Here is a 57,507-nt window from a genome sequence, read left to right as displayed (position 1 = left end):
CGTACTCGTACGGCACGCGGAACTCGGCCGTGTTGCCGAACGTCCGCTGCCACGACCGCAGTTCACGGCTGGAGAGCTGGGCGTCCTGCCATGTGGTGCGGCGGGCCACGCTCGCGGTCGGCCGGAACCGGTGGTCGCCGTGCTGCCCGGCGGGGGAGAAGGCCAGCTCGTGACTGTTCCCGGTGCTGCGCGCCACGCGGGTGGCACCGGGCACGTCGAGTGCCGTGCCGGCGCCCCGCGAGTGACCGAACACGTTGTCCATGCCCGAGGAGCGCGTGACCGGCTTGCCGCGCAGTCCGGCGAGCCGGGTGCCGCGGGCCGGCCGGGCGACCAGTGCCACCTCCACAAGGCGGGGGCCCAGCCAGGACCGGTGCACGAAGTGGAAGGCGGTGTGCCCGCGCGGCCCGGCGTTGACCAGCGCGCGCAGCCCGAGGGACGTGCCGTGCTCGTTGATCCGCGACAGCACCCCGGGCAGATGGGCGGCATGGCCCGGCTCGGTCGTGCCGGGCGCCTCGCGCTCCACCAGCCGGCGCACCCGCTCGGTGAATGCCTTGCGCCCGCCCCCGAGGACGACGTCACTGGCCGCCCCGTAACCGAGCACGCCACCGCTCGAGACGTAAGGGGACGGCAGCAGCCGGTCGGGGCGGTTCGCGCCGAGCGGGCTGCGCCCCGCCCGCCGGGCCAGGTCGGCCAGTTCGGGATGGTTCTGCAGGTCGTTGTCGACCAGCAGGAACTCCAGTGTCCCGTCCGGCTCGACGACCTTCCTGCCGCTGACACCGGGGGCGGGGTGGAAGGTTCCGGACGCGGCGTTGCGACGGCCGCGCCGCACGGTGACGACCAGATGTGCCTTCGCGGTGAACCGGTACACGGGCGTGGTGTCCTCCACGGTGACCCGGAAGACCCCGGCGATGTCGTTGGCGGTGACGCTCCGTCCGCCGGAGCGCCGGTAGGTGTAACTCCCGGACGGGGTGAAGGCGCCGTCCTGCGAGCCGTACCGGTCGGACGCCGAGAGGGCGACCTGATGGGAGGAGTTCACCCCCGAGGTGAACGCGGACGCGTCGACGGACTGCAGCCACCGCTCGGCGTCCATCGGTGCGCCCTCGGGCAGCAGCTCCACGTCCGTGAGGTAGCCCTCGACCTCGACGAGATAGTCCGTGCCGGTCACCACGCCCGGGGTGCCGGCGCTCTCCACCACGTACGAGTCACGGAACACCCGCAGGGCATTGCCCGCCACGTGCTGCGGCGAGAAGGCCGTGTCGAAGACCGCGCGGGCCGACGACTCTTCGCGCGTCGCCGGCTCGCCGAATGCGGTGCGCCACGCCCACCGCGCCGCCCCTGCCGTCTGCCCGCCCAGCCAGGAGCCGGTGCCGGAGAGCAGATCCCACATCAGACCGCGGCGGGGCGGGGCCGAGTCGGTCACCGGGGCCGTGCCGTCGCGGTCGGCATCGGCGGGTTCGGCGACGGCTCCCGCGAGGACCTCGACATCGCGGCTCTCCGTGTCGGGGGCCGTCGGATCGACGTTCTGAGCCTCCAGATCGATGTCGTCCGGGAAGGCGCCCGGCATCGGTTCGCGTGCGCGCAGCGCCCGTTCCTCCTGGCGTGCGGCCTCCTCGTCGAGCTCGTCGAGCATCCCCGGGACCACCTCGCGCAGCTCCGCGCTGCCCGGCACCCGGTCGAGGAGGGCGGTCTCCGGCAGCCGCAGCACACCGCCGTGGTACGTGTGCCCGGCGCCCGGTCCGGCCAGCTTCCGGATGTCCGCGTCCTCCACGTCGCGCACGACGGCTCGTGTCGGACGGGCCCCGGTGTGCGGTGTCGTGGACGTGCGGTCGGTCGGCACGGCGAGCCGGACCGTGCCGTCCTCCGGCTCGGGGGCGAGCCCCTCGGCGTGGCTGTCGCTGATCGTCATGGTGTGGGTCACGGGCACCGAGAAGACCTGGGTGCCGTTGGCGGTGGGGCTGAGCATGTAGTACTCGTGACCCGTCCCCGCGCTCGAACCGGCCGTCGCCGACTCCGCCCTGCTGTACGTGTACCGCGCGCCCCACTCCTGCAACCCCTGGTCGCCCCGCGCGCCGAAGGGGTTGGTCACCGAGGCGCCGCCGCCGGCGTTCCAGCCGAAGGGCGTTCGCTGGAACTGCTCGTCGCCCGCGAGCGTGGACCCGACGTAGTTCAGCGTCTGCACCCCGGGCAGCGAACGCTCATGGACCACCCCGTCGTTGTCGGAGCCCCGCCCGCCCGCCGTGTCGTCGTAGCGGCGCCCGGTCCTCAGCCGTACCGTCGCGCGACGCGTGCCGTGCGGGGTCGGCAGTTCGAAGGTGATCGCGTCGCCGCCCTCGATCATCTCGTCCAGGGCGCCGCGCAGCGCCAGCCGGGACCGCATCCGGTCCAGCTTGCGCCGGTTGTTGAGGCGCTGCACGCGCAGCGCCTCCTCGGTGACGTGGTCCCACAGACGCGGCTGCGGCCGGTCCGGCGGCAGATAGCCGTTGTCCCGCAGCCACGTCTCCGCCTGGTCGAAGAGCGGATCGGTACCGCTGACCTGGAGCGGTGTCGTCGACACACCCAACTGCGTCAGGTGCAGCACCTCCCGCGGCAGATACCGCGTCTCCTCCGGCTCCCTGCCCAGCGTGTGCACGGAAGGGACGCGCATGTTCAGCGCGTATCCCTCGCCCCTGCCCAGCCGCGAACCGGAGGCGGCACGGACCGGTGCGCTGTCGGGGCGGACGAGGGTGACGTGCAGCGCCAGGTCGGGACGGACCGGCAGCAGCGGATCGCCCGTGCGCAGGGAGTGCGCGAGGCGCGCGCTGCCCGCCGAGGTCAGGGTGTGGGCGAACTGGTGGGAGGCACCGATCTGTCCGCTGACCGAACCGCCCAGCGGATCCGCACCGGTCACGGGATCGGGAGCACCGGACGACAGCCCGAACCGCAACGGCAGGGTGAGCCCCAGGGAGTTGGCGATCTGCGACGTCCCCTGCATACGGACGGAGCGCAGGACGTAGGACTCCAGTACGGACGACGCGCTCACCGGCCCGGTCACGGTGTCCCCGCCGCTCAGGGCGGCGGAGAACCTGAGGTAACCGATCGCGGCTCCCGATGCCGAGTACAGCGTCGGCGAGGCCACCGAACCGGCCCACGACTGGGGCAGGTTACTGCGCTGATTGCCCTCCTTCACGAACTCGAACAGCTCGTCCACGGACCGCTCCGACAGCGTCGTGAGATCGGGGAAGGCCTCCAGCAGATCGGCGAACATCCCGTCGTGGTGCACGAGCGACTCCGGCCCGAACAGGGGAAGTTCGTCGAGCAGGCGGTCGAGGGGAGCGGGCCGGGACTTCTCCGCCTCCCGCTGCCTCTGCTTCTCCTCCTCGGACGGCTCGGACGGCTCGGACGGCTCGGACGACTCGGACGACTCGGACGACTCGGACGGTGCGACTGGTTCGGCCGGTTCCTCGCGAGGCCGGTCGTCCCCGGGTTCGGGAGCGTTGGCCAGGTAGGTGGGGAACCATACGGTGAGCGGGGACTCGGTCCTCGGCGCATCGGGTGCCGGGGGCGGTGCCGGGGTCTCCCCGACCTCCTGCCACTCCGGCTGCCCGGTGCCGGCGAGTACGTCCCGCGAGGTGCCCGTGTTACGGCGGATCTGCCATGTCATGGCGAAGTCGAACGGCAGCGAACGGCCCTTGCTGCGCCACAGGACCATCGGCTGCACCGTGCGTCCGGTCGTCGTGGTGGTGGTGAGCTGGTTCCAGGTCATGTTGATCTGCGGCGAGAACGTGATGCTGCTCAGCGCGCCGTGCCTGACCGTCCAGGGCCGGCTGAAGGTGAGGTTCAGCGCGCGCAGATCGCCTGCCCCCGAGGTGTCGCCGTCGTCGTGGATGCCGAATGCCCACCGCTGGATGCCCACGGGCGGTCCGTCGGGCATGGGCTCCACCCGCTGTGGTGCGGGCCCGATGAAGGAGAGCTGGAGACGCAGTGAAACCGGGTAACGCTGCCCCCGCAAGGTGACGTTCAGGGGAAGACCCGCGTCGCTGAACAGCCGCGGCCACTCGGCGGTGAGCAACCGTGCCGTCAGCGTGGTGCGCACGGCCTCACGGAAGCCGGTGTCCTCCGCCGTGCCGTCCTCGGCGGTCGCGACGGCCCGCTCCCGGAGCCACTCCACGACGTGTTCCGGCACGGGCGTGATGTTGGCAAGCGCCTGCGCGCCGTCGCGACGGGTACCGAAGGTCGTCACGGCCTCTCCGGGACGGGGCTCGTCGCCTTCGGGGGGAGCCACGGGGGTGGGGCCGGGTTCGGGCTCGGGGCCGGGTTCGAGAGGAGGCACGGGTTGGGGCTCGGGGACCGGTTCGGGTTCGGTGTCGGTGTGGGGGTGTTGCTCTGGCTCTGGCTCCGGGGCCGGTTCGGAATCGGATCCGGATTCGGTTCCGGATGCGGTCCGAGGGTGTTGCCCGGACACGGGGTCGGGTTCAGGCACTGCTTCGGGCCCGGACTCCGGCTTCGGCTCGGAGTCCCGTTCTGGTTCCACGACCGGCTCCGTGCGCGGCGTCGTCTCCTCCACCGGGACAGGGGTGCCCGGCTCGTTGTCGGTGGGAGGTGTGACGACGATGGTGGGCAGTGTGCCGGGGGGTGGTGCGACCGTGCTGAAAGGCACGCTCGGCACGTCCTCGGCGGGCGGCGTGACGACGATGGTGGGCAGTTCGTCGAGTGGCGGCGTAACCGTCACGACGGGTATCAACGGGGCACTCACCATGGGGATTTGGGGGTCACCGGCGTCCGACGGGACGTCCCGCTCCGCCCCGCCCTCGATCAACCGGTGGAAGTCGTCCAGGGCCTCGTACATCTCGTTGACCCGTCGGGTGACGGCGACGGGGTTGGTGATCAGCGCCGGGGGACGCGCCCCGTAGAGGGACCGCATGAGGGCGTGGGCCTGCGCCGGCTCGTGCGTCCGCACGGCGTCCGTGCCGTTGTTGCGGAGCTGCCCCGTGAAAGGGTCGTGGCCCGTGTTGGTCCCCAGGTAGGCGTTGGTGAGCTGGGCGAAGTATTCAGCCGGACTGCGCGAGGAGTAGTTCTCGGTCTCCACACCCCGGAGGTTCAAGCGCGGGCCGTCGGGCCACTGGACCGCCGTGCCCTGCCGCAGCTTGGCCGCGTGCAGGGCGTCGACCAGTGCCCGTCGGCCGTCGTCGAGACCCCACAGATGGACGAGGTGCCCGAGCTCGTGCGTCACGGCCGAGTAGCCGTCGGGGAAGTGACCGTCGCGGTCCACCGTGGTCACCTCGCCGAGGAGATTCTCCTCAGGCACGGCGACGATCCGCCGCACGGGATCGGTCAGCGCGCGCAAGGTGTCCGCGGTGCGGGTGCCACCGGGGTGCGTGTGCTCCGGCATGTCAGTGAGGTGCGCGAACTCCGGAAGGTCGGTGAGGCGGGTGTCACGGGGTACGACGACCACGCGGACGCCGCTGTTCAGGACGTTCTCGGCGATCCGCGGATCACGGAGCACACGGTTGAGGATGCGGGAGACCTCCGCACGCGACGTGGCGGGCTGCTGCACACCGTCCGGGACGATCACACGCTCCCGGGTGAACTCGTCGGTCGCGGGTAACACCTCGGGCTCCGCCCCGGGGCCCGTTCCGTCGGTTCCGCCGACGCCGACGGGACCGCCCCGATCGTCGGCCCCGCCCGCGGGAGGGGCCGCGTAGACACCGACCGTGGGGGCGGGCGGCAGGTGGATGTCGAACTTGCCGCCGAACGCGGACGCGCCCTGACCGAGATGGCGTTCGCTCACCGCGCTGAGGCCGCCGCCGAGGAAGGTCGACAGGCCCTCGATGGGGAAGTGGAAGATCGCCGCCGTCGCCAGCCCGCCGAGTGCCTCCGCGCCGCCCTCGGAAAGGAAGTGCGTGAGGTCCTCGCCCAGCTCGTGCCGGAACCGGTCGACCGGACTCGGTGTCGCCTTCGGTATCGGGCCGGGAGTGGGAGTGGGTTTCGGAGCGGGCCGTGGCGTCGGTCTCGGTCTCGGTTTCGGCTTCGGATTCGGTTTCGGACCGGGTGTGTGGTTGTTGGAACTGTCGTTGTATTTGTGGTTGACCTTGCTGCCGTCGCCGCCGATCTCCTTGAACAGGTTCTTGTTGTCCGTGAGGTTCTTGAAGTTGTTCTTCAGGCCTTTGAGGATGTCGTTGAGGAACCCGTGGAACAGTCCGGTGAACGCGCCGAAGACACCGTCCTGGATGATCCGGTTCCAGTCGAACCCGTCCGGCCTGCGGCCCTTGGGCGCGCCCAGCATCATGCCCAGGCGCACCGCGAATGCCTGGAACGCCTCCTCGAACATCTCCGAGAGGCTGGGCAGCGCATGGCTGCGCTTGAACAGCCATTGCAGCACCGTGAGGATGGCGACCCGGCTGCGCGCCTTCGCCACGGCGGCCTGGCTGGAGGCGCTGCCGCCGGTGAAGATCGACAGCGCCGCGATGACGGCCAGCTCGATGAGCAGCGTGATCAGCTCGGCGATGATCTGCCACTTCGCCTCCATGATGTCCATGGAGGACTGCGTGCGGGCCTTCTCCAGGTCGTCGAGCTGCCTGGCGAAGTCGTGCAGGTAGTTGACGCCGCCGTCGTCGAGGAACATGTGCATCGCGCGCACATAGTCGGCCCCGACCTTCGGGGGCAGGGACCGGCCCACGCCCCCGGCGGTCGTCCCGATGACGTCCGACAGATCCCGCATGCGCCGGGCCAGCCGCCCGTACGGCGCGCCGTTGGCGTAGGCCATGTCCTCGTCGGCCTGGAGCATCTTCTCGCCGATCAGCACGAACAACAGATTGTTCAGCTGCGGCGAAACCTGGATGCTCATCGGGCGCATTCCGAGTTCTTGCCGACCATCGCGCTTCCGCCCTCCGTGCCCGACCGGCACCCGCCCCTTTTTGGGGATTTCCTGGTGCGGGGCTGCCACGACCCTAATGCGGCCGCCGGCGGAGTGCGGAACAGGACGGAGTCACTCTGCGGTTAATGCCTGAATTTCCTCTTTCGATTTCATGCCGGAGAAACATGGCGGCCACACTGAAACATGACCGCCACACCGCCTTCAATATCTGAGGCGCGCCGCACGGATGTACGCCGGCCGGCGCCCCTCCCGCGCCGCGCGGAGGTCAGCCCTTCGTGACCGCCGGTTCGAGCAGGGTCAGCGTGCGGTTGTCCGCGTCGACGCGGGCGCGGACGCCGAGGGGCAGTGGGAGGTTCGGCGTGGTATGGCCGAAGTCGACCTGGGCGAGCACCGGGATGTCACGTCCGCCCAGGACGTCGAGGACGACGTCGCGCAGTTCCGCGCGCTGTCCGCCGGCCTCGTGGGGTGTGACCTCGGTCGGGACGCCGACCACCATGGCGGCGATCCGGTTCAGCACGCCGGACAGCCGCAGGGTGTGCAGGTCGTTCCAGATCCGTGAGACCGGCCGCTGCAACTCCTCCCAGAACAGCACGGCGCCCTCGAACCGCTCGGGGGCCGGGGCGAACGGCGTCGCCTGCAGCAGGATCAGCCGGTTCAGCAGACCGCCGAACAGCCGGCCCTCGGCACTGCCGGGCCGCCAGGTCTCCCAGACCTCCCTGGCCGGCAGCGCGCCCGGCGCCTCGGCCCTGGTGAGCACCCGGGTGTAGAGGTCGACGAGTTCGGCGCGCCGGGCCGCGTCGCCCAGCGTGTACCAGTCGCCGCCGAAGCCGTGTGTGGCGATGTCGGCGTGGAAGCCGACGAGGCCGGTCCGGGAGTGCAGCGCCATGTGCAGCAGCGAGATGTCGCTGTAGCCGATGATCGGTTTCGGATCGGCCCGGATCGCGTCCAGGTCGATCAGATCGAGATAGCCGACGGTCGCCTGCCCACCGGTGTGCGCCACGACGGCCCGCACCTCCGGGTCCCGCAGCAGCGCGTTGAGCTCCTCGGCCTGCTCCGACGGTGTGCCCGACGCCCACCAGCGGCCCCGGGCCGGGTCGACCATCGGGCTGACCCGCACCCGGAAACCCATCCGCTCGAGAATCGCCACACCACGGGCGAGCAGTGGTTCCTCACCCGGTTCGAGCCGGCCCGAGGGTGCGGTGACGACCACCAGGTCGCCGGAACGCAGCGCGCGGGGTCGAAGGATCGCAGCAGGCATGGGGTTTCCTCTTGTTCGGTCGATATCGGTCGATGTCAATCAATGTGATCAATGCTGATCATGATGATCGACACGCGCGGGCAACACGACCACGCACCGCCGGTATTCCGTCCTCGCGGTCCTCGCGGTCCTCGCGGTCCTCGCGGTCCTCGCGGTCCTCGCGGTCCTCGCGGTCCTCGCGGTCCTCGCGGTCCTCGCGGTCCTCGCGGTCCTCGCGGTCCTGGTCGTCCAGAATTCTTTTCCTTCTCCTGTCACACATCGGCCGCGCTCCCGGTCATCCCTGTGTGCGAGGGCCGACTCTGTCGCCTTCTCGTGCGGTGGGCACACTCCGTGCTCGATATGTCCAATTTTGTGTAATCGTTACTGCTCACTGGTCACTGTTCGTTCGAGGGAAGGTACACATGAAGATCGCAGTCATCGGCGGGACCGGACTGATCGGTTCGCAGGTCGTCCGGGACCTGAGGGCCGCCGGACACGAGGCGGTACCGCACTCGCAGTCCACCGGGGTCGACGTCATCGGCGGGCAGGGGCTGGAGGAGGCCGTCGCCGGTGCCGACGTCGTCGTCAACCTGACCAACTCGCCCACCTTCGACGAGGCCTCGCCGGCGTTCTTCCGGACGTCCATGGACAACCTGCTGGCAGCCGCGCACAAGGGCGGCGTCGGTCACGCCGTCATCCTCTCGATCGTCGGGGTGGACCGGGTCCCGGCGCTGGACTACTACCGCGCCAAGGTCCTCCAGGAGGACATCCTCAAGGCCGGCCCGATCCCCTACTCGATCGTCAGGGCCACACAGTTCATGGAGTTCATGGACGCCGTGCTGTCCTGGACCGCCGACGCGGACACCGTCCGCCTGCCCGCCACGCCGATCCAGCCGATCGCCGCCAAGGACGTGGCCGCCGCGGTGGCGGAGGTGGCCGTGGGCGCCCCGCTGAACGGCGTCCACAACATCGGCGGCCCCGACATCTTCCCCCTCGACGAGCTGGGCCGCATCACGCTGTCCCACAAGGGCGACCACCGCACGGTGGTCACCGACCCCACCGCCGGGATGTTCGCGGCCGTCGAGGGAGACGTCCTCACCGACAAGGACGCCCACCTCGCCACCACCCGCTACACCGACTGGCTCGCCTGACCGGCCTCAACGGCGCGCGGAACCGGCCCCGTCGGCGGACGGCTCCGCGCGCCGGGTGCCGTACCAGTCCAGGACCATGACGGTCGCGTCGTCGCTGAGCTGTCCCCGGCAGGCGTCCAGCACCGCGGCCGTCAGGACCCGGACGGTCTCCCGCGGGTGCAGGGCACGGGTGTCGCGGATGAGCGCGGCCAGATCCACGGCCGCTGCGCCGCGGTCCTGCATGCCGTCGGTGACCAGGACCAGCCGGTCCCCGGGGCGCAGACCCAGCTCCTGCACCCGGTACGGGGTGGGTGCCGCCACCCCGAACGGGAGGTTCACGGCGAGCCTGACCTCCTCGACGGCGCCGTCGCGCAGCCGCAGCGGCCAGGGGTGCCCGGCGTTGACCAGCTCGCAGACCCCCGTCTCGAGGTCGACGCACAGCAGGAGGCCGGTGGCCAGGCCTCGGGCGTGGCGCAACAGGGCCTGGTGGGCCTCCGACGCCTGCTTCAGCGCGTCGCAGCCACTGCGGCGGGCCCGGCGCAGCGCGCCGACCAGCAGCGTGGCGAGCAGGGCGGAGTCCGTGTCGTGCCCCATGGCGTCGGTGATGGACAGGTGCAGCGTGTCGTGGTCGAGGCTGTAGTCGTAGGTGTCGCCGCCGATGTCGTCGGCCGGGACGAGCCCTGCCGCCAGGGTGAACTGGGCGGCCTCGCAGCAGGAGGCCGAGGGGAGGAGCTGGTGCTGGATCTCGGCGGCCAGGCTGGTCCGGGTGGTCCGCCGGCCCAGGTGGTAGAGGTCGGTGAAGCGGCGGTCCGTGACGATGATGTACGCCAGCACGTGCGCCGCTTCGCCGATCTGCCGCAGCGTGACCTCGTCGGCGTGCTGCAGGGTCACCTCCAGCACCCCGAGGCAGTCGCCCCGGTTGGTGACGGGCGTGATGACGCGCTGTCCGCCCTGGTCCAGCTGTTCCACGAACTGGTGTTGGCTGCGCAGGACCTCGTCGTAGACGCTGCCCCGCAACGCGAACGGCTCGGCACGGTCGCCCGTGCCGTTGCTGTCGCCTGTCGCGGCCAGCCGCACCAGTTGCTGGCCGACGAGGTCGACGAACAGGAAGGACACCTGCTCCGCCCCGAACCTCTTCTGCAGGTCGCGCGCCACCACGTCGACGGACTCGCCCGGAGGCGCCGCCTCCGCGGCGGTGAGCAGCTCACCCAGCTCGACATCCGCATTCTCCACGGCACCCTCCCATCGGCTGCCGTTACATATTCCCCGGCTCCCTTCGAGGTCACCTGGCACGGACCCGTTACGACTGGTCCTGATCGGGTATACGCTCCGGCGCCGGGCGGCGGGGGCGGCCGACGGGCCTTGCTCCCTCCGGCCGCCCCGGCGCCGTGCGCGCCGGCTCAGGGGGCCGAGCGGAACGCGCGGCCCTCCGCGGTCAGCGTGGAGCCGGAGCGGAACAGCGTGGTGCCCGGCCCCGCGTCGTCGGTGCCCAGGCCGAACCAGGCGTAGCGCCGCACGTACGGAAGGCCGGCCAGCATTTTCGTCGCCGAGGTGAGGAACGCCGCCTGCTCGGTGTCCGTGGGGTAGCGGGTGCCCTGGGAGAAGTCGATGAGGGCGAACTCGGTGAGCCAGATCGGCTTGTGGTAGCGCGCGTACACGGCGCTCAGATAGCCGCGCAACTGATCCACGGCCGCCGCGGTGCGGAAGTCGCCGCCGTACCAGTGCAGCGCGACGAAGTCCACACGGTACCCCCGCTGCTTCGCCCCGCTCATGAAGCGGTCCAGCCAGCCCCCGGCCCGGTCGCCGCCGTAGGCCACGGCGGGGCTGCCGAGCGTGGCGCCGGTGGCCTGCAGCTTCGGCCACAGGTCCAGGGCCTGGTCGACGGTCATGTTCGACTGGGCGCTCATGTCGGGCTCGTTGAAGCCGAGCAGATAGGGGCCGGCAGCCTTCGCCTCCGCCAGGGCCTGCGTGGTGACGCTCTTCGCGCCCCAGACCATCGGTACGAAGTCCGCGCCGCCGGAGGCCGTGATGCCGGGGTGCGCGGTCGACCAGGTGTAGTACCAGCCGGCCCCGGAACGGCCCAGCGCGTCGGACATGCCGGGGAAGGACCACACGCCGACGCCCTTCCGGCGCGAGGAGACCACCGGGTCCGCGGCGGTCTCGCCCCCCGCCGCCCGCGACGCACGGGCGGTACCGGCCGACGCCGACGCCCCGGGCTTCTTCTCGCCCTCCCCCTTCTCGTCCTTCTCCTTCCCCTTCTTCTCCTTGTTCTTCGCCGACGGGCCGGGGGAGGGCGAGGCACTCGCGGTCGCGCCGGCAGTCGTGCCCGCGCCGCTCGCCGTCGGCGCGCCGGCCGGCGACGAGACCGTGCGGTCGGTGTCCCGGTAGTGGGCCAGGGCGAAGGCACCGAGGACGACCGTCGCCGTCGCGACCGCCGCGGTGACCGTCCTGGCATGCCCGGCACGCCGCGACGCACGGCGCCGGGACGCCGTCCGCCCGGCGGCGTGCGTGCCCCGGGGGCGCGGACCCGCGCTCCCGGGCGCCCCCGTCTCCGTGACACCGTCCGGCCGCGTGTCCGCGGCCGGCAGCGCCGGTGCGATCGCCGCCCACACGGCCTGCCGCAGCCCGGGGGGCGGGACGAGCAGCGGGAGGCCGAGCAGCAGCCGGCCCACCGGAACCAGTCGGTCCGTCCGCGTACCGCAGTGGGCGCAGCCGCGGGTGTGCCGCGCGATCCGCTTGCGCCACAGGGGACTGGGCACCGCGTCCCACCCCTCGGTCAGCCCGGACAGCTCCGGGCACGCCGGCCGCGCGGCGAGCACCCGGACCACCGTCCGGGCGACATCGAGCTGTTCCTTGAGCCGCTGGACGCGTACGGCCGTGTGCCTGCCCGACAGGCCGAGCGCCTCGCACACCTCCGCCCGCGCCAGTTCCCCGGTCTCCTCCAGCCACCACAGCGACAGCAACTCCCGCTGGTCCTCGTCCAGCCAGCGGGTCGCCTCCGCCACCTCCCGCCGGTCGCTGTCGAGTTGCAGCCGGAGCACGGTCAGGGAGGCGAAGTCGGACGCGGGATCGGGGAACCGCGCGGCCAGTTCGACGGGTTCACGGGCCTCCCGGTCCTGTACGCGTCCCCGTATCCAGTCCCGTATCTGCCGCACGGTGATGGCCACCATCCACGATCGGTACGACGAGGGATTCTCCAGCCCGTCCAGGCCGCGCACCACGCGCAGCAGCGTCTCCTGCACGACGTCGTCGACGTCCTGGCCCCCGTCCAGCGCACGGCCCACGATGTTGTAGACCAGCGGCAGGGACTGCGTCACCAACCCCTCGACGGCCCGCGGATCGCCCGCGCAGGCGGCGGACACCAGGCCGGTGCCGGGATCGCTCCCGTGGTCTGTAGGCATGAACCGTCTCTCCCTCGTCCTCTTCCGACGTCCGCGGGCATTCTTACTGGCCCACTGTCGGAGACGGGGCGCGGCGGCGGGAACAACAAAAAAATCCGCACGTGCCCGACCGTTGTGCGGAAGGGGGGCCGGTGGCGGTCGCGAGGGGCGAGGATGGAACAGTGCGTCGGAGTGCGAACGAGCCGGGCGAGATAGCTGGGGGTGGGAGCGTGACGGACATTCGGGCCGAGCGGGCCGAACGGGCCGGGGACGCCGGGGGAGAGCACGCCGCGGTCTCCGACGTCCGGGACGCCGAGCACGGCCGGGTTTCCGACCTCCCGGCCGATGTCCCTGCCGACGAGCACGGTGCGGCACGGGCCCCGGCGGGCCGACGGCGCGGGGCGGTCGTCCGGGTACTGGTGCTGCTCACCGTGCTGACCGGGCTGTTCTTCCTGCCGTGGTGGGTGCTCCTCGCGTCCGGCGCCGGATGGCCGGTCCCGGTCGTGGTCGGTGGCGGAGTGGTGTGCGGGGCGGCCGAGCTGGCGTTCCCGGTGGCGATGGTCCTGGGCCACGGCCGGCGGCAGCTCGACGGGGCGGCCCGTACGGCGGACACCACCCTCGGTGTGATCTGGGTGCTGTTCGCCTGGTCGGCCATCGGCGGTGTGCTGCGGCTGCTCCTGGCCGCCGCCGGGGCCGGGGGCCAGGGGACGGCCAGGGCGGTTTCCCTCGCGGTCCTCGCCGTCGCCGCGGCCCTGCTGACGTGGGGTTACGTCGAGGCCATGCGGGTGCCGAGGGTCCGGCGGGTCGACGTCACGATCCCCCGCCTCGGTCCGGGCCTGGACGGGACCCGCGTGGTCGTCCTCGCCGACACCCACTACGGGCCCGTCGACCGGGCCCGCTGGTCGGCACGGGTCGCCGACGCCGTCAACGCCCTGGAACCCGACATCGTCTGCCACGCGGGCGACATCGCCGACGGCACGATCGCCGCACGCCGGGAACAGGTCGCCCCCCTGGGCACCGTCCGGGCCCGGCTGGCCAGGGTGTACGTCACGGGCAACCACGAGTACCACGGGGAGGCCCAGGGCTGGCTGGACCTGATGACCGGCCTCGGCTGGGAAGCGCTCCACAACCGCCATCTGACCGTCGAACGCGGCGGCGACCGGCTTGTCCTCGCGGGCGTGGACGACCGCACCGCCGCCTCCTCCGGACTGACCGGACACAGCGCCGACCACGACACCGCGCTCGCCGGCGCCGACCCCGGCCTGCCGGTCCTGCTCGTCGCCCACCAGCCCAAGCAGGTGGCCCAGGCGGTGGCTGCCGGCATCGACCTCCAGGTCTCCGGCCACACCCACGGCGGACAGATGTGGCCCTTCCACTACCTGGTACGGCTCGACCAGCCGGTGGTACAGGGCCTCAGCCGCCACGGCGACCGGACCCAGCTCTACACGAGCCGCGGCGCGGGCTACTGGGGACCGCCGTTCCGCATCTTCGCGCCGAGCGAGATCAGCCTGCTGGTCCTGCGGTCACCCGCGTGAGGACTCGCCCTGCCGTGCTCCCGAGCACCTGAGGGCGATCCCGCACACTCCGGAGCGACCTCACACACCGGCGGTGCCGTCACGCCCCCACCCAGTCGGCCAGCGCCGCCTTCCGCTCGGCCGCCCGCGCCTCCGGGTCGCTCGTGCGCGAGACCCAGGCGAGATGGCCGTCGGGGCGGACCAGGACCTCGTACACCCCGCGAAGGACGGCGTGATCGTCGTACGAGACCGCCTCCACCGCGGTGACGCGCGGGTGCGTCTCCCGGGCGGCGGGCCGTTCGTCGCCCGCGAGAGCGATCCGTACGAAGCGGCCCGGGACGAGGAGTTCGTGGACCCGCGTGGCCCCCGACTCCGCCGTGCTGAGCGCGATGTCCGGCATACGGCGGCCCACCAGCGGGTCGGCCCCCGCGGGCGGCGCGTACGCCGTGCCGATCCCGGAGACACGCTCGGCGAGGAGACGGTTGACCCCCTCGATGCGCAGGAGTTCGTCGAACAGCGCGCGCAGGGCCGTCCCCGGCCGCCGGTACTCCGGCACCAGCGGCAGCTCGCCGAGCAGCGTCTGGACCTCCGTGTTCTCGGTGACCGCGCGGCCCACCGGCCGGCGTTCGCCGTCGTAGCTGTCCAGCAGCCCCGGGCCGGCCCAGCCCCCGAGCTCCGCGGCGAGCTTCCACCCCAGGTTCATCGCGTCCTGCAACCCGGTGTTGAGGCCCTGCCCGGCCGCCGGGAAGTGGACGTGGGCGGCATCTCCCGCCACCAGCACGCGCCCCTCACGGTAACGGTCGGCCAGGCGCGTGGCGTTGCCGAAGCGGGACAGCCGGCGCGGGTCGGCGACGCCGAGGTCGTGACCGCAGAGCCGGACCAGCGCGGCCCTGAACTCCTCCAGGGTGACCGGCTCGCCGGACGGCACACGCATGCGGGCGGGGTCGACACAGACGACGCGGGTGAGCCCGTCCTCCAGCGGGACCGCGAGGACCCCCGCCGCCCGGCCCGCCTCATGTGCCTCGGGCGGGGCGTCGAACACCGCGAAGTCGCCGAGCATCCCCGTGAGCGTCTCGTCGGTACCGGGGAAGCCGATCCCGGCGGCCTGCCGCACGGTGCTGCGCCCGCCGTCGCACCCCACGACGTACCGTGCCCGCGCGGTCGTGTCCCGGCCCGCGCCGTCACGCAGTACGACGTCGACGCCCGCCGCGTCCTGGGCGAGGCCCCGCACCTCGTACCCGCGGTCGATCCGGACGCCCAGTTCCCGGGCCCGCTGCTCCAGCAGGGCCTCCGTGCGGCGCTGGGGCAGCAACAGGGTGTACCCGTGGCGGGTGTCCAGCGCCCGGAAGTCGAGCCGGGTGTCCAGGACCGCGAAGTGGTAACCCGGCACGGTGGTGCCCGCGGCGGCGAGGAAGCGCGGCGCCAGCCCGCGCATGTCCATCACCTCCACGCTGCGCGGGTGCAGCGTCAGCGCACGGGAGTGCGGCGAGGGTTGTGGCCGCCGCTCCACGATGCGGGTCGGTACGCCGGCCAGGGCCAGCTCGCTGCCGAGCAGCAGGCCGGTCGGCCCGGCCCCCGCGATGATCACTTCTGCATCCACTGCTGCTTCTGCTTCCGCCATGACGACTCCCCTTTAGTGAACGTTGTTCACGTGAACGGCGTTCACTATAGTGAGGGTCATGTCTTCGATGTCAACCGCGGGCAGGGGCCGGCCCGCACGACTGGACCGCGCCTCGACCGTCGACGCCGCGCTGGAACTGCTGGACGACGTCGGCCTGGAGGCGCTGACGATGCGTCGCCTCGCCGACCGGCTGGGAGTCCGGGCGGGCGCGCTCTACCGGCACTTCACGACCAAGCAGGACCTGCTGACGGCCATGGCCGAGCGCATGCTGCAACCGCTCGCGCAACCTCCGTCGCGACCCGCCGGGGACGCCGACTGGGCGGCCCGGCTGACGGCGCCGGCCCACGCCCTGCGCCGCGCCCTGCTCGCCCGCCGCGACGGCGCCAGGGTCTTCGGCGGCACCCACACCACCGGCCCGCACACGGTGGCCTTCGCCGAGACCGCCCTCGGCGCGCTGCACGAGGCCGGCCTGGGCGACGAGGACGCGGCCCGCGCCTTCATGACCCTGGTCAACTACGTCCTCGGCCACACCCTCGAGGAACAGGCCGCGGTGTCCGACGGCATCGGCGGCACCGAAGCGGTCGGACGCCTGCGGGACGCCGCGACCGCCGGGGACCACCCCCGCCTGGCGGCCGCGTTCCCCGTCCTGACGAGCGCGGACTTCGACACGCACTTCGACTTCGGCCTGCGTGTCCTCATCGAGGGACTGCGGCACCTGTGAAGCCCGTACGCCACCGCCACAGCCGCAGCCGGCCACGACGAGCCCGGCACCGTACCGCCGGGCGGGAACCTCAGCCCTTCTTCAGCTCCTCGGCGAGCATCACGAGGATGCCGCTGGGGCCGCGGAGGTAGGTGAGCCTGTAGATGTCCTCATAGGTCGCCACGCCGCGCAGCGGGTGGCATCCGTGCCTCGCGGCCGTCTCCAGGGCCGCGTCGATGTCGTCGACGGAGAAGGCGACGCGATGCATGCCGATCTCGTGGGGGCGCGTGGGCTCCGTCTCGATCGCCTCGGGGTGGAGGTACTCGAAGAGCTCCAGGCGGCCGTGACCGTCGGGTGTCTGGAGCATCGCGATCCTGGCGTGATTGCCGTCGAGGCCCACAGCGGTGTCCGTCCACTCCCCGCTGACCGTGTCACGGCCGAGGACGGTCAGACCGAGGTCGGTGAAGAAGGAGATCGCCGCCTCGAGGTCACGGACGGCGATACCGACGTTCTCGAGTCTGATGCCCATGCGCCTCATGCTAGTCCTTCCGGCGGGTTCCTTCCGTCGAGCGGGAGAGCCGCCATGCGCGACGGGCCCGACCGGAACGACGGCCGTTCCCCGCCGGTACGGCTCTCCCGGCGTACGAGCGGACGTCAGCAGTTCCGCACGTACCACACCCACGACCAGTCGGCGTCGTCGTCGGAGTCGTACGCACCGGTGTCGTGCCACCGGTTGACGTGGTCGTCGCTGCGGAACTGCGCGACGGTGCCCGTGGTCTGGTTGTTGATCCACGAGCCGTGCCCCGACCACGGGATGCTGTACTCGGCGCACTGGTACATGTCGATGACGTCACCGGTGAAGTTCGGGCCGCTGTAGGCACAGAAGTGCCCGTAGCCGCAGGTGTACGTCGCGGACGACGGCCCGGCGGGCAGGGGACCCGAGTGCGGGTTGTGTGCGCATAGTTGACGCCGCAACCGTCTCGGATTCTCATGCGACGGGCCCCCAGTAGCCTGCTGCGGTGACCCGAGCACCGACGAACGTCCCCGCGGCCGAGGCGTCCCCCGAGCGGCATGCCTCCTGGCTGGAGCTCTTCTTCGACCTCGTCGCCGTCGCCGGTGTCGCGCAGCTGGCTCACCTGCTGCACGGCGAGCCCGGATGGCACGACGTCGGCCTGTACGTCGTGCTGTTCCTGGCGTTCTGGACGAACTGGCTCTTCCTGACCCTGTACGGCAACGTCGCCAAGGAGAACACCCACGTCCGCAGGCTCCTCGCGGGCATGTTCGGCCTGACGGTGATGGCGGCGGCCGTGCCCGGCGTGCAGGAGGGAGGGAAGGGCACGGCGTTCGCCGTCGCCTACACCGCCACGCGCTTCCTCGGCCGCACCGCCTTCCGCGACCGTCGTGAGATCCTGCTCGACTGGCCGACGGTGTCCCTCAGGGTGGGGGCGATCCCCTGGCTCGTCTCCATCTGGGTCGACGGACCGGCACGCCCCTGGCTCTGGACCGCCGGTGTCGCCCTGGACCTCTACTTCACCTTCGCCCTCTCCCAGAGCCGCCTGCTGCAACGCCTGCAGGAGCAGCGCGAGCACCTGAGCCTGCGGCACGCGCTGTTCGGCGAGACCGGCGACGGGACACCGGGAAGGGAAGGGACGGTGACCCTCGCCCGCACCGACACCGAGCATCTGGCCGAGCGGCTCGGCCTGTTCACCCTCATCGTGCTCGGCGAGGGCGTCGTCCAACTCGTCGACGCCGGTTCGGGGGCCGAGTGGGACGCGCGCTTCTTCGCCGTCCTGTCCGGCGCCTTCCTGCTGCTGGTGCTGCTCTGGTCGCTCTCCCTGCGCCGCGGCCGCGGCGGCATCCCCGGCCTGGGGAACGACGCACCCCCGGCCCGCCTCCTGCTGGCGCTGCACTGCGTGGTCACCGGCGCGCTCGCGGCCCTCGCCGCCGCCCTCGGGGTGACCGTGGAACACGTCGACGGCCGGCTCCCGCAACAGGCGGCCTGGCTGATGGCGTCCGCGTCGGGCGCGTACCTCCTCGTCGCCACCGCGCTGACACACCGGACGCGTCCCGGCCGCCCGACGCGCCTGCTCACCGCCGCCCTCCCCGCCCTGGCCCTGTGCGCCGCGCTCGGCCTCACCTACGGGGCGGACCACCGTCCGGTCGCCTCGGTATGGGCTCTGGTGGCCGCCCTCGGCTGGTTCGCGTGGTGGACCCGGGAGACGCAGGCGACGGAACCGCACCGGACCGAGGAGGCGGAGAACTCCCCGCGCTGACTCCGCGGCGGCAGCGCGACGGCGCGCCGAACACCAGGGCACGGCGGCACAGCGGGCCTGACGTCCGCTCAGCCGGTCACCTGGCCACTTGGCGCTGCCGCCCGAGCCCGTCGATGGCCACCTCGACGACGTCCCCGGCACGCAGATACGGGAAGCGGCCCGACAGGGCGACACCCTCGGGGGTGCCGGTCATGACGAGGTCGCCCGGTTCCAGGACCAGGAACTGGCTCAGCCGCCACACGATCTGGGCGACGTCGAAGATCATGTCGGAGGTGCGGGAGTCCTGGCGCGGGGCGCCGTTCACCCAACTGCGCAGCCGCAGGTCGTCCGGGTCGATCTCGTCGGCCGTGACGAGCCAGGGGCCGACGGGACAGAAGCCGGGGAACGACTTGCCCTTGCCCCACTGGCCCCCGGACCGCTCGATCTGCCACTCGCGCTCCGAGACGTCGTTGACCAGCGTGTACCCGGCGACATGACCGAGGGCCTCGGCCGGCGAGCCGAGGTAGCTCGCCCGCCGCCCGATCACCACGCCGAGCTCCACCTCCCAGTCGGTACGCACACTGCCCGGCGGGATGAGGAGATCGTCGTCCGGGCCGGTCACGGTGTTGGGCGTCTTGAGGAACACCACCAGGTCCTCGGGCGGCTCGGCCCCCGACTCGGCGGCGTGGGCCGCGTAGTTCATCCCGACGCAGACGACCGCGGACGGCCTGGCGATCGGTGCGCCGACCCGCTGTCCCTCCCGCGCGATGCGCGGCAGGCCGCCGGCCCGCACCGCTGCGGCGGCGCTGTCCAGGGACTGCGAGAGAAAGGCCCCGTCGATGTCGTCCGTGAGGGCCGACAGGTCGAGGTAGTGGTCGTCGGCGACGGCGACCGGTATCTCCCGACCGGCCTCCCCGATCCGTGCGAACTTCATCAGGCCCCTTCCGGACATCGCGAACTCTCGGCCCGTCGTGGCGGTGAGCCGAGGAAAAGCAGACGGGACCCTACCAGCGGCCACGGAACCGATCCGATGTACCGATGTACGGGAGCGTCCCGGGCGGCCTCCGCCGCCACACTCACCCGCCGGCGTCGCGCACCCGCACAATCGTGTCATGGTCGAACAGTTCACCGCGGGTGTGACGCACTCCGCCACCGCTCATCGCCGGCCCACGCGGACGGGAGCCCCCGCATGACCGCCCGGATCGCATTGGGCGCCGCACCGCTCGGCAACCTCTACCGCGAGGTGTCCGACGAGGACGCCCGCGCCGTGCTGGAGGAGGCATGGACGGGCGGCATCCGTCACTACGACACCGCGCCCCACTACGGACTCGGGCTCAGCGAGCGCCGGCTGGGCGCGTTCCTGCGCGAGCGGCCCCGCGACTCCTTCCGCCTGTCGACGAAGGCCGGCCGTCTGATCGTGCCCAACACCGGACGTCGCCGGGGCACCGACGAGGCGGCCGGATTCGTCGTGCCCGACGACCACGTACGGCACTGGGACCCCACCTCGGACGGCATCCGGCGCAGCCTGGACGCCTCGCTGGAACGGCTCGGCATGGACCGCGTCGACACCCTCCTCCTGCACGATCCCGACGCCTACGACCTCGACGAAGGGCTGCGACAGGGCCTGCCCGCACTCGCCGGCCTGCGGGAGGCCGGGCTGGTCGACGAGATCGGGATCGGCGTCAACAGCGTGGCGGCGGCCGTCCGCGCGGTCCGCGAGGGCGACCTCGACGTCGTCATGATCGCCGGCCGGTACACCCTGCTCGAACAGCCCGCCGCCGAGGAACTCCTCCCCCTGTGCCGGGAACGCGGCATCCGGGTGCTCGCGGCCGCCGTGTTCAACTCGGGACTGCTCGCCTCCGACGCCCCCGCCACCGCCCACTACGACTACGGTCCCGTCCCGCCCGAACTGGCCGAACGCACCGAACGGCTGCGGGAGGTCTGCGCCCGCTCCGGCGTTCCGCTGCCCGCCGCCGCCCTCCAGTACCCGCTGCGCCACCCGGCTGTCGACCGGGTGGTCGTGGGTACGGCGCGCGCGGCCGAACTCCGCGCCGACCTGCGGCACTTGGAGCGGGAGATCCCCGCCGGACTGTGGGAGACGCTGCGCGAGGAGGGACTGCTGACCTGACGCGCGTGCGAGCGCACCGTCAGGCGGTCGTCCATTCGCGCAGCTGCCGGGCGATCCGGGCGACGCCGAGGGCTCCCGAGGCCGCGTCGCGGACCAGTGCGACGGCGGCCTTGGGCGGGTAGTCCAGCGTGAGCGTACCCAGCGCCAGACAGGCCTCGGTCGCGTGCCAGGCGAAGGCCTCGTTGGAATGCTCCAGGCACGGCAGTTTCGCCAGGGTGTGCAGCAGGGCGGCGGCCTTGAGGTGCGGCGAGCCGTAGATGTGCCGTTCCATCGCCTGAGCGTTGACCCGGGCCACCGCCGCGTAGAGCGGTCCGTAGTCGTCGACCTGGGGATCGCCGTCGAGCAGTTCGGCGGCGTGCAGCAGGAACGTGACGTCGAGCGGAGGGGGTTCGGGCTGCGTCACGCGGCGTGGCCCCGCTCCGGCCGCTCCAGCTCCCGCAGCGCCTCCCGCTCGGCGGCCCGCTGGACCGCGGCGGGGTCGGCGCTGCCCGGCTCGGCCGCGAACGCCGCGCCACTGCGGGCCATGGACGCCCTGAAGCCGTCCAGGAACCGCCGCTCCACGGCGGTGGCCCGGTCGTAGGCGGCCGAGAGGATGTACTCCTGCATACTGACGCCCGCCTGCTTGGCGGCCGCCGCGATGGCCGCCCGCTGAGCGGGATCGGGGAAACGCAGATTCATCGCCTTGGTGGCGCCGGAGTCCGACATGGCCCCCATGGTACCGGCGGTACCATGGCTCTGTCACCCGCGTTCGTCCGAGGCCGCGCACACCGAATGATCCGGACACCACCGGGAGTGCCACCGGCGTCGGTGGCCGGCCGTACCGCGGAAATGACAACGGATCGCGCCTGTAACCTCGTTGACGTCGAACATCGACGCCCGGGAGACCGTGCGGCCGCCCGGGAACAGCCGGTCCGGCCCGCGCTGTTGCACCGACCGGGGGTCGGCGGCGCGCGGAAGGAAACCACGGTGACCACGTGGTCGTCCTCTCAGGCAGGACGCGTGCCCTCCGGCGGCCCGCCCGCCGCACACCCCGGACCGGAATGTGTTTTCACGAGAGGACTTTCCCATGGCCGACCGGCCTCTGACTTTGATGGCAGTGCACGCCCACCCCGACGACGAGGCCACCGGCACCGGTGGCATCCTCGCGCGGTACGCGGCGGAAGGAATCCGTACGGTCCTCGTGACCTGTACCGACGGCGGTTGCGGTGACGGGCCGGGGGGTGTCAAACCCGGTGATCCCGGGCACGACCCGGTGGCTGTCGCCCGCATGCGCCGTCAGGAGCTCGAGGCGAGCCGCGAGGTGCTGAAGATCAGCGATCTGGAGACGCTGGACTACGCCGACTCCGGAATGATGGGCTGGCCGAGCAACGACGCCCCCGGATCCTTCTGGCAGACCCCCGTGGAGGAGGGCGCGGCCCGGCTCGCGGAACTCATGCGGCACTACCGGCCCGACGTGGTCGTCACCTACGACGAGAACGGCTTCTACGGCCACCCCGACCACATCCAGGCCCACCGCATCACCATGGCGGCACTGGAGATGGCCGGGCCGGTGCCGAAGGTGTACTGGACCACGATGCCCCGCTCGGGGATGCGGCGGTTCGGTGAGATCCTGCGCGAGCTGGGCGAGAACGTCCCGGAGCCCGACTCCGAGGAGGCCGCCGCGATGGCCGAGATCGGCCTCCCCGACGACGAGATCACCACCTGGGTGGACGCGACCGGATTCAGCGACCAGAAGTACGACTCACTGGCCGCGCACGCCAGCCAGGGCGAGAACATCTTCTTCCTCAAGATGGGCAAGGAGAAGTTCGGGGAGCTGATGGGGGTCGAGACGTTCCTGCGGGTCCGGGACACCACCGGCGCGGCCCTCCCCGAGAACGATCTCTTCGCCGGGCTGCGCTGACTCACCCCCGCGGTCGGCCGCGAGGGGCCCGGTCCGCGAGGCGCCCTCACGGACCGGCCCCGCGGAGCCGGACGTGCCCGGTGGCCCGCTCCTGGCCGGAGCGGGCCACCGACGCGTGCGGGGTACGTGGCGTGCGGCGTCGCCCGGGCCGGGACAGCGGGCCTCGTGGTGACCGGCCGGGTGTGGTTCGCTGAGGGGATGATCCAGGACTCGGACATCGTCGCGTTCGCATCCGCCGAGGCATTCGAGGCATGGCTCGGCGAGAACCACGCGGTCTCACCCGGCATCTGGCTCAGACTCCGCAAGAAGGGGGGAGCCGCGGTCGGCGCCCTGGACTACGCCCAGGCGCTGGACGTGGCACTCTGCTTCGGCTGGATCGACGGGCAGAAGGCCGCTTTCGACGACCGGTGGTGGCTCCAGCGGTTCACCCCGCGCCGGCCGGGCAGTCGATGGTCCAAGATCAACCGGGACAAGGCGACCGCCCTGACCGAGCAGGGACGGATGCGGCCGCCGGGGCAGTCCGAGATCGACCGCGCCAAGGCCGACGGCCGCTGGGAGGCGGCCTACGACGGCGCGAGGACGGCCACGGTGCCGGACGACCTCGCGGCGGCCCTCGCCGCCGTACCGGCCGCGGCGGCGTTCTTCGAGACGCTGGACCGGCGGAACCGATACGCCGTCCTGTACCGCGTCCAGGACGCCAAGAAGGCCGAGACCCGGGCGCGCAGGATCGAGAAGTACGTGGCGATGCTGGCGAAGGGCGAGAAACCCCACCCGTAGGTCGCCGTACTCGGTGAGCCTCCCAGGGACGCCTCGGCAGGCTGCGGAGTCCTCGGGGGCGGGCGGTGGCCGCGTGTGAGGTGGTGTCGGCGATGCCTGGCATGATCGGGTCATGGCCGGTCCGACGCTCCTCACCGGGACACCGCACCGTCGGGTGGTCCTGCTCTGATGGGCCCGTGCCTCACCGTGTGCGCCGTGGCGTCGGTGGCCGGCGTGGCGCTGTGGGCGGCCGAGCGTGCGCTTCGCCGCGGCCGGCCGGAGGCCAGGTACGGGCGCTACGCGCGGTGGGCACACCCGGCGGGCCGGTGGCCGGTGGCGCCGCTGAACCGGGTGGCCGGCAGCCGCCTGTTACGGGCGCGGGGAGAGCGCGTGCCGTCGGTGGCGTTTGTCAGTGGCATCACGGATGTCGTCCACGTCAACCACGTCGTCGACGCCCGCCGTCTCGCGCCCCTGGTGTCGGCGGGCCTGGAACCGCAATGCCTTGGCGAGCGCGGCGACCGGGCCGTGCTGACCTTCCTGAGCTACCGCCACGGCCATCTGGGTCCGGCCCGTCTCGGCCGGTGGCGGCGGCTGCTGCCGTCGCCACTGCAGAGCAACTGGCGTGTCTGCGTGCGTCATGCGCGCACGGGCGTGGACGGCGCGTACTTCCTCAGCACGGCCATCGGCCGCACGCCGCATGCCCTGGGGGCCCGCATCCTCGCCGAGGGACTGCCCATGCACGTCCTGGGGCGGGACTCGCGACTCGTCGTCGAGGGCGGACGGATCGACCTCCTGCCGGATCCCGGGCGCGGCAGCGCGCCGGCCGCCGAGGCGAGCCTCGTACCCCTGCCCGAACGACCGGCGGACGGTCCCTGGCGCCCCGCCGTCGCAAGCTACGAGGAGATGCCGGCCCACTGCGTCCCCCAGGACCGCGCGCTGTCCGTCCAGCCATGGCGTAGTCGTCCGGTACGGCAGGAGATCTCCCTCGGCATCCCTCCCGAGAGATGCGTCCCCCTGTCCGGAACGGTCACGTCCGCCGCCGCCCGCGCCCTGGTCGGCGACGCCGAGCCGTTCGCGTTCCTGGTCCCCTCCGTACGGTTCCGTTTCGAGGAGGAGACGTACGCCCCGCTGCGACCGTGGTGCCGCACCCGATCCGGCGGCCTGAGCCGCAGCGGCGCCGTGCCGGAGCCGGGTGTCGGCGTGGCAGACCGTGCCACCGTGCCCACCACGGCCGGCCGCAGTCACCGGTGTCCCGCGACACCCGCGACCAGCCTCAGCCGCTGGGCGCACGCGCCCACCCGTACCGTCTGCCCCCACGTCAGCTCCAGCGCGTCGCCCTCCATGCCGTCCCCGAAGGCGACGAGACGTTCGGACTCCACGGTGAGGCACAGCCGGTCCGGCGCGGCGAGTTCGCCGGCCACCAGGGACGTCCCGGTGACCGGCGACGGCCAGGCCTCGCGCACGAACCAGAGCAGGCGGTCCTCCGTGGGGTGCGGCAGGCGCGGGGCACCGTCCCGCTGCTGCCACACCGACCTCAGCCAGCCGGTCGCACCCGTGCCCGTGCCCACCAGCACCCCGGAGGAGGCCTGGGCCTCGACGACACCCCCGTCGCCCTCGAGGCCCAGGCGGTATCTGGCCGTCTGGTGTCCGGCGGCGCCGAGATAGATCTCGTTGAGCGCGAGGAGCCGCTGGGTGTCGTCGGCGACGGCCTCCACCATGGTGAGTTCGTCCGTCGGCGCGGTGGGCGCGCCGCGCAGCAGCGCCGCCGCGTCGGCCGCCCGGTGCCGTACCAGGACGCCGGGGTTGCGCCCCGGCTCGGGGTTCACGCCGATCACCGGCTGCCCGTCGAGATACTTGGCCACGTTGGCCACCAGGCCGTCCTGCCCCACCACGACCACGACGTCCTCCGGGGCGAACAGGAACCGGTCCAGGTCACCGCGCTCCACCCGGGCCTGCCGCCAGGTCCGCGGCACCGCGGCCGTGACCTCGGCGAGCGCCCGGTGCGCGCGGTGGTGGCGTTCGGCGATCTCGGCGAGGTCCCGGCCCCGGGAGGAGAGGAAGAACGCGGCCTGTCCGTGGGTGCCGTGCCGGGCAAGCAACTCCTCGTACTCCGTGGTGCGACGGACCAGGACGGCCCGCGGGGCGAGGCTCATCCCCGGTCCCCGCCGCCGAGCCGGGCCAGCAGTCCGGTCAGCACGTCCGGGGTGAGGGTCACGCTGTCGATGTGCGGCAGGTTCTCCGCGAGCCGGGTCCCGGTGAGCGCGTGCAGGGTCGCCACGTCGACCTCGCCGTGGACGCGCAGCCAGGCCGACTGCGCCTCGGCCCGCGCCTCGCCGACCTCACGCGCCGCCTGGGCCTCCGCGTGGGCCAGCGCCACCGACCGGGCGGCCTCGGCCTCGGCGAGCCGTACCGTGCGCGCCGCCTCGGCCTGGGCGCGCACCTGGTCCGCCGCCGCGTTCTCCTGCGCCTCCCGGCGCGCGTTCGCCCCGCGCTGCTGCACCAACTGTTCCTCGCGGCGGGCGAGTTCGATCTGGCTGGCCAGTTCGTTCTCGGCGATGGCGCGCTCGCGCTCGACGGCGACCGCCCGCCGTTCGTAGGTGGCCCGGTCGGCCTCCTGCTGGATCAGCTCGCGGGTGGGAGTGCGCAGCGCGCGCTCCACCTCCGCCTCGGGGCGCACCGCCATGACCCGCACGGCCACCACCTCGATCCCGGTGGCCGGCAGCCGCGGTTCGCCGCCGAGGCCGGCCGCGATCCGTTCGCGCACCGCGGCCGGCCCGTCGGCCAGCGCCGCGGCCAGCGGGGTGCGGGCCAGCACGTGCAGCGCGTGCTGCTGGGCGGTCTCGGTGAGCAGCGTGCCCAGCTGTTCCAGCGGGGCCCCGCGCCAGGCCCCGGTGTCGGGGTCGACGGAGAAGTCCAGACGGGTGGCGGCGAGCGCCGGGTCGCCGATCCGGTAGGTGACGGTCGCCTGTACCGAGACGTCCTGGAAGTCGGCGGTACGGGCACGGAACGTCATGGCCAGCTCGCGGTCCTCGACCGGCACCTCGGAGAGCGCGGCGGTCAACGGGCGGAACCAGAAGGCGAGTCCGGGCCCGTCGTGCACGAGGGTGCCGTCGCGGTGGTGGCGGATGTGCGCCGTGGGCGTGGAACGCAGGTGGCGCCATCCCAGGCGCCGGGTGATATCGGCCATGAGAGCCCCCTCTTTCTCGTCTTGGTGACGATAATCCGTTGGGATCTTTATCGTCAAGAGGACGAGAAAAGAGGGCCGGGGGCAAGGGAAGGAGCTCGGAAGCGGGGTGAGGGGCGGGCTCGGACGCGGTGCCCGCGACGACGGGGCGGGCTCAGACGCGGACCACGATCTTTCCCCGCGTGTGGCCGCGCTCGGCGTAGGCGTGCGCGTGCGCGATCCGTTCGAGCGGGTAGGCCCGCTCGACGCGGGGTGTGTAGCGGCCCAGTCGGCCGAGTTCCGCCGCTTCGGCCAGGAGCGCGGAGTCGTTCTCCGCGTTGGCCGTGTGCACGCCCAGGCGTTGCGCGTTGGCGTGGTCGGCGACCGTCGACACGCGGGCGGGATCGCCCACGATCGCGACGAGACCGGCCAGGGACCCTGAGGCCGCCGTGTCGAGCGCGAGGTCGACACCGTCCGGGGCGAGAGCGGCGACGCGTTCCGTGAGACCGGCGCCGTAGGTGGTGGGGACGGCTCCGAGAGAGGCGAGGAACTCGTGATTGCGCTCGCTCGCCGTCCCGATCACTACGGCTCCCCGCGCCACCGCGAACTCGACCGCGGCACTGCCCACGCCTCCCGCGGCGCCCTCGATCAGCAGCGTGCGCCCCCGCAGGGGACCGAGCGCCCTCAGCCCGCTGAGCGCGGTCACGGACGCCAGACCGGCGGCGGCCGCTTCTTCGTCGGTCCACGTGGCGGGCGCCTGGGCCCAGGCCGAGAGCACGGCCAGCTCGGCCGTCGCGCCGGTGACGCCGCCCAGCCCGAAGACCCGGTCGCCGATGCCCACGCCCCGTACGCCCTCACCGGTCCCGTCGACCACGCCCACGGCGTCACGCCCGGGAATCGCGGGCAGCTCCACGGGGAGCACCTCGCGCACCGCGCCGGAACGCACCTTCCAGTCGACGGGATTGACGCCGGCCGCCGCGACGCGGATACGGATCTCGCCGGGCCCTGGACGCGGGTCCGGCGCCTGCTCGACCACGAGTGTCTCCACACTGCCGTACTCGTGATAGCGGGCTGCGCGCATGACGTTCTGCCTTTCCCACGCGGCCTTGACCCGGCCGTTCGCCAGATCGAGGGGTGGATGAAGCGGTGGGTGATGATCGGCGAGCGCCGACACCTGCCACGCTAAGACCTGACATTGGTGTGAGAGGCAAGACGGACCGTCCGGCGGGAAAGGCCCGATGCGCATCGGCGAGGTCGTCTAGAAGGCGGGAGAACGGGAGGAGCGGGAGAGTGGGGGAACGGGGAGAGCGGGGGAACGGGGACGATGCTCGGGCGTCACGCCCTCGCGCGGAGCGTGCGGAGGCCGCCCCGTACGGATCGCGGGGATGTCCGCGGCGTCGGCCGGGAGGCGGGCCCCCGACGGTCGGGGGCCGCCTCGGAGGACGGTGTACCGGGATCAGCGGAAGGTGCGGCCCAGGTGTGCGACGAGGTCTTCCGACGCGGCCGGGTGGAAGCGCGCGGAGACATGGCCGTCCGGGCGGATCACGACGGCTTCGCCGTCCAGCGGCGCGTAGGCGGCACGGAACTCGCCCTCCGTGTCACACAACCGCGGCGGACGCAGGCCGACGGGACGGGCGTCGCGCGGCATGTCCTCGGCGGTGATCAGACAGGCGTTCAGCAGGCCGTGGGCGGCGCGGCGCGCCTCGGTCGCGCACGCCTCCAGGCGCGCGGCGCCGTCACCGGCGACGTGCCGCGGGCCCGCGTACATCAGCAGTACATGCCGCGGGGCGCGCAGCAGGTCGAACAGGCGTACCGGGTAGCCGGCGAGGTCGCCCACCAGACCGCGGCAGTCCGGGGCCCGCTCGCCGGGCGTGGGACCGGCCGCACGGGCACCGTCCGTACTGGCACCGCCCGCCGCCCGTGATCGGACCAGTGGGCTGTCCGGATAGTCGACGAGCAACTGGGCCTGACGCCGCACGAACATCTCGGGGTCTCCCATGGGGCCGCCGGCGCTCGGACGGGCGTCGCGGACCGTACGCGTGTGGCGGACGGTGCGGTCGACCACTTCCCGCGCCACGGGGTGGCGTTCGGCGTGGTAACTGTCCAGGACATCGTCCGTGGCCAGGCCGCGGACGGCGAGGGCCAGTTTCCAGGCGAGGTTGTGCGCGTCCTGCACACCGGTGTTCAGCCCCTGCCCACCGATGGGCGGGTGGACATGCGCGGCGTCCCCGGCCACGAAGAGACGACCGGCGCGATACCGGTCCACCAGACGGTGACCGGTCCGGAAGGCGGACGACCAGCGCAGCGCGGACACCTTCGCCGGCTCGGGGGACAGCCGGTCCAGCACGGCCTGGATCTGGCCGAGGTCCAGTCCCTCGTCGGCTTCCGTACCGTGGGACGACCCCTCCGCGCCGTCCGGCGCGCCCCGGCCGTCCTCGGCCGCGCCCCGGTCGCCGGGGCGCAGCATCGACAGCCAGTACCGCCGTACGCCCGGCATCGGGATGCAGACGAGCATGTCGTCCACCGCGCCGTCGGCACCCGTGCACGGACCGCATGCTGTACCCGGCGGGCAGGTCCCAGTCGACCTCCACATCGGCGATCATGAACCGCCCGGGCAGGAGGTCGCCCTCGAAGGCGAGTCCCGCCTCCCTGCGGACCAGACTGTGCGCGCCGTCGCAGCCCACCACGTAGCGGGCGCTCAGCCGCTCGCTCCGGCCGCCGGCGCCCGCGAGGACGACCTCCACCTCGTCCGGGTGCGAGACCACCGAGACGAGTTCGACCGGCCGCTCCACCTCCGTGCCGAACCGCGCGAGATGCTCGCTGAGAAGCCGCTCGGTCGTGTACTGCGGCAGCGTGGCGAAGGGATAGGGGATGTCCGGCGGCAGGGTCAGCCGCATCGGCTCGTCCTGGGGCTTGCCGTCGATGAAGACCAGCTGGCCAAGGTGCGGCACGGCTTCGTCGAGCACCTCGCGGACCAGCCCCATGGCGTCCCACACCTCCAGCGTGCGGGGCAGGACTCCGATGGCCTTCGCGTGGGGCTGGGGGGCGGCCAGCCGGTCGACGACGCGGCAGCGAACACCGTGCCGCCGCAGCTCGGCCGCCGCCGTCAGGCCCACCGGGCCCGCACCCACCACGAGCACATCGACATCGGCCATGATCGGCTCTCTCATCGTCCGGCAACGAGGTCCGTGCCAGTGTGCTTCTGCGAGCCTCGCCCGACGCGGCGGGGAGCGCCCGCTCGTCGCCCCTGTGGCGATGGACCGGCTGGTCAGGGCGGGCAGGCCGGGCGCTCAGGTTCACTGGATCGGCCGGGGCCGGACTGGAGTTGCGGTACGGGACGGGCGGCGGCGTACGGCACGGGCGGCGCGGCACGAGAGGTGCGGTGCGGCACGAGAGGTGCGGCACCGTCCGGGGCGGCGGAGGATCGCCGCCGTCCTCGCCCACAAGCCGGCCGGGGAGACCGGCCCGTCCTCCCGGCGCCGCGGGCGACTGCGCCGGGCCCCTCCGGAGGACGGTGCCGTGCGGCGGCTCAGACGGTGAAGTGGTAGGTGCCCGAACCCACGCGGAACACCTGGTGGCCGTCCTCGTACCGCAGTGGTGTGCCGCCCGAGTGCGTGACCTTGTCCGCGGCGGATGCCGGGACCCACACCTCGGCGGTGGTGTTCGGCGGCACGGAGCAGGTCAGCTCGAAGCGTCCCTGCCGCCGGCTCCAGCGCGTGGAGATCGGCCCCCGCACGGAAGTGAACGTCGCACGGGCCGAGTTGACGCCGCCGCCGGGGCGCGGGCGGACGAGTACCTCGCGGTACCCGGGCCGGGCCGCCGAGATGCCCGCGATGTTCGCGTACATCCACTGCCCCACCGACCCGTAGGCGTAGTGGTTGAAGGAGTTCATGCTCGCGTCCTGGAACGTGCCGTCGGGCCGCAGGGAGTCCCAGCGCTCCCACATGGTGGTCGCGCCCCGGTCGATCTGGTAGCCCCAACTCGGGAAGGTGCGCCGGGTGAGCAGCCGGTAGGCGAGGTCGGTGTGGCCGGTGTCGGTGAGGACGGGCAGCAGGCGGGGGGTGCCCAGGAACCCCGTCGAGAGGTGCCCGTCGCGCGCCTCGATCAGTGCCACCAGCCGGTCGGCGGCCCTGCCGCGCAGCGCGTCCGGCACCAGGTCCATCGACAGGGCGAGGACATAGGCGGTCTGGGTGTCGCCCTTCACCCTGCCGTCGGCACCGATGTACGCCTTCTGGAAGGCGGCGCGGACGCGGCCGAAGAGGTCGTCCTGGGGGGCGGGATCCCTGCCGAGTTCGCGGGCCATCCGCGACGCGAGGTCGGCGCTGTGCGCGAAGTAGGCGGTGGCGACGACGTCCTTGGGTGTCTCGTCGGACAGGTTCAGCCAGTCCCCGAATCCCTCCGCCGGCCGCAGCAGACCGTCGCTGTGCTTCTCCAGATAGCCCAGCCAGTCCACCACCGACGACCACGCGTCCTGGAGCACCCGCAAGTCCCCGTACGCCTGGTACAGCGCCCACGGCACGGTGACCCCCGCGTCGCCCCAGCCGGCCGCGCCGTCACCGACATGGCCCACGTCGGGTGCCACGTGGGTGAAGGAACCCTCCGCGGTCCGGCCGTCGCGCAGGTCGGTGAGCCACTTGGTCAGGAAGCGGGCCGACTCCATGGTGTAGGCGGCGGTGGGTGCGAAGACGTTGATGTCGCCGGTCCAGCCCAGACGTTCGTCGCGCGCCGGGGTGTCGGTGGGGACGGAGAGGAAGTTGCCGCGCTGGCCCCACGTGATGTTGCTGTGCAACTGGTTGAGCAGGTCGGAGTCCGTCACGAAGTCGAGGGTGGCGGGCGCGTCGGTGTGCATGACGCGGCCGGTGATCGCCCCGGCGGTGGGGGTGCCGGGGAAACCGGTCACCTCGACGTAGCGGAACCCGTGAAAGGTGAAGCGGGGTTCGTAGACCTCCGTGCCGCGCCCGTTGAGGACGTAGGTGTCGGTCGCCTTCGCCGTGCGCAGGTTGGCCGTGTAGACGGTGCCGTCCGGGCTGAGCACCTCGGCGTGCCGCAGGCGTACCGTCGTCCCGGCGCGGCCGGAGACGGTGAGCCGGACCGAACCGACCATGTTCTGGCCGAGGTCGAAGACGAAGACACCGGGCTTCGGCTCGGTCACCTCGACGGGCTTCAGTTCGTCGGTCACCCGCACCGGACCGTCCACCTGGGCGACGACCCGTTCCGGGACGTCCGTGCCGGCCTCGCGCACGGCGAGCCAGGCCCCGTCGTCGAACCCGGGTGAGGCCCAGCCGGGCGTCTCCTTGCGGGCGTCGTACGTCTCACCGTTCAGCAGGTCGGCGGAGACGATCGGACCGGTGGAGGCGGTCCAGTCGGTGTCCGAGGTGACGCGGGCACTGCTGCCGTCGGCGTAGTCGACCTCCAACTGGGCCAGCAGCGCCGGGTGTTCGCCGTACTGGTGCGGGCCGAACATGCCGACGTTGCCCGCGTACCATCCGGGTGCGAGGTACACCCCGAGGGCGTTGGCGCCCCCGCGCAGCAACTTCGTGACGTCGTGCGTCTGGTACTGCACGCGCGTGCGGTAGTCCGTCCAGCCGGGGGCGAGTTGCTCGGAACCGACCCGGACGCCGTTCACATGCGCCTCGTACAGGCCGAGCGCGGTGACGTACAGCCGGGCGCGCGCCACCTTCTTGCGCCGCAGCCGGAAGGTGCGGCGCAGCCTGGTGACGGCGTACGACGCGGGAGTGACCGCTCCCCAGGGGCCGGAACCCGATGGGGCGACCTCCTTGGCGGCGGCCCAGGAGGTGTCGTCGAAGTCCGGGGCGCGCCAGTTCCCGGCGGGCTCCCGGTCGACGGTCCTCCACGAGGCGTCGGTGACGACGCGCCGCTCCCCGGAGGCGGTCCGCACGACCAGCGTGGCGAGCAGGCCGGCCGGACTGACGGAGGCGTTGGTCGCGGCGACCGCGAGCACGGTGCGCCCGGAACGGACATGGGGGAGGACGTCCACGACAGCGGGTCTGCGCCAGTCCTCGTTGTCGGTGTCGAGGTCGGTGCGCGCCACCTCGGTGCCGTCGACGGCGACGGAGTACACGTTGTCCGCGGTGATGGCCAGCGTGGCCGAGGTGATCCCCGCCGGCAGGTCGACCGTACGGCGGAACCAGCGGGTGCCCGCGGGTGCCTCGTTCGCCGGGTCGCCCTCGGGGTACCAGATCCACCGACTTCCCTGGAACGACGGCGCGTCGGTCAGCTCCGCGGGAGGGGCGATCCACCGGGCGGACCACTGGTCGGTGCCGAGCAGCCCGGTCTCCCACCAGGACGGCTCGCTCCACCCGGACACCGCACTCTCGCCGTCCCACACCCGTACGGACCAGAAGTACCGTTTCCTGGGCTCCAGTTCGGGGCCCGCGTACGGTACGAGCACGGAGTCGGCGGACTCCACCTTCCCGCTGTCCCACACGTCGGGGCGCCGCAGCGCGGCGGCGCTGGACGCCACACGGATCTGGTACGCCGTCTGCCGGACGCCCGAGGCCTTCGACACCGTCGGCCAACTCAGGCGCGGACGGGCCGTGTCGAGGCCGAGGGGATGCCGGACGTACTCGACGGTGGGCGCCACCACCTTCGCCGCGGCGGGCCGCCCCGCCGCTCCGGTGCCGGAGGACGGGACCGCGGCGCCGGCCGCGGCAGGTCGCGCGGCCGTGGCGGCGACCGCCGCCGCCGTGCTCGCCAGGATGCCTCTACGACTGATCACTGCGCCACCTCACACGGAGTAGGAATGAATCGATTCAAACCAGAGGAGCGCGGCAACCGTAGGGGTGAGTGGGCGAGTGGGTCAATGCGTGTGCGTCAATTCGGCGTGCCAACAGGGGAAATGCGGTAGGAGAGGAGGTGATTGGCGAGCGGCGCCGGGTGGGAGTGCACGCAGTGGGCGGGTTTTGTTGTGCCGATTGAACGCTTTCAGTCCGTTCAGGACGGTCCGGTCCGTCGGCGCGGTGGCCGTGTCCCGTGTCCGAAACGGCCGGTGAACCCATTGGTGAGCCTGCCGGTGCGTTCGCCGTCGGCAGTGACACCTTGATGGATCCTTCGGTCGGCTGCCGCGAGTGCCTGGACCGCCTGGAAGGTCGCCTTCGGTCCTCATGCGAGAGGGGGTGTGGCTGGGACAGCGCGGACGCGACCCCGCGGGGTGGTGCACTCAGGTGTTGAGCGGCTGTCCGGTCGTCGAGTGCACGGAGTGCGCGGTGCCGTCGTGGCGGTCGCCCAGGGTGGGTGTGCCGGTGGGCTCGAACATCAGGAAGGCGGCACCGGACGGAGCGTGCGGCTTGTGCTCCGTGCCGCGAGGAACGGTGAAGACCGCGCCCCGGGGGAGCAGTACCGTGCGTTCCCCGTCGGGCTCGCGCAAGGAGATGTGCAGCTCACCGTCGAGCACCAGGAAGAACTCGTCGGTGTGGTCGTGGACGTGCCAGACGTGTTCGCCCTCCGCCTTGGCGATGCGCACGTCGTAGTCGTTGACACGGGTGACGATGCGGGGGCTCCAAGGGGTGTCGAAGGAGGCCAGGGCTTCGCCGAGGGGGATGGGCTCGGTGCTCATGACTGCATTGCTCGCGTTCGAGTTCTCGTCGCTCATGGATTCATCCTGTGCCGTTCCGCAGGACCGGCGCGAGTGCTAGGAATCGCACATGACGAAAGAATCCTCGCACGCGATGCCCGGGATCGGGACCGGAACCGGGACCGGGACCGGGGCGATCCCCGGGACCGGGACCGGAGCACACCGGGTCGTCGTCATCGTGGACGAGAACTCCAATCCGTTCGAACTGGGCTGCGCGAGCGAGATCTTCGGCCTGCACAGACCCGAGATCGGCCGTGACCTGTACGATTTCCGGCTCTGCTCGCCCGAACCCCGCACCGTGATGCGGGACGGGTTCTTCACCCTCACCGGAGTCGCCGGTCTGGAGGCGGCCGACACCGCGGACACCCTGATCGTCCCCAACCGACCCGACGTCGAGGTGCCCCGGCGTCCCGCCGTGCTCGACGCCGTCCGACGGGCGCACGCACGCGGGGCGCGTCTGATCGGCCTCTGCAGCGGCGCCTTCACCCTCGCGGAGGCCGGAGTCCTCGACGGGCGCCGGGCCACCGCGCACTGGCAGTGGGCGGACTCCTTCCGGAGCCGCTTCCCCTCCGTGCGCCTCGAGGCGGACGTGCTGTTCGTGGACGACGGTGACATCCTCACCGCCGCCGGCAGCGCGGCCGCGCTCGACCTCGGGCTGCACGTGGTCCGCCGCGACCACGGCGCGGAGATCGCCAACTTCGTGAGCCGACGACTGGTCTTCGCGGCACACCGGGACGGCGGGCAGCGGCAGTTCGTGGAACGCCCCGTTCCCGACCTGCCGGACGAGTCCCTGGCGCCCCTCCTGACCTGGGCCCAGGAACGGCTGGACTCACCGCTCACCGTGTCCGGCCTCGCGGCGCGGGCGGCGGTCAGCGCGGCGACGCTGCATCGCCGGTTCCAGGCCCAACTGGGCACCACGCCGTTGGCGTGGCTCACGGGGGAGCGGCTCACCCTGGCCTGCCGCCTGATCGAACGGGGCGAGTCCCGGTTCGAGGTGGTCGCGCGCCGCAGCGGTCTGGGCAGCGCCGCCAATCTGCGCAGGCTCATGCGCCGTGAGACCGGCATCACGCCGTCGGCGTACAAACGTCGCTTCGGACCCGACGCGGCATGACACCCGGCGCGGCATGGCACCGGGCGCCTCCTGCTCCTGCCTCCGCGCCCCCGCCTCCGCGCCCCGCCCGGCGAGAAGCCGGGGCGGCCCGACGGGCGCACGGCTCGATAGGCTGGGTCGGTGCGCACGGTCGAGCTCTTGTTGGACGAGGCGGCGGAATCAACGGTCCGGGAGGCCTGGCGGCGACTGGCGGACGCGGGGCTGCCCAGCCAGGCGCGCCACCGCTCCCCGACCAACAGTCCGCACGTCACCCTGGCCGCCTGCCCGGAGCTGACCGCCCCGATCCGCTGGGAACTCGCCGAGGTGGCCGCCGGACTGCCGCTGCCGGTGCGGTTCACCGGCGTGGTCCGCTTCGAGAGACCCACCTCGGTGCTGGCCTGGTCGCTGGAGCCCGACGCCGCGCTGACCGGTCTGCACCGCCGGGTGTGGGAGGCGGTGGTCTCGGACAGTCCGCCCGAGACCCTCAGCCCCTTCCATGAACCCGGCCGCTGGAGCCCGCACGTCACCCTCGGCCGTACCCGGCGAGCAGGTGCCTTCGCGGGCCGACGCGTCCCCGAACTGCTGCCGGTGCCACCGCTGTCGGTCTCGCTCACCACCCTGCGCAGCTTCGACACGGAGACCCACAACCTCGAGATCCTGGGTCCGCGTCCCTGAACCCCGGCCACCGGCCGCCGGCACCGCGACCGCTTCGGCTGCCGCTTCCGCACTCAACCGAGCGGCTACGGGGCGGTCGGATCCGCACTCCGACCGCCGACCTGGTCCAGCCAGTCGAGGATCACCTTGAGTGCCAGACCCTGGTTGCCGATCTGGCAGTGGTTCTGTGCCTGTTCCGCCTCGGTGAACACGCGCGCACAGACCGATCGCGCGGCGGGCAGTGTCAGCACCTGGTCACCCAGCATGCGCAACGGCACGTAGTGGTCCGCGGCGCCGGCCAGAAGCAGGACGTCCTGGGTGACCAGGTGCGAGACGTCGTCGGTGCGGTACCTGTTCCAGGCCTCGAAGAGAGAGGTCGGCGTGTCCGCGCCCATCACCCGCCTGCCCTGCTGGACGAACCACTCCAGCAGCAGGTCGGCCCTGCACCCCTCCTCGATGGCGGCGTCGAACACCGGCGCGGGGAGGCTCTCGAAGTGCGCCACGAGCGCGCCGAGGCCGACGGAATCGAACAACGTGCGGGAGGCCTCGAGAAGGCCGGTGAGGATGTCCCAGGCGATCACCCGGCCGACCCGGGGCTCGCGCGCGGCCGCACGCATCACCAGACAACCGCCGAGGGAGAAGCCCGCCAGGGTGACGTCGGACAGACCGAAGTGGTCCAGGACGGCGGCCACCGGCAGGTGCCAGTCCGGGGTCATGGGGGTGCCCGCGTCCAGCACCGTGCCCTGACCGGGCCCGTCGAAGATCACGGTGTCCAGCCCGGCGTCGCGCAGGGCGAGCGCGGCCGGCAGCCATTCCGCGATGTAGCTGTCGTACCCGCCGAAGACGACGATCGTCCCGCGCGGCCGCGCCGGGGTGAAGCGGTAGGCCGTGAGCCGTGTCGCTCCGTACGGGACCAGGTGGCGGTCCGCGGCGGTGACGCCGTTCCCGGCCTCGGCGTTGTCGAGGAAGCGCCGCTGGGCGGGCGCGAACCGCGGATCGTCGGGACGGAGGAAGAACTGCGCCGCGCGGGCGTAGTAGGCGGCGGGCAGGTGGCGGCCGGCCGCCAGCGCCTCGTCGCTGAGTTCCAGCATCACCCGCGTCCAGTCGGCATAGTCCGAGATGCGCGGCGCCACCGCCCGCATCTCCTCCAGCATCCGCTCCTCGTTCGCCCAGCCGTAGAACCGGTTGAGCTGGAAGTTGAGGGAGACGTTCGGGTGCAGCGGGTAGTACCCCACCGGGAACCGTTCGACGATCTCCTGGTCGCTCACCATCATCTGTCCGCCTTTCCCGCGTGATGAACCGTGAACGATCCTCGCGGCCCCGGCCCGCCCGTGCGGAGGCTCCGGCACGCCACAAGGCGGTTCTCTCGCGCCGGCGTGACGGGTTCGGTGATGTCGCGCGGCGGTTCCCTCGCACCGGCCCGACGGGCCCGGCGGTGTCGCGCGGCGGCTGCCTCACGTCAGCGTGGCCGGCCCGGCGATCTCACCGGGGCGCCGTTCGTGTGCCAGCGGCGCAGCGCACCGCGGAGCGCGCGGGTGTCGCCGAAGCCCAGCCGTGCGGCGACCTCTTTCCGGCTCGCCCCCCGGGCGAGCAGTGCGGTGGCGCGGTCACGGCGCACCGTGTCGACGAGGTCCCGCCAGGTGGTGCCCTCCTCCGTCAAGCGGCGCTGCAGGCTCCGCGGGCTCAGTGCCAGCGCCCTCGCCACCACCGGCAGCGACAGGCCGCCGTCCGCCAGCTGCGCGGTGATCACCTGCCGGAGCCGGTCCGCCCAGGGCGAGGGGACCGCCTGGGCCGCGATCACGTCGGCCGCGTGCTGTCGCAGGACCGCGCCGAGCCGGGCGTCGGCGTCCGGCAGCGGGAGCGACAGGTCGTCGGCCGCGAGAGTCATGGTGGTGGCGTCGGCGTCGAAATCGAGCCGCCGCGCGCCGAAACGGACGGCCAGCTCCCGGTGATGTGCCGGCGCGCACGACGTCAGCCCGACGTGCAATGGGCGGATCTCCCGCCCGGTCACGTACCGCGCCCGGAACAGCACCGTCGCCAGCGCGTACTGGCTGGCCATCGCGTCGACCTCGGGATCGCCCGAGCGGATCTGGTAGGTGACCGTCCCCGGGCCTCCCGGGCTTCCAGGGTTCCTCGCGTCACCAGCCAGCCCTATCTTGTTGGGCGCGGTGTTGAGGAGGGCCGAGTACCGCTCCGTCACCGTGAACACCTCGGCGAGCGTGGGGACGTTGGCGACCAGGTAGTCCATCAGCCGAAGCCGCCCGAAGCGCCAGTGACCGGCCGCCTTCACCCCGAGACAGGGATCGTCGGACGCGCCCAGCCGCAGCCGCCAGAGCCGGCTGAGGCAGTCCGTGGGGACACGGGCATCCATGTCGGCCGACATGAGCCCGGTCAGACCGGCCCGGCGGGCCAGGACGGCCCCGTCACCGCTCGTTCCCTCCAGCCCGGCGACGAGCAGCCGCAACGCGGACATGTGCGCCGTCGGCCCCCGTGGCGCGTCCGGCCTCCGTACCCCTTCCGGCCGCTGCAACCCTTCTGGCACCTGCGGCCCTTTTGGCACCTGCAGCCCTTCTGGCACCTGCAACCCTTCCGGCACCTGCGGCCCGTCGGACTCCTTCGGCCCGTCCGACAAGCAAGGCTTCGACTCGGCCCCACGCATGGAGCCATCCTACGAGCACGGCGACAACCACCGGGACCGTGTTCGGTCTGGTCAGCGGTCCGGCCAAGGGCTGGGCCTCGGCCGAGGGCCCCGGCGCACCGGCCGCCGACGCGCTGCTGCTTGCGGTCCTCGCGCTGATCGAGAGGCATCGCGATCTGGGGTGCCAGTGGCGGCTTCGCCTTTCCCGCCCCTCTCCGTCGCGGGGTCTTCGGGTGCCGAACCGGCACAGCAGGGCTCGCCTCCACATGCCGCCGGATCGGAGGCACCCTCGGCTTCGCGGCGCTGGTCGCGGTGGCGAACTCCTGCTCCGGCCCTCGCCCCGACACGAACGGGCTGATCGACGGGCTCCGGGAGGCCGGACGGGTCGCCGCCGCGGGAACCCTCGGCGGCGCCCTGACCGGGCTCGGTCTGAAGAAGCAGCCCCGGCCGGCTCCCGCGCCCGCATCCACCCCGGCATCGATGCCGGAGGCCGCCGATGCCGCCCTTCAGGAGCCGGCCGTACGCACCGCGTACGCGAATGGTGCGCGACTCATACGGTTCCCCGATTAGAGTGAGGCGCGGGAGGTGTTCCATGTCCGAGTTGTTCGACGCGGTCGATGCGCTGGTGGCGTCCCGCTCGCCACTGCCGCCGGCGGAGGAGCGCAAGCGGCTTCGCACCGCGCACGGCCTGACGTTGGACGAGGTGGCGGCCGCTCTGAAGGTGCGTCGGGCGACGGTGTCCGGCTGGGAGTCGGCGAAGAAACCCACCGAGCCGCGTGGGCCGGAGCGCGAGGCGTACGCGCGGTTGCTCAGGCAGCTGGCGGAGCTCTACCCCGCTGTGGAGGGGCCGACCGTACCGGTGTCTGTCGTGTTCACCGGTGCTCCTGATCCTGCTCCTGCTCCCGCCCCTGCTCCCGCTCCCGCTCCTGATCCTGCTCCCGCTCCCGCTCCTGATCCTGCTCCCGCTCCCGCTCCCGCTCCTGATCCTGCTCCTGCTCCGGCGGAGGCGCGGGGGGAGGCGTGGGCAGGAGCGATGGGGAAGGCACCCGGCACCACCGCCGCGCCCGCACCTCAGAACACTCGGCATCCCGCCCCCCTCGCCGTCGACGCCGCCGCCACGACCCCTGCGGTCCGCCCGGCGCCCACCACCGGCACCACGACGGCGTCGACGTCGCACCCGCCGAGTGGCAGGAAGGCGGTACCGGCCGGTTCCAGGGCGGACGGAGCCGACTCACGCTTCGAGAACGGGCCGCTGGCCGTCGTCGACGTCGAGGACGGGAAAGCGCTGGCGTACTGCACCGGCGGCCTGGTCCTGGACGTACCCGCCAGGAGCATTCCGGCCCTGGTGGACTGGACGCTGCGCGAGGCGAGACTCGGGCAGCCCAGGCTCGCCGCGCCGGGCAAGGACGCCGACCCGCTGCTCGTGCTCACCGAGGCGGCCCTGGAGCGTTACGGTCTGCCCGTCGCCCTCACCGAGGAGGAGCGGCTCGCCGGGCGCCTGCCGGAGAGCCACAAGGTCGTCAAACAGCTCGCGCGGGCGCAGTGGAAGCTGACGAAGCGCGGGTTCGGGCCGTGGGCGCGGATCTACCGCCCCGCGCAGGGCTCGGAACGGGCGTGCGTCCAGCTGTGCATCCCGTCGTGGCATGCCCTGGACAGCCGTCACTGGGGCGAGGCCGGCGGACTCCCGCCTGCCGAACTCGCCCGAGTACTGGGCGTGTACGCGTCGAGGGTGATGACGCCGCGCGGTTCGACCGCTGTGACCGGACTGGAATTGATGACCGCGCTGCATCCGCCGACGCGCGCTTCCGAGCCGGACCCCGACGGCAAGCGACACTCCGAGCACAACCCCGGCAGCCTCGGCAGGGAGCCGGTCGATCCGGCACCGTGCGAGGCACCGGACGGCCACCCGGTCCTCGCCGGCCTGCCGCGCTTCCACGTCCGCGGCCCGGCGGAGAAACTGTTCGAGGAGGCGTACGACTGGGCGCGGCCGATGACCGATGCCGAGTGCACCCTGCGCCACCTGGTCGGCCTCGACGTCAACATGGCCTTCGCCGCCGGCGCCAACGGCCTGGTCGTCGGCCTGGGCGCACCGACACACCTCACGAACCCGGCCTTCGATCCGAAACTGCCCGGCTCGTGGCTGGTGGACCTCTCCCATGTCGACCTGTCACGGGTGAAGTCCGGCAAGGAGTGGGTGGAGCTGGACGGTTCGCTCCTGCCGTCGCCGTTCACACCGACGGGTGAGCGCCCCGAAGGGCCCGCCTGGTACGCGACGCCGACCGTGGCGTACGCGGCGGAGCTCGGCTACGAGGTACGCCCGCTGGAGGCGTACGTCCGCCACGAGAACGGCCGTTACCTGGACGGCTGGTACAACAGGCTGCGCGACGCCTACCTGGCGACAATGGCCGACCTCGGTGTCACCGCCGACCTCGCCCCGGCCGACTTCCTCACCGCGATGAACGGCTACCGGGAGCGCGACCCGGAGCTGGCACTCGTCGTCTCGGCGATCAAAGCGACCGTCAAAGGCGGTCTGGGCAAGCTGCGTGAGCGCCCGAGGGGGGAGGGCTGGCGGCCGGGCGAGCCGTGGCGTGCCCTGGCCAGGCCCACCTGGCGGCCGGACATCCGGGCGGGGGTCATCTCCCGCACCCGGGTCAACCTGCACCGTAAGATCGTCAAGCACGCCGCGTTCACCGGACAGTATCCCGTCGCCGTCCTCTCGGACTGCGTCGTCTACGCGGCCGCCGGACCCTCGCCGCTGGACTTCCTGCCCTACCGCGAGGGCAGGCCGCTGCCCGGCGGGTTCAAACTCGGAGTCAACCCCGGCCTGGTGAAGCACGAGGGGACGCAGCCGGTGCTGTGGGGCGAGGAGATCCGCGAGCGGTTCGGCGCGCCGGAGCTCAACCTGGCCCGGTACATCAAGGACGGCACCGTCACCGGCGTCGACAGTGGAGAGTAGGAGTGGGCGATGAGCCTGTTCGGGGACGGCCTGGACGCCGCGGAGCAGAAGGCGTTCACCCGCCCGGCGCCGAAGTCGGCCGGTGCGCAGATGCGCTACCTGGTGAAGCAGATGAAGGGCACGAAGGCGGTTGCCCAGCTCCTGCGCGTCTCCCAGCGCACCGTCGAACGGTATGTGAAGGACCAGATCAGGAAGCCGCGCGCGGACCTCGCCGGGCGCCTGGAGCGTGAGGTGAAGCAGCGCTGGCAGCCCCAGGTCCGCGCCAGGGCCCGGCGGAACGCGGCGTCCACCGGCGGCATCGTCATCGACGCTCGCGCCCGCATGGGCTACACGGCGCCGGTCGGTTCGACGGACCAGGACCGCATCCGGCATCTGACCGTCGCCCTGCCCCCGCGGTACGCCGCGCGTCTCTTCGACGCCCGGGCGGCCGGCGCCGACGACCGGCAGCTCCGGCAGATTGCTGCCGAAGGTCTCAAGGAGGTGTACTTCCAGGACGGCGGCCGCCGCGCCGGGCAGCTGGAGGAGGTGCGTTTCACCGACATCGAGCACCTGGAATTCGATTTCTAGCAGCTCCTGGAACAGCCCCGGAGCGGGCGGGCCGCCTCCGACTGCCTGCACACGTCATCGTGTTGCCGCCCTCGTCATCGTGCTGCCGCACGTGTGTGGGGCGGGTGTGGGCGTCGGCGTAGCGCAAGGGGGGAGTGTCCAGAGCCGGGCCGGGTCCCTGCGCAGGGTGACCTCGCGCCCGGATGCGGTGCGTACTGTCACGTCGTGGACGCCCGGCGGGCCGGGGACGACTGCCAGGGGCAGCCGTTCGAAGGTGCCGGCGCCGATGTGCGCGCGGTTCCGCGGGATCGGCGCCGACCTCCAGCCGGGTCACGGCGGCCGCGCGTTCACCGTGTCGCGCCGGCGACCGGTCGGGGTGGGTGGCCGGGTCCTCCCGGTGGAACCAGTTGATGAATTCGTCGACGAACGCGTTCATGGAGTCGGCATCGCTGTGCTCGGGGGAGCGTGGGAAGAGGGCCACACGATCGTACGATGTTGAGCCGTCGGCAGCCAGGGCACCGCCTGAACACCAGCTGATAGGTGAATCCGGTGGGTGCTCGAGTCCCACTTCGCCCAGAGCGCGAGCTACTTCCGGCCAGCAGACTGTGTCGTGGCAGTACCCGGTTGAGTGGTTGCTGCCTTCACTCACAACCCGCCGGCCCGCCCCGCGCACGAAACCGATCTCGCCGGCACTGAGCATCCTGGCTCCGCCGGCACAGGCCACGTGCTCGCTCCGCCACGGCGCCGGCCGAAGCACACCGTCCATGCCGAACACAAAGGTGAACGGCTCGGCCGGCTCCGCCGCCGACCGCTCGCCGATCCAGTCACTGAATCGTGCCGCCGTGCTGATCCGGCCCCCGCTGCTGCCACCGTCAGGCCGAACCGCACCCATCAGGCGGGCCCATGCTTGCGCGCACAGGATATGGGGGGTGGGTGGGAGCGGACGGCGGTGTCGTGCCGGTCGTCGGTCCCGTCGGCGATCCGGTGGCTCCTGCGCGGCTGCTGTTGTGTGTTGGGTTCGGGGGTACCGCGGCTGGGGCGGCGGGTTTGGGTGACCCACCCGGTGTTGGTTGTGTGGTGGTGTGTTGGGTCCGTTCCGGGGCTTCCCGGAACGGTGCCGGGCAGGGCCTGTCCGAGCCCCGCCTTTTCGCGTCGTGTCGGGGGGTGGGGGCGGGTTTGGTTACTTGCGCCAATACAGGTGGTGGGTGACTCCGCTGGGGCTGGGAACGGTTTCGAGCCGGTAACGATCGAGGAGTTCGTCGGGGGAGTCCCACAGGCGTACTCCGGTTCCGAAGCGCAGCGGTGAGACCACGATGTGCAGGGTGTCGATGAGGTCGGCGTCGAGGAACTGGCGGATGACGGTGGCTCCGCCGCCCAGTCGTACGTCTTTGCCGTCCGCGGCGTGGCGGGCTTGCGCGAGGACTGTTTCGGGGTCGGCGTCGAGGAAGTGGAATGTGGTGTCGGAGAGGGTGAATGAGGGACGCGGGTGGTGGGTCATGACGAACACGGGTGTGTGGAAGGGGGGTTGTTCGCCCCACCAGCCCTGCCACTGGTGGTCTGGCCAGGGCCCGCGCTGGGGCCCGAACTTGTTGCGGCCCATGATCTCGGCGCCGATGTTGTGTGAGTAGTCCCGCAGGAAGAGGTCGTCGATGCCGCGGCTGCCGCCCGGTGCGTCACGCAGGGGCCAGCTCGCCGTCTCTCCGGCCCAGGCGAAGAGTTTCCCGGGGTCGACGTGGCCGAAGGGCCTTTCCAGACTCTGGTCCTGCCCGGCGGCGATCCCGTCGCTGGAGACGTTGAAGTTCTGGACCCTGAGCAGCTGAGTCATGCCTTTTTCCTCCTGTGTCGGCGCAATGGTGCCCGGCTGGCTGGCTGGCTGGCCGGCCGGGCGGGTGGTACCCATCGGTTTGCCGTGGCCGGTTTCCGGCCCGGTCACTCAGTGTCCCGCTTTTCGGGCCTGGTGCAGGCCTGGACATGCCCACCCGTACCCGATGCAGGCCGCCCACGTGTGCCTGACCGTCGTGCGGGCCCGACAGTTGGACGCGGACGGAGCAGAAACGGATTCTCCCCGCTCGTCCACCTCGGTCTCGCCGAGACCCGACGTCTGATCACCCGTCTCGCCGACCGGCAGCCCACGCCGGTCGACCACATCCTGCACTGGTCGTCATGGCGGAGCAGACGGCAAGGTCAGGTCCGCGTCGGTGAGCGTTGTCAGCGTTGCTGCTCCAGGGTGAGGACGGCCGCGGCGATTGACGACATTCGATTCGGGCTGCACCGGGACCCGCGGAAGGTCCGCCACGACTTCAGTCGTGCGACGCCGCGCTGGACCGGTGCCCGGGCTGCGGAGAGCGCGCGGTTGACGGGTTGCTGCGTGGGTGTGAGGTCGCGGCCGGGTGGGCGTCCGAGGGGTGTCGTCACCCACGGGCCGGCTCCCATGTAGACGCGGTCGGCGAGGACCGGCACGCCTTGGCGTTCGTAGATCCGGATGATCCGGTGGGTGCGCGCCGCGGTCAGGTCGTGTGTGCGGCCGGGCAGTGCGGGTGAGATCCACAGCAGCCTCGGCGGTGTTCGGCGGAGTAGTCGGCCCGGCCGTTGCCCAAGCGGTCGCACTCGGCGAGCGTGCCGTCGAGCAGGACGTGGTCGGGGTCGGTCTCGCGCAGCACCTTGAGCAGGCCTGGCGCACGCTCTGCGAGCAGGCTGATCACCGCGGTGGTGTAGGCGTGGGCGGTGCCCACCGAGATATCGAAGCCGGCGGCGATCTGGGCGAGCGTGTCGCGCTTGCGCGGGTACGTCGGAGCGACCAGGGCACTCTGGTGCGGCGGTAGTTTGCAGCGGCGGTCACCTTCACGGGGGACGATGAGCATGGTGGCCCACTCGACCAGGGCATGGGGCAGGTCGAGTGCGGCAGAATACGGAACCAACGCGGCTCCTGCGCCTGTGGGTTGAGACTTCGAACACCTCCCCCGACGGCACGGGAGCCTCGTGCGTTGCACACCCGACTCGGCGACAGGCCGTCGCGCGGCACCCTGGTTGCCACGTCATCCAGTACGAACCGGATGACCAGGCGGGAGTTGGTTTCACCCTCCCCTCGCGGCGGCTGACGCTGCCGTGCCGCCAAGAGACGTAGACACCGAAGTGGTCGGGCTCGGAGGCCGTCGGTTCACCGCACCGCTTCCGCCCAAGTGCCCGCTCAAGGCGACGGCCCGGCAGAGCCACCGTGTGAGGGCGCCCGCTCCGGCGGACGTCCTCCTCGCGTGTACCGCGGACTTGCGCAACCCTGGGTCAGCTACCGGTGCGAGCTGCCGCGACGCTTTCACGCAGGGCGGGAAGGTCGCCGTAGAGCGTGGTGCCGGGGCACTCGGTGGCGAGCCGGTCACGGTGGCCGCTGATCGTCTGCACGTCCTTGGTGACGCCGTTGACCGGGTTGACGAAGACGGCCTTCGCCGACGGGGCGCGGATCAGTGCGGCGTCAGCCCTGACCACCGAGGTTCCACCGCGTCCCCGCGGCCCGGACGATCAGGCGCCGATCGCAATCGCAGGTGCCCCAGTCGATCAGCCAACGGCCGCGTGCTGCACCGAGCGCCCGCGAGTCGTCGCCGACAGCCTCGACCGCACCCGGATGTCTCGACAGCCTCGACCGCACCCGGATGTCTCAGGCGAGGCCGTGCAGCGTTTCGTCGTCGGGGCTGCCGGGCTGCGGGAAGTACACGTACAGGACATGTCCCTCGACCCCGGCGAGCGCGAAGGTCTCGAAGCTGAGGTGGAGGATACCGAGACCGTCGACGGCGAGCCGCTTCTCACCTGTCGAGCGCTCGTACACGTCGTGGGAATCCCACAGGGCACGGAAAGTCCCGCTGCGCTCCCGCATACTCGCCACGAAGCCGTCGAGTTCTGTGCGGCGCGTGGCTGCGGTGGCGCGCAGACCTGCGACGGCTTGCAGGGCGATCTCGTCCCAGTCGGGGTACACGTCCCGCGCGCGCCTGTCGAGGAAGGTGAACTCGATCAGGTTGTGCCCCGGGCTCCATGCCGGATTGACGCGGGCCGAGAGCGCGGTACCGGCCAGGACGTCGCGGTTGGGGGCGACGACGAACGCGGGCAGGTCAGCCCAACGCTCCAGCAGGCGCAGCACCCCTGGCCGCACGGTGTGGGCAGAAGGGGCGTCGTTGTCGGCCGGGACCAGCGAGGGCATGGCCAGGGACCAGAGGTAGGCCCGCTCGGTGTCGTCCAGGCGCAGGACACCGGCCAGTGCTTCGAGGATCTCGCGGGAGGGATTCCGGTCACGGCCCTGCTCGATCCGGGCGTAGTAGGAGGGACTGAGCCCGGCCAGCAGCGCCAGTTCCTCCCGGCGCAGTCCCTTGACCCGCCGTCGCGTGTTGTCGACGACTCCGGCAGATGCAGCGTCGATCTTCTCCCGGCGACTGCGCAGGAAGGAACCGAGTCGGTTGTCGTCGCGCGCCATCCGGAGAGCGTACCGCTCCTCATGTATCGGGGCCGCTCGTGCGCCGTACGGGAAGCTCACCCTGCGAGGGCCTCCCTCAAGGGGGCGTGGCACGTCCGCCGGCTTGCTGTTGCCATGGAGGCATGTCGAACCACAGCAACGAATCGTCTGTCTGGCTGATCACCGGCTGCTCCAGCGGTCTGGGCCGTGCCCTGGCCGAGCACGCCCTCGAGCGGGGCCACCGAGTGGCTGTCACCGCTCGAGACCGCGCCTCCGTGACCGATCTCGCCGCGAAGTACGGCGACCGCGCGCTGGCTCTACGGCTGGACGTGACCGACCCGGCGTCGGTGACCGAGGCCGTCCGGACCTGCGAGGTGGAGTTCGGGCGCATCGACGTCCTGGTCAACAACGCGGGATACGGCTACCTGGCCGCCATCGAGGAGGGCGAGGACACCGCGGTCCGTGCCCTGTACGACACCAACGTGCACGGCGTGGTGACGGTCCTCAAGGCCGTACTGCCCGGCATGCGGGCCCGCCGCTCAGGGAGCATCGTCAACGTCTCCTCCTTCGGCGGCCTGGCGGCCTTCGCCGCGACCGGCTACTACCACGCCACGAAGTTCGCGCTGGAGGGCCTGTCGGAGTCGCTGGCCGCGGAACTGGCACCGCTCGGCATCACGGTGACGATCGCCGAGCCCGGCGGTCTGCGCACCCAGTGGGCGGGGACGTCCATGCAGCAGTCCCCGACGCGCCTGGACGACTACGAGCAGACCGCGGGCAAGCGCCGTGAGGCCACCCTGGGGGTGTCCGGCCGCCAGCCCGGCGACCCGGTACGGGCCGCAGCGGCCATCGCCGCGGCCGTGGACGACGGCACACCGCCCCTGCGGCTGCTCCTCGGCTCGGACGCGCTCGCCGGTGCACGCGCCCGCCTGGACCGGATGCGCGGCGAGATCGATGCCAACGAGGCACTGACCAGGAGCGCGGACTTGGAGCAGGTGTGAGCACGGTCGGCGCGTTCGTCGTGATCGGTGCCGGGCCCGTGCTGGGCGCTGCGGCCGCCCGTCGATTCGGCCGTGAGGGACATCCGGTCGGGCTGATGGCGCGCGGCGCCGAACGCCTGGACATGATGGACGCCGACCCGACTTCCAGGGCCTGACGACAGCGGTCGAGACCGCGGACATCACCGACGAACGCGCACTCGCCGCGGCGCGCGACGCACTGCGCGAACGGCTCGGTCCCATCGAGGTGATGCTGTTCAGCCCCCGGCCGAGTCTCACGTGGATCAAGCCCGTGCTCGACACCGCGCCCGCGGACACCGAGAACGCGCTGGCACTGAGCGTCGTCGCCGCCACGGCGGCCGTCCGCGCGGTCGTGCCGGACATGCGCCGTCGGGGACACGGCACCCTGCTGAGTCCACGCAGGCCCGCGACCACACAGCATCACGAACAGCCGAATCATCAGATCGGTCACGTCTGACCAGGCCACTTCAACAAGATCGTGTTACGAGCTCTATGGCTTTCCGGTTGGGTCCTGGGTTCACCCGCCGGCCGGCGGTCCGATCGTGTGAGCCTTTTCGCCTGCCCGGCTCTGTACGGGAGTTGACCGCGGGGGAGTTTCCGCGGTGCCGGGAGTGCGGCCTGGCCCTTGGCATGGTGTTCAGGTTCGTCGGATCGGTCCGGGCCTGCTGGGCGCGGGAGCACGGGGGTTCATCTGGTCTGTCTGGTCCGCGGCGGCGTCCTGGGTGTGAGGTGCGGGTGGGGGCGGATCAGGTTCGCTGCGGTTTGGTGGGTGGCCGTCAGCTGTTGTGTGGTGTGCGGAGGTGCTTCTGGTTTACGGGGTGTCACTGCCAGGTCGGGTGTTGTGGCGGATTGTTGGGCATTGTCTGGCGTTGCTGGTGGGGGGATTGTTAACCTGTTGTCGGCTGGTGTGGGTCAATCCTGAGGAGTTTTGTGTCTATTTTGCCGCAGGTGTCTGACATTCTTTCGCCGGAGTTCGCGGCGGATCCTTACCCCGTGTACGCGGTGATGCGTGACCGGGTGCCGCTGCTCTGGCACGAGGCCACGGGAAGTTACGTGATATCCCGTTACGAGGACGTCGAGCGTGTCTTCAAGGACAGGAAGTCCGAGTTCACCACGGAGAACTACGACTGGCAGCTCGAGCCTGTCCATGGCAGGACGATCCTTCAGCTCAGTGGCCGGGAACACGCGGTGCGCCGTGCGCTGGTGGCCCCGGCGTTCCGGGGCAGTGACCTGCGAGAGAAGTTCCTGCCGGTCATCGAACGTAATTCCCGTGCTCTCATCGACGCCTTCCGGCACACCGGGTCCGCTGACCTTGTCAGTGATTACGCGACGCGTTTCCCGGTCAATGTCATCGCGGACATGCTGGGTCTGGACAAGGCCGACCATGACCGTTTCCACCGCTGGTACACCGCGGTCATCGCGTTCCTGGGTAATCTGTCCGGCGATCCCGAGGTGGCGGCTGCGGGGGAGCGGACCCGGGCGGAGTTCGCCCAGTACATGATCCCGGTGATCCGTGAGCGTCGTGACCACCTGGGCGAGGATCTGTTGTCCACGCTCTGTGCGGCGGAGGTCGATGGTGTACGGATGAGTGACGAGGACATCAAGGCGTTCTGCAGCCTGTTGCTGGCTGCCGGCGGTGAGACCACGGACAAGGCCATCGCCGGGATCATGGCCAACCTTCTGGCCCATCCCGAGCAGTTGGCGGCGGTCCGTGAGGACCGGAGTCTGGTTGCCGCCGCGTTCGCGGAGACCTTGAGGTATACGCCGCCGGTCCAGATGATCATGCGGCAGGCGGCTGTCGACGTCGAGGTCTGCGGCGGCATCATCCCCCGGGGCGCGACCGTGACCTGTCTGATCGGGGCAGCCAACCGGGACGAGCGCCGTTACTGCGACCCGGACAGGTTCGACATCTTCCGTGAGGACCTCACCACGGCCTCGGCGTTCTCGGCCGCCGCCGATCACCTCGCCTTCGCGCTCGGTCGGCACTTCTGCGTCGGTGCGCTGCTGGCCAAGGCGGAGGTCGAGATCGGGATCAACCATCTCCTGGACGCCATGCCCGATGTTCGTTTCGCCGACGGCTTCGACCCGGTGGAGGAGGGTGTGTTTACTCGTGGGTTGCGGTCGGTTCGGGTGTGTTTTTCTCCTGTTGCTGGCTGAGTTTGTGGGCCGGGTCGTCGGTCTGGTCTTTTGTGTGTTGTGGTTGTCGGTGTGGGCTGGGGTCCGGGCCGGTGGGGAACGGTTGCCGGCAGAGGATCTACTCTGCTGGCTCCTGCCGTCGGCGAGCGTGGGCACTCTGAGTGCCCGTCGCGGCGGTTTTTTGGCGTGCGCCTTCAAGTTGGCGGAAGCTCGGTGCGTCGGTGTGCCGGTGTGCCGGTGTGCCGGTGTGCCGGTGTGCCGGTGTGCCGGTGTGCCGGTGTGCCGGTGTGCCGGTGTGCCGGTGGTGTGCGGTGGTGTGGGTGGTGCTGTTGTTGGTGTTTGGTGTCTGGTTAGTGTGTGGTTGGTGTGAATGTTACGGGTAGTGTGGTGAGGCCGCGCATCCATACTGAGGGGCGCCATGTCAGTTGTGTTGTCTGGCCGGTCAGGACGAGGTCGGGTAGGTGTTCCATCAGGGTTTCCACGGCTGTGCGTGCCATGACGTCTGCGAGGAGTGGGGCCGGGTAGGGGCAGCGGTGTTCGCCGTTGCTGAAGGACAGGTGTGCGGAGTTTTCGGCTCCGACGTGTGATTCGGGCCAGATCTGGGGGTCGGTGTTGGCTGCGGCGAGTCCGAGGATGAGGCAGTCGCCTTCGCGGATGTGCCGGCCGCCGAGTTGGGTGTCGCGTGCGGCCCAGCGGCCGATGAAGTTCTGTGTGGGGGTGTCCAGCCACAGTACTTCGTTGAGTGCGTCGCCCACGCTGACCCGGCCGCCGGAGACGTTCACCGCGAAGCGTTCGTCGGTCAGCAGCAGGCGCAGGGTGTTGCCGATCCAGTTGGCTGTCGGCTGCTGGGCGGCGGCGATGACGGAGATGAGGTCCTGGACGGCTTCTTCGTCGCTGAGGCCGGCGGGGTGGAGCAGCATCCGTGAGGTGATGTCGGCTCCGGGGTTTTCCCGTTTGGTTTTCACCAGCTGTGTCAGGCGGGCGCCGACTCGTTGGTAGGCGGCGACCGGGTCGTCGTCCTGACCGGCGTCCAGTGAGGTGCGCAGGTCTTCTACCAGGGTGTCGGTCTCGTCGCTGTCCTGTGGCATGCCGCACATCCACAGGACCGCGCGGGCGGGGAGTGCGTGGGCGTAGGCGTTCATCAGTTCGGCTGTGCCGCTGCCGGCGAAGGAGGCGATCAGGTGTTCGGCGACTGTCTGGCACTCGCGTGCCAGTTCGAACTGGTCGATGCCTTCCAGGGCGTGGGTGAGGACGCCGGCCCGGCGCTGGTGTTCGGCGCCCTCGGTGAACAGTACGGAGGGCTGGTAGCCGACGAACGGCAGGAGCGGCCAGTTGTCGGGGATGTTCGGCCACTGGTTCCAGCGCCGGGAGTCCCGGGCGAACAGTTCGTCGTGGGCGCTCACGTAGCAGACCTCGGGGTAGCCGAGGACCAGCCAGGCGGGGATGTCGTTGTCGAGCAGGACCGGGGCGACCGCCCCGTGTTCCCGGCGCAGGGAACGGTACAGGTCGGAGGCCGACTGCTGGAACTGCAGCCCGGCCAGCCGGACTGCGGAGCCGTGGGCGGGGCAGCCCGGCGGGGGAGCGGCCGGGGAGGCGCTGTTGTGGTCGCTCACGAGGTCTTCTCCCGGGTCAGTGCCAGCGAGTGGAGGTGGTCCACGAGAGTGATCAGGACTTCCTTGCCCGATGATCTGACCCGCGCGTCGCAGTCGACCATCGGCACGTGGTCGCCCAGTGCCAGGGCCTGGCGGATCTCCTCGAGCGAGAAACGGCTCTCGTCGCCGTCGAACCGGTTGACGGCCACGACGAACGGTGTCTTGTGGTGTTCGAGCCGGTCGATGGCGTACCAGGAGTCCGTCATGCGCCGTGTGTCCACGAGGACCACCGCGCCCAGGGTGCCGGCGAAGAGCCGGTCCCACAGGAACCAGAAACGTTCCTGGCCCGGTGCGCCGAACAGGTAGAGCACCATCCGCTGGTTCAGGCTGATGCGCCCGAAGTCGAAGGCGACGGTCGTCGTCGTCTTGCCCTCCACGCCGGCGGTCCGGTCGACGTCCTGCCCGGCCTGCGTCATCACCTCCTCGGTGTTCAGCGGCCGGATCTCGCTGACGGAGCGGACCAGCGTCGTCTTGCCCACACCGAAGCCGCCCACGACGACGATCTTCAGGCCGGTCTCGGCCGCGTCGGTCAGCGGCGTGCGCTGGGACGGCAGCTCAGAGGTTGCGGAGCCCATGGAGCACCTCCTGGAGCATGGCGGTTTCGGGGAGGTCCGCTGCGGACCTCGCGGTGCGGGGGTGGCGGGCTGTCACCTTGCCCAGGGCATGGAGATCGCCCAGCAGGATACGTACGACCGTGACGGGCAGCCTGAGTTCGGCCGAGATCTCCACGAGCGCGGTGGGATGCCGGCACAGTTCCAGGATCCGCACGTGTTCGGACTGCATGCCCGGGGCCGGTTCGCACTCGCTGACGATCAGGGTCACGAGGTCGAACGCTTCGTCGGCCTCGCTGCGCCCGCCTGTCACCGTGTAGAGCCGGTCCGGGTCGCCGACGTCCACGGGTTTGCGGCTCACGCGGGGGCGCTCCCGCCGGCGGGTGTGCGGGGCTCGGCCCGCAGGTGCTCGCCGATCTGCTCGACGAGTTCGCTCATCCGGTGGCCCACCACGCCCGGGTCGGCGTCTTCCCGGGCGATCACCGCGAGGTGTGCGCCCAGGCCCGCCTCCACGATGAACAGCAGTCCGCCGTGGAACTCGGTCATGGAGTGCCGTACGCCTCCCGAGCCGTCGCCGAATTCCACGGACGCGCCCTGCGCGAGGGCCTGGATCCCGGAGCAGATGGCCGCCAGCTGGTCGGCCTGGTCCAGGGTGAGGTGTTCGGTCCAGCACAGTTTCAGGCCGTCCCGGGACAGGACCAGGGCGTGGCGGGTGCCCGGCGTGTGCTCCAGAAGGTTGCTCAGGAGCCAGGTGAGGCTGTTGTCGGTGGTCTCCATGACGGGCGGGACGGGATCGGACCGCTGGCGGTCTCCCGGCCCGTTCCTCCAATCGAACGGGGTGCGGCGGTTCGGTGCGGGTGCTGCCGTGCCCGGTGGCGCGGCGGGCCGGTGGGCTGGTGGGCTGGGCGTCGGCCGGTGGGCGGGCCGGTGGGCTAGGCGTCGGCCCCGGGATCCGTCCCGGATCCCGGTCCGGATCCCGGTCCGGGATCCGGGACGGCATCAGGTCCGGGGCCCGTTTGGGGCCCTGAGCGGCCGGGGGCCGCGCCGGGAGTGCTGCCTCCCGCGCGGCGGCCGTGGTGGTAGGCGCCGAACCGGCTGCCCGCGTTGCGGGCCGGTCCGGCGGCGTCGGACGGGGGCGGGGCCGATCCGGTGCCCGGCTGCGGCCGTCCGCGTTCCGCGGCGGCCATGGTGTGTCCCGGAGCCCGGACCGGCAGCCCGTTCGGCGTGGCGGTCCCCCGTCCGCGGGCCGGGACGCCGGGCGGCGGCACCCGGTCCCCGCGCGGGGCGACGTCGGCCGGCGCGAACATCTGCCCCTCCTGCGGGACCTCCCCGCTGCCGGACACCGCCGGCGCGGGGGACGCGGAGGGTGCGGCAGCGGCCGGGACCTGTGCGGTGCTGCCCGGGAGGCCGGCGGCGGCCGGTTCCCGCTGCTGGGCCACCAGCTGGGGCGGCAGCAGGACGACGACGCCGGTACCGCCGCGCGAGGACGGCCGGTAGCTGACACTGATGCCGTACTTGGCGGCGAGCCGTCCCACGACGCCGAGCCCGAGGCGCGTGCCCTGGAGCGCGGCGAGGTCGGTGACCTGGCCCGAGACCGACTCCTGCGCGCGGCGCATGGCGGCGTCGGACATCTTCAGCCCGCTGTCCTCGATGGTCACCACGAGGCCGGCGCTGCGCTCCTCCACATACACATGGACCTCGTCGATGGGCGGCGAGAAGTTGGCGGCGTTGTCCATGAGTTCGGCCAGCAGGTGCATCACGCCCTCGGCCGCGAAACCGGCCAGGGCGGCACGGCTGGAGTTGTGCAGCCGTACCCGGCGGTAGGCGGCGATGCGGCCCACCGCGCCGCGCAGGATGCTCTCCATGACGATCGGCTTGTTCCAGACCCGGCTGGACCGCCCGCCCATCAGCAGCGCCAGCCGGTCGGTCATGAGACCGAGCTGGGAGGTGCTGTGGTCCAGGCGCAGCAGGTCGCCGAAGACGTCCGCGCCGTGCCGGTCCTGCATCTCCCGCAGGTCGGCGAGCATGCTGACGGTCTTGGCCTGTACCCGGCTGAGTGCCTTCGCCGACGCCGCCTGCGCGGCGGCCGAGCGGCGTTCGCTGTGGGCGAGTTCCCGGACGAACGTTTCGGCGGGAGCACGCAGCGACGTCTTCGACGGCCGGGCGAGCTGGGCGAGAACGGTCTCGGCCGAGCTGCCCTCGCGCAGGAGGGCCACCGCCGCGGGCAGGATCTCCCGGGTGAGGTGCTGGAGTTCGGTGTCCCACCGCTCCAGCTCACGCCGGGCCCCGTCCAGTTCCGCACGCGCCCCGGCCGCCTCCCGCACCGCCGCGCCGACTTCACCGGCGAACACCTGCAGCAGGCGCCGCAGATAGGGGTCGCCAGGGGCGGGGACACCGGCCAGGGCCTGCTCCGCACTGGCTCCGTCCTTCAGCTGCCGCACGACCGAGCCCAGAGTCGTGCCGGCCAGCTGGTCCGTCTCGGCCCCGTGCCGCATCCAGTCCTTCTTGGTCCTCTCCAGCTCGTCGCTGCGGGACCGGGCCAGGCGGGAGAACCTGCGCAGCCGCACGGAGAAGGCGACGGTGAGGGCCGCCACGCACAGCCAGGCCACGGCCGCCGTGCCGGCGGCCCAGGCACGGGCCGCGTCCGGGGCGGCGACGGCCACCGCCGCGGCACCCGCGGCCGTCCCGGCCAGCACCGCGGGGACCACGGCCGCGGGCGCACGCCCGCCCGGCTCGGATCGGGGCGGGCGGGGGCGAGCTGGCACTGGCATTCAGCGGTCCCTGGGTCCATGAGAGTTCGGTACGTCACGACAGGCGCATTCCGGTGACCCGGAGGGCGGCAGGCCGTCTTCCGGATCACGCGCGGGCCTCATGCTAGTCACGTACATGGCATGAAGTGACGGGCAGGGGCCCGCCGGCTCCACCATTTCACTTCGTCGGGAAAAGATCACCCGGGCAGGACCGTGTGGTAAACCGCCGCCCGGCCGGGCGGCAACTGCCCTGCGGGCACGCCGGGTCGGCGCAGACACAGGCCGCCGTCGGCGCGTACAGCGGCGAACCCGCCCCCGCACAAGGCACACAGGAACAATTTCCAGCCAACCGCCCTGCCCGGCACGCCGGTTCGGCCCGCCTCACGGGGCCGCTGGACGACCCGGCCGGACACGAACGGCACGGAGCACGGCCAACGCTCGGAGAGAGATCTGTTGATGTGCTGTGGGTTCACCGGCCTGGTGTGCCGCGGCCCGGGCGGCCGGCGCGGAGGTGACCGTGCTGGAGCGCGGTGAGCTGCCCCTGCTGAAGGCCCTGGGCCGGGAGGCGGCCGAGGTCTCGTCGCTGTCGGCGACAACCCAGGACGCCTTCGCTCAGAGTCTGCCTTCGCCCACCCCTGCGGCGTCGCCCCGATCCCTGCCTCCTCCGGCACCACCAGCCGCCACCGCCTCGACCGCGGCGGCGACCGTCAGGCCGACCACGCCCTCTGCATGATCACCGTCAGCCGCATGGCCCGGGAGCCACGCACACGCGCCTGCGTGGCCCGCAGAACAGCCGAAGGCAAGACGAAGACCGAGATCATCCGCTGCTTGAAACGACACATCGCCCGTGAGGTCTACGGCCTGCTCGTCCCGCGAACCCCAGCGCACCCACCTGCCCGCGACGATCTGGCAACCGCAGCCCGACCTTCCTTGACAGCTGTACGAGCATCGGCAAAGCCGAACGCTTCAACCGCACCCTGCTCGACGAATGGGCCTGCCTACAGCCCTGCAACAGCAACGAACAGCGAACGGCAGCCCTCGACACCTTCCTGCACACCTGCACCAACGCGCTGCTGCCGGCACTGCGCGAGGCCGGGGCGGGCAGCGCGATCGTCAACATCTCCTCCGGCTCGGCGATCCTGCCAGGCCCGCCCATGGCTCACCACGCCGCGGCCAAGGCCGCACTCGACAACTACGGCAAGGCGCTCGCCGCCGGGCTCGCGCCCGCCGGGATCCGCGTCACCGTGATCATGCCCGGCAATGTGCTCACTCCGGGCGCCGACGAGGTCCGCCAGAGCTTCGACGACGCGATGGGCGTCGAACTCGCCGCGGTCACCGCGGACATCCCGCCGGGAGCCCCGGAGACCCTCGCGACATCGCCGAAGCCGTCGCCCACCTCGTCCCGGACCGAGCGCAGTGGATCACCGGGGCAAGCCTGAACGTCGAGGGCGGTGAACTTCCCGCGATCCAGGGTCTTTCGTTTGGATCAGGCCGGCTGGGAGGTGCGGTGCGTCTTCGACCGACCCCGCGACGCCGGAATGATCCAAACGAGAGGCCCTAGCCCCGTATTCGGTCAGCTGCGGCAACGGCCGGGCACGACGACTTGCCTCGCCGCGCCGGGCATCAGGCCCCAGCGGTGACCGGGGCGGGTGTGATTGAGAGGGGCGATCAGCGCACGCCGCTCGGCCGGTACCGCCGCGCGCCAGGTGGTGCCCCGAGCCGGGCGATGTGCGCTCCTTGCCCAGCACCCGCAGCTGGGCGGGCATGGTCACGGGCTGGTTCTCCCGGCGGACCCACCACGGGTTGTTGCCGTACCGGGGCGGCCCGCCGTCACCGCGGCACCCTCCGCCTCCGCCTCCGCCGCCGTCACCGCGGCACCCTCCGCCTCCGCCTCCGCCGCCGTCACCGCGGCACCCTCCGCCTCCGCCTCCGCCGCCGTCACCGCGGCACCCTCCGCCTCCGCCTCCGCCGCCGTCACCGCGGCACCCTCCGCCTCCGCCTCCGCTGCCGGCGCCGTCCGGCTTCTCGTCACTCACCCACCCGTCGCGCACCTGGTGGAGGAGACCGGGGCCAAGCAGGCCAACCTGAAGCGACGAGCCTGGCCCGAAGTGCTGCGACCTGCACTGACTGAACGCTGACGCAGGCTACGAGCCCTTGGGCGAGCACCGCTTCCAACCAATCATCGGAGGCACCCTTGCCGAACGGGCGGCCACGACCTTCACACATGGGACGGCGAGGCCCACACCACCTGTGGTGTGGGCCTCGCCGTTGTGCCGCTCAATGACCTTCTGCAGGGCGTTGTCTCACCGGGGCGCCGTCCGGGGCGCGTCCGGGGTGCGATCAGGACCAGGTGATGACGACGGCGCCGGGGGCGCCTTTGGCTCCGGTGGAGTCTTGGTCGCCGCGGTGTCCGTAGGTGCCGGTGTCTCCGTGGACGCAGTTACCCGCTGCGGTGCCGTGGCTGGGTTCGCAGCAGCCGCCCGGGCCGCCGCTGCCGGCGCCGAAGCCGCCACGGCCACCGGTGCCTCCGTCGCCGCCCGCGCCGTAGGTGGCTGTGGCTCCCCTGCCGGGAGCCCCGCCGGCGCCGCCGGTGCCTCCCTCGCCGCCCTTGGTGCGGTGGTTCTGGATACTTCCCCGCGCTCACCGGCCTTGCCGGGCTGCCCGGCGGCTCCGGTTCCCCCGCCCCCGCGGCGGTGCCGTAATCCTTCTCCCAGGCGCTCCTGCAGCCGAGGAGTTGTAGATGGGGTTGCGGCCCTTACCGCCGCTGCCGCCGGTGCCTCCCCCGGTGGCGCCGGCCCCCACCGCCGCCAGCGCCTTTCTCTCCTCGCCGCCATAACCGCCGCCTCCGCCGCTGC

The 57,507-nt window shown here is 71.9% G+C and carries 44 protein-coding genes and 5 pseudogenes (1 of these 49 only partly in view); 19 read left to right on the top strand and 30 right to left on the bottom strand.

The annotated features are described in order from the left end of the window. From QFZ64_RS02510 to QFZ64_RS02500, 3 genes are all read right to left on the bottom strand, one after another. Nucleotides 1-6,823, bottom strand: partial view of a hypothetical protein gene (locus tag QFZ64_RS02510; protein WP_307061842.1) — the 5' portion only. 1,694 nt of this gene lie to the left of the window's left edge; the window shows 6,823 of its 8,517 coding nt (coding positions 1-6,823); the start codon lies at nt 6,821-6,823; the stop codon falls past the left edge of the window. A gap of 295 nt (nt 6,824-7,118) precedes the next feature. Beyond that, on the bottom strand, nt 7,119-8,111 hold the full coding sequence (locus QFZ64_RS02505) for an LD-carboxypeptidase (protein ID WP_307061840.1): 993 nt from the start codon (nt 8,109-8,111) through the stop codon (nt 7,119-7,121). Nucleotides 8,112-8,169: 58 nt separating this feature from the next. Next, on the bottom strand, nt 8,170-8,370 hold the full coding sequence (locus QFZ64_RS02500) for a hypothetical protein (RefSeq protein ID WP_307061839.1): 201 nt from the start codon (nt 8,368-8,370) through the stop codon (nt 8,170-8,172). A 142-nt stretch (nt 8,371-8,512) separates the two neighbouring features. Between QFZ64_RS02500 and QFZ64_RS02495 the strand changes: the two genes are divergently transcribed. After that, nucleotides 8,513-9,241 carry an SDR family oxidoreductase gene (locus QFZ64_RS02495; protein ID WP_307061837.1) on the top strand — a complete coding sequence of 243 codons (729 nt, stop codon included), beginning with the start codon at nt 8,513-8,515 and terminating at the stop codon, nt 9,239-9,241. A 6-nt stretch (nt 9,242-9,247) separates the two neighbouring features. On the opposite strand, the gene QFZ64_RS02490 is transcribed toward QFZ64_RS02495, so the two are convergent. Further along, on the bottom strand, nt 9,248-10,453 hold the full coding sequence (locus QFZ64_RS02490; RefSeq protein ID WP_307061834.1) for a PP2C family protein-serine/threonine phosphatase: 1,206 nt from the start codon (nt 10,451-10,453) through the stop codon (nt 9,248-9,250). Nucleotides 10,454-10,620: 167 nt separating this feature from the next. Continuing rightward, a complete protein-coding gene (locus QFZ64_RS02485) occupies nt 10,621-12,621 on the bottom strand; it encodes a sigma-70 family RNA polymerase sigma factor (protein WP_307061832.1) in 2,001 nt (666 codons plus the stop codon). A 395-nt stretch (nt 12,622-13,016) separates the two neighbouring features. Here QFZ64_RS02485 and QFZ64_RS02480 point away from each other — a divergent pair, with 395 nt between their 5' ends. Continuing rightward, nucleotides 13,017-14,135 (top strand): metallophosphoesterase, encoded by a 1,119-nt coding sequence (locus QFZ64_RS02480; RefSeq protein WP_373430718.1) that lies wholly within the window; start codon nt 13,017-13,019, stop codon nt 14,133-14,135. A gap of 79 nt (nt 14,136-14,214) precedes the next feature. Here the strand turns inward: QFZ64_RS02480 and QFZ64_RS02475 are convergent, their stop codons facing one another. After that, nucleotides 14,215-15,714 carry an FAD-dependent monooxygenase gene (locus QFZ64_RS02475; protein WP_307071539.1) on the bottom strand — a complete coding sequence of 500 codons (1,500 nt, stop codon included), beginning with the start codon at nt 15,712-15,714 and terminating at the stop codon, nt 14,215-14,217. 79 nt (nt 15,715-15,793) lie between these two features. Here QFZ64_RS02475 and QFZ64_RS02470 point away from each other — a divergent pair, with 79 nt between their 5' ends. Next, on the top strand, nt 15,794-16,456 hold the full coding sequence (locus tag QFZ64_RS02470) for a TetR/AcrR family transcriptional regulator (RefSeq protein WP_307061828.1): 663 nt from the start codon (nt 15,794-15,796) through the stop codon (nt 16,454-16,456). Nucleotides 16,457-16,526: 70 nt separating this feature from the next. On the opposite strand, the gene QFZ64_RS02465 is transcribed toward QFZ64_RS02470, so the two are convergent. Together QFZ64_RS02465 and QFZ64_RS02460 are read right to left on the bottom strand one after the other, a co-directional pair. Then, nucleotides 16,527-16,964: a VOC family protein gene (locus QFZ64_RS02465; RefSeq protein ID WP_307061826.1), complete on the bottom strand. Its 438-nt coding sequence runs from the start codon at nt 16,962-16,964 to the stop codon at nt 16,527-16,529. 125 nt (nt 16,965-17,089) lie between these two features. Continuing rightward, complete coding sequence (locus tag QFZ64_RS02460; RefSeq protein WP_307061825.1) at nt 17,090-17,410, bottom strand: peptidase inhibitor family I36 protein; 321 nt, start codon at nt 17,408-17,410, stop codon at nt 17,090-17,092. 44 nt (nt 17,411-17,454) lie between these two features. On the opposite strand from QFZ64_RS02460, the gene QFZ64_RS02455 reads away from it, so the two are divergent. After that, nucleotides 17,455-18,708, top strand: a complete 1,254-nt coding sequence (locus tag QFZ64_RS02455; RefSeq protein WP_307061822.1) for a low temperature requirement protein A — start codon at nt 17,455-17,457, stop codon at nt 18,706-18,708. A gap of 88 nt (nt 18,709-18,796) precedes the next feature. Here QFZ64_RS02455 and QFZ64_RS02450 read toward each other — a convergent pair. After that, nucleotides 18,797-19,621 (bottom strand): annotated as a pseudogene (locus QFZ64_RS02450) (fumarylacetoacetate hydrolase family protein); the annotation flags it as partial. Between the two features lie 255 nt (nt 19,622-19,876). Between QFZ64_RS02450 and QFZ64_RS02445 the strand changes: the two are divergent. After that, on the top strand, nt 19,877-20,815 hold the full coding sequence (locus QFZ64_RS02445) for an aldo/keto reductase (protein ID WP_307061819.1): 939 nt from the start codon (nt 19,877-19,879) through the stop codon (nt 20,813-20,815). 19 nt (nt 20,816-20,834) lie between these two features. Here the strand turns inward: QFZ64_RS02445 and QFZ64_RS02440 are convergent, their stop codons facing one another. Further along, complete coding sequence (locus QFZ64_RS02440; RefSeq protein ID WP_307061817.1) at nt 20,835-21,218, bottom strand: fic family toxin-antitoxin system, toxin component; 384 nt, start codon at nt 21,216-21,218, stop codon at nt 20,835-20,837. Next, nucleotides 21,215-21,529 (bottom strand): DUF1778 domain-containing protein, encoded by a 315-nt coding sequence (locus QFZ64_RS02435; RefSeq protein ID WP_373430533.1) that lies wholly within the window; start codon nt 21,527-21,529, stop codon nt 21,215-21,217. The genes QFZ64_RS02440 and QFZ64_RS02435 overlap by 4 nt, the downstream gene beginning before the upstream one ends. A 352-nt stretch (nt 21,530-21,881) precedes the next feature. Between QFZ64_RS02435 and QFZ64_RS02430 the strand changes: the two genes are divergently transcribed. Together QFZ64_RS02430 and QFZ64_RS02425 are read left to right on the top strand one after the other, a co-directional pair. Further along, nucleotides 21,882-22,715, top strand: coding sequence for a PIG-L family deacetylase (locus QFZ64_RS02430; RefSeq protein ID WP_307061814.1), 834 nt, complete (start codon nt 21,882-21,884; stop codon nt 22,713-22,715). A 198-nt stretch (nt 22,716-22,913) separates the two neighbouring features. Then, complete coding sequence (locus QFZ64_RS02425; RefSeq protein ID WP_307061812.1) at nt 22,914-23,492, top strand: YdeI family protein; 579 nt, start codon at nt 22,914-22,916, stop codon at nt 23,490-23,492. Nucleotides 23,493-23,840: 348 nt separating this feature from the next. On the opposite strand, the gene QFZ64_RS02420 is transcribed toward QFZ64_RS02425, so the two are convergent. From QFZ64_RS02420 to QFZ64_RS02385, 7 genes and pseudogenes are all read right to left on the bottom strand, one after another. After that, on the bottom strand, nt 23,841-24,023 hold the full coding sequence (locus tag QFZ64_RS02420) for a hypothetical protein (protein WP_307061810.1): 183 nt from the start codon (nt 24,021-24,023) through the stop codon (nt 23,841-23,843). Nucleotides 24,024-24,712: 689 nt separating this feature from the next. Next, nucleotides 24,713-25,624: a hypothetical protein gene (locus tag QFZ64_RS02415; RefSeq protein WP_307061808.1), complete on the bottom strand. Its 912-nt coding sequence runs from the start codon at nt 25,622-25,624 to the stop codon at nt 24,713-24,715. After that, complete coding sequence (locus tag QFZ64_RS02410; RefSeq protein ID WP_307061806.1) at nt 25,621-26,658, bottom strand: SPFH domain-containing protein; 1,038 nt, start codon at nt 26,656-26,658, stop codon at nt 25,621-25,623. Before QFZ64_RS02410 ends, QFZ64_RS02415 begins: the two co-directional genes overlap by 4 nt. Before the next feature lie 151 nt (nt 26,659-26,809). Next, nucleotides 26,810-27,715 carry an NADP-dependent oxidoreductase gene (locus QFZ64_RS02405; RefSeq protein ID WP_307061804.1) on the bottom strand — a complete coding sequence of 302 codons (906 nt, stop codon included), beginning with the start codon at nt 27,713-27,715 and terminating at the stop codon, nt 26,810-26,812. 375 nt (nt 27,716-28,090) lie between these two features. Then, nucleotides 28,091-29,789: pseudogene (locus tag QFZ64_RS35255) on the bottom strand (FAD-dependent monooxygenase). 374 nt (nt 29,790-30,163) lie between these two features. Continuing rightward, on the bottom strand, nt 30,164-33,373 hold the full coding sequence (locus QFZ64_RS02390) for an alpha-L-rhamnosidase (RefSeq protein ID WP_307061800.1): 3,210 nt from the start codon (nt 33,371-33,373) through the stop codon (nt 30,164-30,166). A 441-nt stretch (nt 33,374-33,814) separates the two neighbouring features. After that, nucleotides 33,815-34,210 (bottom strand): cupin domain-containing protein, encoded by a 396-nt coding sequence (locus tag QFZ64_RS02385; protein WP_307071538.1) that lies wholly within the window; start codon nt 34,208-34,210, stop codon nt 33,815-33,817. 88 nt (nt 34,211-34,298) lie between these two features. Between QFZ64_RS02385 and QFZ64_RS02380 the strand changes: the two genes are divergently transcribed. Both QFZ64_RS02380 and QFZ64_RS02375 read left to right on the top strand, forming a co-directional pair. Beyond that, the gene (locus QFZ64_RS02380) at nt 34,299-35,339 is read left to right on the top strand and encodes a helix-turn-helix domain-containing protein (RefSeq protein ID WP_373430532.1); all 1,041 of its coding nucleotides are present in this window, start codon (nt 34,299-34,301) and stop codon (nt 35,337-35,339) included. Nucleotides 35,340-35,459: 120 nt separating this feature from the next. Next, on the top strand, nt 35,460-35,993 hold the full coding sequence (locus QFZ64_RS02375) for a 2'-5' RNA ligase family protein (protein WP_307061798.1): 534 nt from the start codon (nt 35,460-35,462) through the stop codon (nt 35,991-35,993). A gap of 65 nt (nt 35,994-36,058) precedes the next feature. Here QFZ64_RS02375 and QFZ64_RS02370 read toward each other — a convergent pair whose 3' ends face one another. Then, nucleotides 36,059-37,246: an alpha/beta fold hydrolase gene (locus QFZ64_RS02370; protein WP_307061796.1), complete on the bottom strand. Its 1,188-nt coding sequence runs from the start codon at nt 37,244-37,246 to the stop codon at nt 36,059-36,061. 185 nt (nt 37,247-37,431) lie between these two features. Further along, complete coding sequence (locus QFZ64_RS02365; RefSeq protein WP_307061795.1) at nt 37,432-38,445, bottom strand: AraC family transcriptional regulator; 1,014 nt, start codon at nt 38,443-38,445, stop codon at nt 37,432-37,434. Between the two features lie 477 nt (nt 38,446-38,922). Here QFZ64_RS02365 and QFZ64_RS02360 point away from each other — a divergent pair, with 477 nt between their 5' ends. From QFZ64_RS02360 to QFZ64_RS02350, 3 genes are read left to right on the top strand one after another with little or no spacing between them, the layout of a single operon-like run. Next, nucleotides 38,923-39,180 carry a hypothetical protein gene (locus QFZ64_RS02360; RefSeq protein ID WP_307061793.1) on the top strand — a complete coding sequence of 86 codons (258 nt, stop codon included), beginning with the start codon at nt 38,923-38,925 and terminating at the stop codon, nt 39,178-39,180. 22 nt (nt 39,181-39,202) lie between these two features. Continuing rightward, the gene (locus tag QFZ64_RS02355; protein WP_307061791.1) at nt 39,203-41,566 is read left to right on the top strand and encodes a DNA-binding transcriptional regulator; all 2,364 of its coding nucleotides are present in this window, start codon (nt 39,203-39,205) and stop codon (nt 41,564-41,566) included. Between the two features lie 9 nt (nt 41,567-41,575). After that, nucleotides 41,576-42,133 carry an XRE family transcriptional regulator gene (locus QFZ64_RS02350; RefSeq protein ID WP_307061789.1) on the top strand — a complete coding sequence of 186 codons (558 nt, stop codon included), beginning with the start codon at nt 41,576-41,578 and terminating at the stop codon, nt 42,131-42,133. A 1,159-nt stretch (nt 42,134-43,292) separates the two neighbouring features. Here QFZ64_RS02350 and QFZ64_RS02345 read toward each other — a convergent pair. The 4 genes and pseudogenes from QFZ64_RS02345 to QFZ64_RS02330 form a co-directional block, all read right to left on the bottom strand. Further along, a complete protein-coding gene (locus QFZ64_RS02345) occupies nt 43,293-43,937 on the bottom strand; it encodes a dihydrofolate reductase family protein (RefSeq protein WP_307061787.1) in 645 nt (214 codons plus the stop codon). Nucleotides 43,938-44,320: 383 nt separating this feature from the next. Next, nucleotides 44,321-45,030, bottom strand: a pseudogene (locus QFZ64_RS02340) (transposase family protein). A 361-nt stretch (nt 45,031-45,391) separates the two neighbouring features. Beyond that, nucleotides 45,392-45,592: a hypothetical protein gene (locus QFZ64_RS02335; RefSeq protein ID WP_307061784.1), complete on the bottom strand. Its 201-nt coding sequence runs from the start codon at nt 45,590-45,592 to the stop codon at nt 45,392-45,394. Nucleotides 45,593-45,761: 169 nt separating this feature from the next. Then, nucleotides 45,762-46,568 carry a helix-turn-helix domain-containing protein gene (locus tag QFZ64_RS02330; RefSeq protein WP_307061781.1) on the bottom strand — a complete coding sequence of 269 codons (807 nt, stop codon included), beginning with the start codon at nt 46,566-46,568 and terminating at the stop codon, nt 45,762-45,764. 122 nt (nt 46,569-46,690) lie between these two features. On the opposite strand from QFZ64_RS02330, the gene QFZ64_RS02325 reads away from it, so the two are divergent. The 4 genes from QFZ64_RS02325 to QFZ64_RS02310 all read left to right on the top strand — a co-directional run bounded on the left by QFZ64_RS02325 (nt 46,691) and on the right by QFZ64_RS02310 (nt 49,720). After that, nucleotides 46,691-47,545, top strand: a complete 855-nt coding sequence (locus QFZ64_RS02325; RefSeq protein WP_307061779.1) for an oxidoreductase — start codon at nt 46,691-46,693, stop codon at nt 47,543-47,545. After that, complete coding sequence (locus QFZ64_RS02320; protein ID WP_307061777.1) at nt 47,542-47,700, top strand: hypothetical protein; 159 nt, start codon at nt 47,542-47,544, stop codon at nt 47,698-47,700. Before QFZ64_RS02325 ends, QFZ64_RS02320 begins: the two co-directional genes overlap by 4 nt. A gap of 92 nt (nt 47,701-47,792) precedes the next feature. Beyond that, nucleotides 47,793-48,020 (top strand): hypothetical protein, encoded by a 228-nt coding sequence (locus QFZ64_RS02315; protein ID WP_307061775.1) that lies wholly within the window; start codon nt 47,793-47,795, stop codon nt 48,018-48,020. A 473-nt stretch (nt 48,021-48,493) separates the two neighbouring features. After that, the gene (locus tag QFZ64_RS02310; protein WP_307061773.1) at nt 48,494-49,720 is read left to right on the top strand and encodes a cytochrome P450; all 1,227 of its coding nucleotides are present in this window, start codon (nt 48,494-48,496) and stop codon (nt 49,718-49,720) included. Nucleotides 49,721-50,049: 329 nt separating this feature from the next. Here the strand turns inward: QFZ64_RS02310 and QFZ64_RS02305 are convergent, their stop codons facing one another. From QFZ64_RS02305 to QFZ64_RS02285, 5 genes are all read right to left on the bottom strand, one after another. Next, nucleotides 50,050-51,312: a cytochrome P450 gene (locus tag QFZ64_RS02305; RefSeq protein WP_307061771.1), complete on the bottom strand. Its 1,263-nt coding sequence runs from the start codon at nt 51,310-51,312 to the stop codon at nt 50,050-50,052. Beyond that, nucleotides 51,309-51,926, bottom strand: coding sequence for an ATP/GTP-binding protein (locus QFZ64_RS02300; protein WP_307061769.1), 618 nt, complete (start codon nt 51,924-51,926; stop codon nt 51,309-51,311). The genes QFZ64_RS02305 and QFZ64_RS02300 overlap by 4 nt, the downstream gene beginning before the upstream one ends. Next, nucleotides 51,907-52,263 (bottom strand): DUF742 domain-containing protein, encoded by a 357-nt coding sequence (locus QFZ64_RS02295; protein WP_307061767.1) that lies wholly within the window; start codon nt 52,261-52,263, stop codon nt 51,907-51,909. Before QFZ64_RS02295 ends, QFZ64_RS02300 begins: the two co-directional genes overlap by 20 nt. Next, complete coding sequence (locus QFZ64_RS02290; protein ID WP_307061765.1) at nt 52,260-52,679, bottom strand: roadblock/LC7 domain-containing protein; 420 nt, start codon at nt 52,677-52,679, stop codon at nt 52,260-52,262. The genes QFZ64_RS02295 and QFZ64_RS02290 overlap by 4 nt, the downstream gene beginning before the upstream one ends. A gap of 155 nt (nt 52,680-52,834) precedes the next feature. Next, the gene (locus tag QFZ64_RS02285; RefSeq protein WP_307061763.1) at nt 52,835-54,673 is read right to left on the bottom strand and encodes an ATP-binding protein; all 1,839 of its coding nucleotides are present in this window, start codon (nt 54,671-54,673) and stop codon (nt 52,835-52,837) included. 555 nt (nt 54,674-55,228) lie between these two features. Here QFZ64_RS02285 and QFZ64_RS02280 point away from each other — a divergent pair. The 3 genes and pseudogenes from QFZ64_RS02280 to QFZ64_RS02270 form a co-directional block, all read left to right on the top strand. After that, nucleotides 55,229-55,519: pseudogene (locus tag QFZ64_RS02280) on the top strand (transposase); the annotation flags it as partial. A gap of 83 nt (nt 55,520-55,602) precedes the next feature. Next, nucleotides 55,603-55,710, top strand: a pseudogene (locus tag QFZ64_RS02275) (IS481 family transposase); the annotation flags it as partial. Beyond that, nucleotides 55,702-56,091 carry an SDR family NAD(P)-dependent oxidoreductase gene (locus QFZ64_RS02270; protein ID WP_307071536.1) on the top strand — a complete coding sequence of 130 codons (390 nt, stop codon included), beginning with the start codon at nt 55,702-55,704 and terminating at the stop codon, nt 56,089-56,091. The pseudogene QFZ64_RS02275 and the gene QFZ64_RS02270, both read left to right, overlap by 9 nt. A gap of 329 nt (nt 56,092-56,420) precedes the next feature. Here QFZ64_RS02270 and QFZ64_RS02265 read toward each other — a convergent pair whose 3' ends face one another. Continuing rightward, nucleotides 56,421-56,684, bottom strand: a complete 264-nt coding sequence (locus QFZ64_RS02265; protein WP_307061760.1) for a hypothetical protein — start codon at nt 56,682-56,684, stop codon at nt 56,421-56,423. Nucleotides 56,685-57,507 lie beyond the last annotated feature (823 nt).

This window comes from Streptomyces sp. B3I8 (assembly GCF_030816915.1).
Lineage (GTDB): Bacteria > Actinomycetota > Actinomycetes > Streptomycetales > Streptomycetaceae > Streptomyces.
The sequence above is the reverse complement of the archived record's forward strand: the minus strand, read 5'-3'. Positions and strand labels throughout refer to the sequence as shown.

Bases quoted from the DNA above. Each gene is read 5' to 3' on its own strand.
- QFZ64_RS02505 (WP_307061840.1), bottom strand. From the start codon at position 8,111: ATGCCTGCTGCGATCCTTCGACCCCGCGCGCTGCGTTCCGGCGACCTG.
- QFZ64_RS02500 (WP_307061839.1), bottom strand. From the start codon at position 8,370: ATGTGTGACAGGAGAAGGAAAAGAATTCTGGACGACCAGGACCGCGAG.
- QFZ64_RS02495 (WP_307061837.1), top strand. From the start codon at position 8,513: ATGAAGATCGCAGTCATCGGCGGGACCGGACTGATCGGTTCGCAGGTC.
- QFZ64_RS02485 (WP_307061832.1), bottom strand. From the start codon at position 12,621: ATGCCTACAGACCACGGGAGCGATCCCGGCACCGGCCTGGTGTCCGCC.
- QFZ64_RS02470 (WP_307061828.1), top strand. From the start codon at position 15,794: ATGTCTTCGATGTCAACCGCGGGCAGGGGCCGGCCCGCACGACTGGAC.
- QFZ64_RS02465 (WP_307061826.1), bottom strand. From the start codon at position 16,964: ATGGGCATCAGACTCGAGAACGTCGGTATCGCCGTCCGTGACCTCGAG.
- QFZ64_RS02445 (WP_307061819.1), top strand. From the start codon at position 19,877: ATGACCGCCCGGATCGCATTGGGCGCCGCACCGCTCGGCAACCTCTAC.
- QFZ64_RS02435 (WP_373430533.1), bottom strand. From the start codon at position 21,529: ATGGGGGCCATGTCGGACTCCGGCGCCACCAAGGCGATGAATCTGCGT.
- QFZ64_RS02430 (WP_307061814.1), top strand. From the start codon at position 21,882: ATGGCCGACCGGCCTCTGACTTTGATGGCAGTGCACGCCCACCCCGAC.
- QFZ64_RS02425 (WP_307061812.1), top strand. From the start codon at position 22,914: ATGATCCAGGACTCGGACATCGTCGCGTTCGCATCCGCCGAGGCATTC.
- QFZ64_RS02415 (WP_307061808.1), bottom strand. From the start codon at position 25,624: ATGAGCCTCGCCCCGCGGGCCGTCCTGGTCCGTCGCACCACGGAGTAC.
- QFZ64_RS02410 (WP_307061806.1), bottom strand. From the start codon at position 26,658: ATGGCCGATATCACCCGGCGCCTGGGATGGCGCCACCTGCGTTCCACG.
- QFZ64_RS02405 (WP_307061804.1), bottom strand. From the start codon at position 27,715: ATGCGCGCAGCCCGCTATCACGAGTACGGCAGTGTGGAGACACTCGTG.
- QFZ64_RS02385 (WP_307071538.1), bottom strand. From the start codon at position 34,210: ATGAGCACCGAGCCCATCCCCCTCGGCGAAGCCCTGGCCTCCTTCGAC.
- QFZ64_RS02380 (WP_373430532.1), top strand. From the start codon at position 34,299: ATGACGAAAGAATCCTCGCACGCGATGCCCGGGATCGGGACCGGAACC.
- QFZ64_RS02370 (WP_307061796.1), bottom strand. From the start codon at position 37,246: ATGATGGTGAGCGACCAGGAGATCGTCGAACGGTTCCCGGTGGGGTAC.
- QFZ64_RS02365 (WP_307061795.1), bottom strand. From the start codon at position 38,445: ATGTCCGCGTTGCGGCTGCTCGTCGCCGGGCTGGAGGGAACGAGCGGT.
- QFZ64_RS02355 (WP_307061791.1), top strand. From the start codon at position 39,203: ATGTCCGAGTTGTTCGACGCGGTCGATGCGCTGGTGGCGTCCCGCTCG.
- QFZ64_RS02350 (WP_307061789.1), top strand. From the start codon at position 41,576: ATGAGCCTGTTCGGGGACGGCCTGGACGCCGCGGAGCAGAAGGCGTTC.
- QFZ64_RS02345 (WP_307061787.1), bottom strand. From the start codon at position 43,937: ATGACTCAGCTGCTCAGGGTCCAGAACTTCAACGTCTCCAGCGACGGG.
- QFZ64_RS02330 (WP_307061781.1), bottom strand. From the start codon at position 46,568: ATGGCGCGCGACGACAACCGACTCGGTTCCTTCCTGCGCAGTCGCCGG.
- QFZ64_RS02325 (WP_307061779.1), top strand. From the start codon at position 46,691: ATGTCGAACCACAGCAACGAATCGTCTGTCTGGCTGATCACCGGCTGC.
- QFZ64_RS02315 (WP_307061775.1), top strand. From the start codon at position 47,793: ATGCTGTTCAGCCCCCGGCCGAGTCTCACGTGGATCAAGCCCGTGCTC.
- QFZ64_RS02300 (WP_307061769.1), bottom strand. From the start codon at position 51,926: ATGGGCTCCGCAACCTCTGAGCTGCCGTCCCAGCGCACGCCGCTGACC.
- QFZ64_RS02290 (WP_307061765.1), bottom strand. From the start codon at position 52,679: ATGGAGACCACCGACAACAGCCTCACCTGGCTCCTGAGCAACCTTCTG.
- QFZ64_RS02285 (WP_307061763.1), bottom strand. From the start codon at position 54,673: ATGCCAGTGCCAGCTCGCCCCCGCCCGCCCCGATCCGAGCCGGGCGGG.